General features: G+C 64.8%; 48 protein-coding genes (2 of these 48 only partly in view). 32 read left to right on the forward strand and 16 right to left on the reverse strand.

Features of this window, described 5'->3' with window-relative positions; genetic code table 11:
* Window positions 1-1,809 carry the 5' portion of a biosynthetic-type acetolactate synthase large subunit gene (ilvB, locus tag K2O51_RS11345; protein WP_220630244.1) on the reverse strand. It extends 57 nt beyond the left edge of the window, so 1,809 of the gene's 1,866 nt are visible here — the first part of the coding sequence; the start codon lies at window positions 1,807-1,809; its stop codon lies off the left edge, out of view.
* Between the two features lie 605 nt (window positions 1,810-2,414).
* On the opposite strand from ilvB, the gene K2O51_RS11350 reads away from it, so the two are divergent.
* From K2O51_RS11350 to K2O51_RS11370, 5 genes are all read left to right on the forward strand, one after another.
* Entirely contained in the window at window positions 2,415-3,089 is a 675-nt protein-coding gene (locus K2O51_RS11350; protein ID WP_220630693.1) for an antibiotic biosynthesis monooxygenase family protein, read from the forward strand.
* A 96-nt stretch (window positions 3,090-3,185) separates the two neighbouring features.
* Complete coding sequence (locus K2O51_RS11355) at window positions 3,186-4,811, forward strand: MFS transporter (RefSeq protein WP_220630245.1); 1,626 nt, start codon at window positions 3,186-3,188, stop codon at window positions 4,809-4,811.
* Window positions 4,812-4,823: 12 nt separating this feature from the next.
* Window positions 4,824-5,900 (forward strand): HlyD family secretion protein, encoded by a 1,077-nt coding sequence (locus K2O51_RS11360; protein WP_011300603.1) that lies wholly within the window; start codon window positions 4,824-4,826, stop codon window positions 5,898-5,900.
* Entirely contained in the window at window positions 5,897-7,435 is a 1,539-nt protein-coding gene (locus tag K2O51_RS11365) for an efflux transporter outer membrane subunit (protein ID WP_140950623.1), read from the forward strand. The genes K2O51_RS11360 and K2O51_RS11365 overlap by 4 nt, the downstream gene beginning before the upstream one ends.
* Before the next feature lie 142 nt (window positions 7,436-7,577).
* Window positions 7,578-8,573: an SLAC1 anion channel family protein gene (locus tag K2O51_RS11370; RefSeq protein ID WP_140950622.1), complete on the forward strand. Its 996-nt coding sequence runs from the start codon at window positions 7,578-7,580 to the stop codon at window positions 8,571-8,573.
* Window positions 8,574-8,650: 77 nt separating this feature from the next.
* On the opposite strand, the gene K2O51_RS11375 is transcribed toward K2O51_RS11370, so the two are convergent.
* From K2O51_RS11375 to mug, 3 genes are all read right to left on the reverse strand, one after another.
* Entirely contained in the window at window positions 8,651-9,730 is a 1,080-nt protein-coding gene (locus K2O51_RS11375) for a GlxA family transcriptional regulator (protein ID WP_245001858.1), read from the reverse strand.
* Window positions 9,731-10,137: 407 nt separating this feature from the next.
* Window positions 10,138-10,716, reverse strand: coding sequence for a 3-oxoacid CoA-transferase subunit B (locus K2O51_RS11380; protein WP_011300599.1), 579 nt, complete (start codon window positions 10,714-10,716; stop codon window positions 10,138-10,140).
* Between the two features lie 16 nt (window positions 10,717-10,732).
* The gene (mug, locus tag K2O51_RS11385; protein ID WP_308813416.1) at window positions 10,733-11,404 is read right to left on the reverse strand and encodes a G/U mismatch-specific DNA glycosylase; all 672 of its coding nucleotides are present in this window, start codon (window positions 11,402-11,404) and stop codon (window positions 10,733-10,735) included.
* A 359-nt stretch (window positions 11,405-11,763) separates the two neighbouring features.
* On the opposite strand from mug, the gene K2O51_RS11390 reads away from it, so the two are divergent.
* Window positions 11,764-14,598, forward strand: a complete 2,835-nt coding sequence (locus tag K2O51_RS11390; RefSeq protein WP_140950620.1) for a 2-oxoglutarate dehydrogenase E1 component — start codon at window positions 11,764-11,766, stop codon at window positions 14,596-14,598.
* 58 nt (window positions 14,599-14,656) lie between these two features.
* Here the strand turns inward: K2O51_RS11390 and K2O51_RS11395 are convergent, their stop codons facing one another.
* The gene (locus K2O51_RS11395; RefSeq protein ID WP_011300596.1) at window positions 14,657-15,718 is read right to left on the reverse strand and encodes a VWA domain-containing protein; all 1,062 of its coding nucleotides are present in this window, start codon (window positions 15,716-15,718) and stop codon (window positions 14,657-14,659) included.
* 75 nt (window positions 15,719-15,793) lie between these two features.
* On the opposite strand from K2O51_RS11395, the gene K2O51_RS11400 reads away from it, so the two are divergent.
* The 4 genes from K2O51_RS11400 to K2O51_RS11415 are packed head-to-tail and all read left to right on the forward strand — an operon-like array spanning window position 15,794 to window position 19,855.
* The gene (locus tag K2O51_RS11400; RefSeq protein ID WP_140950618.1) at window positions 15,794-16,717 is read left to right on the forward strand and encodes a S1C family serine protease; all 924 of its coding nucleotides are present in this window, start codon (window positions 15,794-15,796) and stop codon (window positions 16,715-16,717) included.
* 12 nt (window positions 16,718-16,729) lie between these two features.
* A complete protein-coding gene (locus K2O51_RS11405; protein ID WP_011300594.1) occupies window positions 16,730-17,743 on the forward strand; it encodes an AAA family ATPase in 1,014 nt (337 codons plus the stop codon).
* Window positions 17,721-18,782: a DUF58 domain-containing protein gene (locus tag K2O51_RS11410; protein ID WP_220630246.1), complete on the forward strand. Its 1,062-nt coding sequence runs from the start codon at window positions 17,721-17,723 to the stop codon at window positions 18,780-18,782. The genes K2O51_RS11405 and K2O51_RS11410 overlap by 23 nt, the downstream gene beginning before the upstream one ends.
* The gene (locus K2O51_RS11415) at window positions 18,779-19,855 is read left to right on the forward strand and encodes a VWA domain-containing protein (RefSeq protein WP_011300592.1); all 1,077 of its coding nucleotides are present in this window, start codon (window positions 18,779-18,781) and stop codon (window positions 19,853-19,855) included. Before K2O51_RS11410 ends, K2O51_RS11415 begins: the two co-directional genes overlap by 4 nt.
* A 53-nt stretch (window positions 19,856-19,908) precedes the next feature.
* Here the strand turns inward: K2O51_RS11415 and K2O51_RS11420 are convergent, their stop codons facing one another.
* Entirely contained in the window at window positions 19,909-20,391 is a 483-nt protein-coding gene (locus K2O51_RS11420) for a BON domain-containing protein (protein WP_011300591.1), read from the reverse strand.
* A gap of 241 nt (window positions 20,392-20,632) precedes the next feature.
* Complete coding sequence (locus K2O51_RS11425) at window positions 20,633-21,517, reverse strand: isocitrate lyase/PEP mutase family protein (RefSeq protein WP_220630247.1); 885 nt, start codon at window positions 21,515-21,517, stop codon at window positions 20,633-20,635.
* Window positions 21,518-21,727: 210 nt separating this feature from the next.
* Between K2O51_RS11425 and K2O51_RS11430 the strand changes: the two genes are divergently transcribed.
* Window positions 21,728-21,949 carry a DUF3820 family protein gene (locus K2O51_RS11430; protein ID WP_041680510.1) on the forward strand — a complete coding sequence of 74 codons (222 nt, stop codon included), beginning with the start codon at window positions 21,728-21,730 and terminating at the stop codon, window positions 21,947-21,949.
* A 142-nt stretch (window positions 21,950-22,091) separates the two neighbouring features.
* Here the strand turns inward: K2O51_RS11430 and K2O51_RS11435 are convergent, their stop codons facing one another.
* Complete coding sequence (locus K2O51_RS11435; protein WP_245001807.1) at window positions 22,092-23,933, reverse strand: ATP-binding protein; 1,842 nt, start codon at window positions 23,931-23,933, stop codon at window positions 22,092-22,094.
* A 260-nt stretch (window positions 23,934-24,193) separates the two neighbouring features.
* On the opposite strand from K2O51_RS11435, the gene K2O51_RS11440 reads away from it, so the two are divergent.
* The 5 genes from K2O51_RS11440 (at window position 24,194) to K2O51_RS11460 (ending at window position 29,445) form a co-directional block, all read left to right on the forward strand.
* Complete coding sequence (locus K2O51_RS11440) at window positions 24,194-26,230, forward strand: hybrid sensor histidine kinase/response regulator (protein WP_220630249.1); 2,037 nt, start codon at window positions 24,194-24,196, stop codon at window positions 26,228-26,230.
* A gap of 226 nt (window positions 26,231-26,456) precedes the next feature.
* A complete protein-coding gene (locus tag K2O51_RS11445; RefSeq protein ID WP_140950616.1) occupies window positions 26,457-27,080 on the forward strand; it encodes a response regulator transcription factor in 624 nt (207 codons plus the stop codon).
* Between the two features lie 11 nt (window positions 27,081-27,091).
* Window positions 27,092-27,763 carry a hypothetical protein gene (locus K2O51_RS11450; RefSeq protein WP_011300585.1) on the forward strand — a complete coding sequence of 224 codons (672 nt, stop codon included), beginning with the start codon at window positions 27,092-27,094 and terminating at the stop codon, window positions 27,761-27,763.
* A 197-nt stretch (window positions 27,764-27,960) separates the two neighbouring features.
* On the forward strand, window positions 27,961-28,467 hold the full coding sequence (locus K2O51_RS11455) for a hypothetical protein (protein ID WP_220630250.1): 507 nt from the start codon (window positions 27,961-27,963) through the stop codon (window positions 28,465-28,467).
* A gap of 111 nt (window positions 28,468-28,578) precedes the next feature.
* Window positions 28,579-29,445, forward strand: coding sequence for a helix-turn-helix domain-containing protein (locus K2O51_RS11460; protein ID WP_220630251.1), 867 nt, complete (start codon window positions 28,579-28,581; stop codon window positions 29,443-29,445).
* Here the strand turns inward: K2O51_RS11460 and K2O51_RS11465 are convergent.
* The 3 genes from K2O51_RS11465 to K2O51_RS11475 all read right to left on the reverse strand — a co-directional run bounded on the left by K2O51_RS11465 (window position 29,442) and on the right by K2O51_RS11475 (window position 32,009).
* Window positions 29,442-30,725 (reverse strand): cytochrome-c peroxidase, encoded by a 1,284-nt coding sequence (locus tag K2O51_RS11465; protein ID WP_220630252.1) that lies wholly within the window; start codon window positions 30,723-30,725, stop codon window positions 29,442-29,444. The two genes, K2O51_RS11460 and K2O51_RS11465, sit on opposite strands and share 4 nt — an antisense overlap.
* Window positions 30,725-31,135 carry a FixH family protein gene (locus K2O51_RS11470; RefSeq protein WP_235679739.1) on the reverse strand — a complete coding sequence of 137 codons (411 nt, stop codon included), beginning with the start codon at window positions 31,133-31,135 and terminating at the stop codon, window positions 30,725-30,727. Before K2O51_RS11470 ends, K2O51_RS11465 begins: the two co-directional genes overlap by 1 nt.
* A gap of 130 nt (window positions 31,136-31,265) precedes the next feature.
* Window positions 31,266-32,009 carry an IclR family transcriptional regulator gene (locus K2O51_RS11475; protein WP_011300580.1) on the reverse strand — a complete coding sequence of 248 codons (744 nt, stop codon included), beginning with the start codon at window positions 32,007-32,009 and terminating at the stop codon, window positions 31,266-31,268.
* Between the two features lie 128 nt (window positions 32,010-32,137).
* Here K2O51_RS11475 and K2O51_RS11480 point away from each other — a divergent pair, with 128 nt between their 5' ends.
* Genes K2O51_RS11480 through K2O51_RS11505 form a run of 6 tightly spaced genes read left to right on the forward strand, consistent with a single transcriptional unit; the run spans window position 32,138 to window position 40,740 of the window.
* On the forward strand, window positions 32,138-33,757 hold the full coding sequence (locus tag K2O51_RS11480; protein WP_041680224.1) for an acyl-CoA carboxylase subunit beta: 1,620 nt from the start codon (window positions 32,138-32,140) through the stop codon (window positions 33,755-33,757).
* Between the two features lie 52 nt (window positions 33,758-33,809).
* Entirely contained in the window at window positions 33,810-34,970 is a 1,161-nt protein-coding gene (locus tag K2O51_RS11485; RefSeq protein WP_011300578.1) for an acyl-CoA dehydrogenase family protein, read from the forward strand.
* A gap of 36 nt (window positions 34,971-35,006) precedes the next feature.
* On the forward strand, window positions 35,007-35,852 hold the full coding sequence (locus K2O51_RS11490) for an enoyl-CoA hydratase/isomerase family protein (RefSeq protein ID WP_011300577.1): 846 nt from the start codon (window positions 35,007-35,009) through the stop codon (window positions 35,850-35,852).
* A 37-nt stretch (window positions 35,853-35,889) separates the two neighbouring features.
* A complete protein-coding gene (locus tag K2O51_RS11495; protein WP_220630253.1) occupies window positions 35,890-37,893 on the forward strand; it encodes an acetyl/propionyl/methylcrotonyl-CoA carboxylase subunit alpha in 2,004 nt (667 codons plus the stop codon).
* Window positions 37,890-39,689 carry an acyclic terpene utilization AtuA family protein gene (locus tag K2O51_RS11500; protein ID WP_140950610.1) on the forward strand — a complete coding sequence of 600 codons (1,800 nt, stop codon included), beginning with the start codon at window positions 37,890-37,892 and terminating at the stop codon, window positions 39,687-39,689. Before K2O51_RS11495 ends, K2O51_RS11500 begins: the two co-directional genes overlap by 4 nt.
* A gap of 52 nt (window positions 39,690-39,741) precedes the next feature.
* Window positions 39,742-40,740 carry a tripartite tricarboxylate transporter substrate binding protein gene (locus K2O51_RS11505; RefSeq protein ID WP_220630254.1) on the forward strand — a complete coding sequence of 333 codons (999 nt, stop codon included), beginning with the start codon at window positions 39,742-39,744 and terminating at the stop codon, window positions 40,738-40,740.
* A 39-nt stretch (window positions 40,741-40,779) separates the two neighbouring features.
* Here K2O51_RS11505 and K2O51_RS11510 read toward each other — a convergent pair whose 3' ends face one another.
* Window positions 40,780-41,718: a patatin-like phospholipase family protein gene (locus K2O51_RS11510; protein ID WP_011300573.1), complete on the reverse strand. Its 939-nt coding sequence runs from the start codon at window positions 41,716-41,718 to the stop codon at window positions 40,780-40,782.
* A 488-nt stretch (window positions 41,719-42,206) separates the two neighbouring features.
* Between K2O51_RS11510 and fliD the strand changes: the two genes are divergently transcribed.
* The gene (gene fliD, locus K2O51_RS11515) at window positions 42,207-43,673 is read left to right on the forward strand and encodes a flagellar filament capping protein FliD (protein WP_011300572.1); all 1,467 of its coding nucleotides are present in this window, start codon (window positions 42,207-42,209) and stop codon (window positions 43,671-43,673) included.
* Window positions 43,674-43,740: 67 nt separating this feature from the next.
* Here the strand turns inward: fliD and K2O51_RS11520 are convergent, their stop codons facing one another.
* Window positions 43,741-44,445: a YceH family protein gene (locus K2O51_RS11520; protein ID WP_011300571.1), complete on the reverse strand. Its 705-nt coding sequence runs from the start codon at window positions 44,443-44,445 to the stop codon at window positions 43,741-43,743.
* A 216-nt stretch (window positions 44,446-44,661) separates the two neighbouring features.
* On the opposite strand from K2O51_RS11520, the gene K2O51_RS11525 reads away from it, so the two are divergent.
* Window positions 44,662-46,395, forward strand: a complete 1,734-nt coding sequence (locus tag K2O51_RS11525) for an FAD-dependent oxidoreductase (protein ID WP_220630255.1) — start codon at window positions 44,662-44,664, stop codon at window positions 46,393-46,395.
* A 46-nt stretch (window positions 46,396-46,441) separates the two neighbouring features.
* On the opposite strand, the gene K2O51_RS11530 is transcribed toward K2O51_RS11525, so the two are convergent.
* Entirely contained in the window at window positions 46,442-48,178 is a 1,737-nt protein-coding gene (locus tag K2O51_RS11530) for a dipeptidase (RefSeq protein ID WP_220630256.1), read from the reverse strand.
* A 253-nt stretch (window positions 48,179-48,431) separates the two neighbouring features.
* Here K2O51_RS11530 and K2O51_RS11535 point away from each other — a divergent pair, with 253 nt between their 5' ends.
* From K2O51_RS11535 to K2O51_RS11555, 5 genes are all read left to right on the forward strand, one after another.
* Complete coding sequence (locus K2O51_RS11535; protein WP_220630257.1) at window positions 48,432-49,163, forward strand: glutathione peroxidase; 732 nt, start codon at window positions 48,432-48,434, stop codon at window positions 49,161-49,163.
* 138 nt (window positions 49,164-49,301) lie between these two features.
* A complete protein-coding gene (locus K2O51_RS11540; RefSeq protein WP_220630258.1) occupies window positions 49,302-50,702 on the forward strand; it encodes a dihydrolipoyl dehydrogenase in 1,401 nt (466 codons plus the stop codon).
* Window positions 50,703-50,976: 274 nt separating this feature from the next.
* Complete coding sequence (locus tag K2O51_RS11545; protein WP_220630259.1) at window positions 50,977-51,330, forward strand: hypothetical protein; 354 nt, start codon at window positions 50,977-50,979, stop codon at window positions 51,328-51,330.
* A 23-nt stretch (window positions 51,331-51,353) separates the two neighbouring features.
* Window positions 51,354-52,292: a hypothetical protein gene (locus K2O51_RS11550; RefSeq protein ID WP_220630260.1), complete on the forward strand. Its 939-nt coding sequence runs from the start codon at window positions 51,354-51,356 to the stop codon at window positions 52,290-52,292.
* 186 nt (window positions 52,293-52,478) lie between these two features.
* Window positions 52,479-53,753, forward strand: coding sequence for a multidrug effflux MFS transporter (locus K2O51_RS11555; protein ID WP_140950241.1), 1,275 nt, complete (start codon window positions 52,479-52,481; stop codon window positions 53,751-53,753).
* Between the two features lie 9 nt (window positions 53,754-53,762).
* On the opposite strand, the gene K2O51_RS11560 is transcribed toward K2O51_RS11555, so the two are convergent.
* Window positions 53,763-54,284: a DsbA family protein gene (locus tag K2O51_RS11560; protein WP_011300563.1), complete on the reverse strand. Its 522-nt coding sequence runs from the start codon at window positions 54,282-54,284 to the stop codon at window positions 53,763-53,765.
* Between the two features lie 142 nt (window positions 54,285-54,426).
* Window positions 54,427-55,059: a TetR/AcrR family transcriptional regulator gene (locus K2O51_RS11565; RefSeq protein ID WP_011300562.1), complete on the reverse strand. Its 633-nt coding sequence runs from the start codon at window positions 55,057-55,059 to the stop codon at window positions 54,427-54,429.
* A gap of 286 nt (window positions 55,060-55,345) precedes the next feature.
* On the opposite strand from K2O51_RS11565, the gene K2O51_RS11570 reads away from it, so the two are divergent.
* The 3 genes from K2O51_RS11570 to K2O51_RS11580 all read left to right on the forward strand — a co-directional run.
* Window positions 55,346-56,239 carry an NAD(P)/FAD-dependent oxidoreductase gene (locus K2O51_RS11570; protein ID WP_041680222.1) on the forward strand — a complete coding sequence of 298 codons (894 nt, stop codon included), beginning with the start codon at window positions 55,346-55,348 and terminating at the stop codon, window positions 56,237-56,239.
* Between the two features lie 148 nt (window positions 56,240-56,387).
* The gene (locus K2O51_RS11575; RefSeq protein WP_041680221.1) at window positions 56,388-56,849 is read left to right on the forward strand and encodes a type 2 periplasmic-binding domain-containing protein; all 462 of its coding nucleotides are present in this window, start codon (window positions 56,388-56,390) and stop codon (window positions 56,847-56,849) included.
* A gap of 49 nt (window positions 56,850-56,898) precedes the next feature.
* Window positions 56,899-56,950, forward strand: partial view of a hypothetical protein gene (locus tag K2O51_RS11580; protein ID WP_140950245.1) — the 5' end (the start) only. The gene runs 167 nt beyond the window's last position; the window shows 52 of its 219 coding nt (coding positions 1-52); its start codon is at window positions 56,899-56,901; its stop codon lies beyond the right edge, outside the window.

The following is a 56,950-nucleotide window of genomic DNA, read 5'->3' on the forward strand; positions in this document are numbered from 1 at the left end:
GGATCGTGAAGGGATGAATGGTCCGGTGATCATGCTTGCGTAACTCTGGCCGGGTCCCACCATCGGGAATACGTCAGCGTTCTCGTCAACCATCACCTCCAGCAGGGCAGGGCCATCGAACTCGACGAAGGCCCTGAGCGCCGCCTCGACCTTGTCGGCGTCTTCCACGCGGCACGCAAACTCGAAGCCATCCGCCTGCGCCGCGAGGACAAAATCCTTGCGGTGGAGTGCCTTGTCGCTAACACAAAAGCGCCCCTCGAAGTACAGTCGCTGCCACTGCCGGATCATCCCGTCACCGCGATTGTTGAGCAGAAGAACCTTGACGGGTACCCCGTACGTCGTCGCGGTCTCCAGTTCCCCGAGGTTCATGCGGATGCTGCCGTCGCCGTCGATATCGATGACCAGCGCGTCGGGCCGCGCCAGTTGCGCGCCGATTGCCGCGGGCAGTCCGAAGCCCATGGTCCCCATGCTGCCAGATGTCAGGAAGCTTCTGGGTTCGCTGAACCGGAAGTACTGTGCCGCCCACATCTGGTGCTGGCCAACCCCAGTGCTGACAATCGCGCGCCCTCCGGTGATCCGGCCGAGCACCTCCACGACAGACTGTGGCTGGATCGCGGGACTGGTCCGGTCGTAATTCATGCGGTAAATCCGTTTCAGTTCGGCGACGTGATCGAGCCAGTCCGAATGCGACCACTCGATCGGGCCATGTTCCGCCAGCGACGCCAGCGCGCGCCTGGCATCGCCGACATGGCTCCAGTGCGCCCGCTTGATCTTGTTGATCTCCGCTTCATCGATGTCGATATGCGCAACGTATCGCGCACCGGGAGCAAACGCGTCAGGTCGCCCACCGGCAACCCGATCATCAAATCGGGCACCGACAGCAATCAGGAAGTCGCAATCCTCAACGGCATAGTTCGCACACGCGGCACCGTGCATGCCAAGCATGCCAAGATACAGTTCGTGATCCGCGGGCATTGCACCGAGTCCCATGAGCGTCGTCACGATGGGGATGCCATAGCGCTCGCTGAACTGACGCAATTCGGCCGTGGCACCGGCCGCTATGACGCCACCACCGACATACAGCAGTGGCCGCCTGCTTTGTCCGAGAAGATCGAAGAAGCGGGCGCGCTTCTTTTCGTCCAGGCGAGCGCCGTGCGCCACCTTGCGAAGACGTTCAGAGTAGCCGCGGAACTGCAAGGTGCCGGAACCGTGAAAGGTACCGGTCCAGTTCTGGACATCCTTCGGCACATCGACGACCACGGGACCGGGGCGTCCCGTGCGGGCAATCTCGAATGCCGTCCGCAGGGTGTGCTCGAGCTTTTCAGGATCCGTCACGAGGAAGACCTGCTTGGCGCAGGCGGACATGATGTTGAAGACGGGGGCTTCCTGAAAGGCATCACTACCGATGGCTGCGCGCGGCACCTGGCCACATATCAGCACCACCGGGACGGAATCGCCATTGCAGTCGGCAATTGGCGTGACCGCATTCGTCGCGCCGGGCCCGGATGTCACCATGAACACGCCGACTTTCCCGCTGGCACGCGCATAACCGGCGGCCATGAAGCCGGCAGCCTGCTCGTTGGCGGGAACAACGAGCCTGATCTGGCGCGCGGGATCTTCCGCGTGCATGGCATTGAAGCGGAAAACGGCGTCATACGTCGGCAGGATGGCGCCTCCGCTATAGCCAAATACGGTATCGACGCCCTGTTCGCTAAGGACGCGCAGGATGATATCGGCGCCCGACAAGCGCTCGCTCGATGGCGCAGGCGTCAGGGGAAGTGAGGGGGCAAGTTCTGGATTTCGGGTCACGGCCGGATCGCATGGAAATTGGTGCTGGCAACATCAGCAGCCAGGATTAAACGGACAATTTCCCTTCCAACTCGAGAACAGCTTATGTTCGGCACCAGCTCGTGGACCATGGCTTCGACGGGTTCTCCGTACCTGCGCCTGCCCACCTGGCACGTTCCTGGTGTGCGCCTGGAAGAATTGTGAGGGTGACGTGCGTCATTGTGGCAACGACGGCGGCGCCGCGCTGGCCGAAGAAGTTCAGTTACTGGCCAAAAGTGACCGGATCCAGGCCATATGGGGATACGCCGGTCCCCGCCTCTTGCCAGCGAGTACGCCACTCGCGCACCACCACTCCGGGTCTGAATATCCAGCTATTCATGTCTTTTAACCCGGCGGAAAAAGACTATTGCATGCAGAGGTGGTTAAGAAGGATTTCAAACATCTGCTGGCAAGATTATCGAATAAGTTGGCCAGATACGGACTCGCTTCCTCCGCAAGAAAATCATTCCATCTCGTACATTGAATGCACCAACACCAGCGCGCTGCAATGCGCCGGAGAGGCGCAACGGAATGCAGGCGCACCCGCTGCGTCGTATCGTCCAGCCAACGAATTGAAGGAGTCGGCCGTGTTCTCTGCAATGCTTGAAGTCAATCCCATCCCCGAGCAATTCGATGCCTATCTTGGCATGGCGAAAATGCTCAGGCCCGAACTTGAGAAGATCGAAGGGTTTATCGACAACGAGCGCTATGAAAGCCTGACGCGTCCAGGATGGCTGCTCTCGCTGTCGATTTGGCGTGACGAAAAGTCGTTGATCCGCTGGCGTACCACAACCAAGCACCACAAGGTCCAGCAGGCGGCCCGTGACCGGATCTTTGCCGACTACCGCCTGCGCATCGGAGAGGTCGACACCGACACTCATCTGCCCATCGGCGAGGCCTTGCATCAGCAGCGTCTGGACGTGACCGAGGCAGGCGAAGGCAAGGCTGTGACACTGCTCGATGCCGATCGGTCGCGCTACTGGCTCAACGGGGCGAGCGCGGAGGCCGTTGCAAAATCGCTTGGGCTGGATGCGCAAGCGCGCGGGCTGCTTGCCTGGGATGTGTTCAAGGCACTGTTGTCACCCGAGGAAGTGATTGTCGTGCTGACGTGGCGCGACGAGGCCGCGGCCCTGGCGTTCGGGAAGAACGCCAGGCTGCCAGGCGACGTGCGTCTGAGGAGCATCCGCATCGTGCGGGAGTACGGCATGTTCGACCGACGCGAAGCGCCCCAATACTTCGAAGAGGTGCCACGTAAAGCTTGAAGTCGCCCACCGCTTCTTCCAGAGATTGCCGGCGTGACCCGCCGCAGAAAGTGGAATCTCCGGAGCCAAGACCCATCAAGTCGTCAGGGGACATTTATGACCACAGCGAATCCTTCAACCACTGCAACGGATGTGCCGCCCGTCGAGCAACAGACGCGCCCGGTCTCCGTGCAGGAGGAGGGGATCCCTTCGCATCCAAAGCCCGCGGGTGCCGCACTGTCGCTGCGCCTGGCGACCGGCCTGATCGGCGTCTTGCTCGCATCGTTGCTGGCCATCCTCAATGAACAGGTGACCGCGCTGGCTTTGGCCGATGTACAGGGCGTGTTCTCGATCGGCCGTGACGACGGGACGTGGCTCACGACGCTGTTCGAAGCGGCCAATGTCGCAACGATGGTATTTGCACCCTGGTTCGGCATTACCTTTACGCTGAAGCGATTCACGATCGGCGCCGTGCTGGCCACGATGCTGCTTGGCGTTCTTTGCCCGTTTGCGCCGAGCCTCCAGGCGCTCTACCTGCTTCGCGTCCTGCAGGGTGTCGCGGGCGGCTGCCTGCCACCGATGCTGATCATCGTGGCATTGCGCTATCTTCCCCCGAAGATCAAGCTGTATGGACTCGCCGGCTACGCGTTGACTGCGACCTTCGGCCCCGCAGTCGGTACGCCACTTGCCGCGTTGTGGACGGAGTACGTCAGCTGGCAGATGGTCTTCTGGCAGATCGTGCCACTCGGTATTGCGAGCTGTGCGGCCGTCCGGTGGGGCCTGCCGGATGATCCGTACAACCTTGAGCGGCTCAGTGCATTCAACTGGACCGGGTTGCTGACCGGATTCCCCGCAGTCGCCATGCTCGTAACCGGCCTCCTGCAAGGGGACCGTCTCGACTGGCTGAGCTCCGAGTTCATCCGCGTGATGTTCGGCGGCGGCGTAGTCCTTCTCATTGTGTTTCTCTTCAACGAGTGGTTTCACCCGCTTCCCTTCTTCAAGCTTCAGTTGCTCGCCCGCAGGAACTTCGCGCATGGGCTCATGACGCTGGCGGGTGCCGTGATTCTGCTGGTCGGCGTGGCAGCCATTCCCGGCCAATACCTCGCCAGGGTTCACGCATACAGGCCGCTGCAAACGGCACCGCTGTCGTTACTGCTTGCGCTTCCGCTGTTGATCACACTGCCGCTGACGGCGGCCGTGCTGAACCTTCGGCGCGTGGATTCCCGGTGGGTGATGACGGCTGGGCTGCTGCTCATGATTGCCACGTGCGCGCTGGGAAGTCTTATGACTTCCGAATGGATACGCGTCAATTTCTACTGGCTTCAGGCGCTGCAGATCATGGCCCAGCCAATGGTGATCCTGTCGATCCTGATGGGCGTCACCACGGGATTGCCTCCCACGGAGGGCCCGTTCGCCTCGGCCATGTTCAACTCGCTCAAGACGTTTTCTGCTGCCGTGGCAACGGCCCTGATCGAGGGGCTGGGTACCGGTCGCGAACGCTTTCATTCGAACATGCTGGTGGACCAGCTTGGCAACAATGCCGTCGTGGCAGGCCGGGGCGTCGATTCGGTGCACACCCTGGCTCAGCTCGCCCATCGTGTCCACGAGCAAGCGCTCGTACTGACCTCGGCCGATCTGTACCGCGTGATGGCCTGCGTTGCCATTGCCTTGCTGTTTCTCGTTCCGATATTGCCCGTGCGCATCTATCCGCCCTGGAGCACTACGCCACCCTCTTCACACTAAGGGAAGATCATCATGTCATCCGCTACCCGCCCGCCAATCAGGAATATCCGCCTTGCAGCGATCTTCATCGCGGTCGGCATCGTTGCGTGGGCCTGCGCAACCCTCGTTCCAGGCTCAAGTGCGCAGTCCACCAATGATGCCTATGTAACGGCAGACTTCACGCTCGTAGCCCCACGTATCGCTGGCCAGATTTCCGAGGTGCTTGTGGATGACAACCAATGGGTCAAGGCCGGGCAGGTCCTGGTCCGTATCGATGACCGCGACTTCAGGGCGGCGCTGCAAAGTGCGCAGGCAGACGTTCTGGCGGCCAAAGCCATGGTGGCGAACTATGACGCGGAGATCGCCCGGCATCCGTCCCTGGTCGAGCAGGCACGGGCGAAGCTCCGGTCCGACGAAGCATCGGTCGAGTTTGCCCGCGCCAACGCGTCGCGCTACCGGAATCTTTCGGAAGCCGGAGCCGGCACCGAGCAGGAGCAGCAACGTGCGTCCAGTACGCTTGCCGAGCAGGTAGCGCAGCAGTCCCGCGACCGCGCCGCGCTGAGCACCACCGAACAGAACCTCATGGTCCTGAACACGCAGCGCGACAAGGCCGCGGGAGCCCTGGCGCGTGCCGAAGCCGCACTGGAACAGGCAAGGCTCAATCTGTCGTATGCGGAAATCCACGCGCCGGTGGATGGCAAGATCGGCAGGCGTTCGGCGCGTGTCGGTGCATACGTGACGGCAGGCGCTTCGGTCCTTGCCATCGTGCCGGTGTCGGACGCGTACGTGGTGGCCAATTTCCAGGAGAACCAGATTGCCGGCATGCGGCCGGGACAGAGCGCGCGCATCAAGGTTGACAGCCTGCCTGGCGTCGAGATCCAGGGCCATATCCACAGCCTGGCGCCCGCTACGGGAGTGAGCTTCGCGCCCATTGCCCCGGATAACGCCACGGGCAACTTCACCAAGATCGTCCAACGCGTGCCGGTCAAGATCACCATCGATCGCGGGCAGAAGGCCGCATCCGGATTGAGCGTGGGTCTTTCGGTAGAGGTGGACGTCGCCATTGCCCGTCGTGAAGATGTGCTGCCCCAGGGAGGTAACAGAGGATGAACGCCGCCGATTTCTCCATGCGGGCCTCGATCCTGGCGATACTGGCCTGTCTTGCACTGGCGGGGTGTGCCGTGGGGCCCGATTTCGAGCGCCCGACGCCTTCTGCGCCAGATGTCTTCCATCGCATCCAGTCCGCCCAGGCAAGCAGCAAGGCTGTTGACGCGGAGTTCAACGTGGAGTGGTGGACGCTGCTGAACGATCCCCTGCTGAACAATCTCGAGAGCCGGCTGGTCGACGCGAATCTCGACGTGGCCGCGGCATCGGCGCGTTTGCGGCAAAGCCGCTCGACCCAACAGGTTGTCGGCGCGGCCCAGCTTCCGCGGCTTGACGGCGCCGCATCCTATTATCGCGAGCGCGGGAGTCCGAACGGCATTGTCTCGCTGTTGGGGGTCAGCCCAACGGGGAGCCCGCCGCAACCGGCGTCGGGTTCGTCGCCGCTCGGGGTTGCGCCGGTGCCAGGATCGAGCGGTTCCCCGCCCTTTGACCTGTACCAGTTTGGCTTCGATGCGTCCTGGGAAATCGACATATGGGGCCGGGTGCGGCGCAGTGTCGAAGCTGCCGGCGCATTGACGGAAGCTTCGTTCGAGGACAGGAACGCCATCCTCTTGTCTGCCCGCGCCGAACTTGCACGGGACTATGTGGAACTTCGCGACCTCCAGTCGCTGCTGGAAATCACGAAGCAGAACCTCGAGATTGCTCGTGACACCGCCAGGCTGACGCAGGTCCGTGCACGCGAGGGCGTGACAACGGATCTCGATGTAGCCAATGCCGCAGCCCAGGTGGCGTCGATCGAAAGCCTGATGCCGACGCTGGAAGCGCGGCTCGAAGCTGCCATCAACGCCATCGGCTTGCTGCTGGCCGAGGAGCCTGGCGCGTTGCGGCAGGAACTTGCGGAACGGCGTGAAGTGCCAGAGCTGCCGGAGCGCGTGCCGGTCGGCTTCCCGTCGGAGATCGTGCAGCGCAGGCCTGACATCAGGCGAGCCGAGGCGCAGTTGCACGCGGCCACGGCATCGATCGGGATGGCCAAGGCCGACTTCTATCCGCGGATTTCGCTGAACGGAAGCGCCGGATTCCAGAGTCTGCAGCTTTCCAGCCTTGCCGACTGGGCCTCGCGCCAGTTTGTGGTCGGGCCGTCGATCACGTTTCCGATCTTCGAGGGCGGTCGACTCAAGGGAACGCTGCATCTGCGCGAGGCCCAGCAACAGGAGGCCGCTATCGCGTACAAGCGCACCGTGCTCGACGCATGGCGCGAGGTTGACGACGCGCTGGTCGCCTACGATGCCGAGCAGCGGCGGCGCGACCGGCTCCTGACGGTCGTGAGCGAGAACCAGCGTGCTCTCGCGATTGCGCAGCGGCGGTACAAGGCCGGAGCAGTCGATTATCTCGACGTGCTGAACGTGCAGAGACAGCTCCTGCGGTCGCAAAGCAATCTCGAGCAAAGCCGCGCAACGGCGGCCACGAACCTCATAACCCTGTGCAAGGTCCTCGGCGGAGGCTGGGAATCTGCGTACGCCAGGACCCCGACTGCGAACTGAGCGCGCGAGTGGCCAGAAACACGCAGAATCTGGCCACAATCCTGATCAAGTCGTTGGATCGGCACGCGATGTCCAAACCTATACTTGCCCGGGCAGTGCATGGCAACAGGTCCATGGCATGGACATTCGCTGAGGAAAATCGATGCATACCTTCCCATCACCCTCTGAACAGACGATTGAGAAAAACGAAATATCGGTGAAGAACCTTCCTGTGAACCTGTTTGCTTCGGTCATGGGAATTTCCGGGCTTGCCCTTGCATGGAGACAGACGGCAAGCCAGTTTGGCGTGAGTCCGATCATTTCCGATGTGATCAGCGTGGTGGCGGTGATCGCATTCCTGGTATTGACAGTCTCGTACGCTGCAAAGATCGCAAAACATCCCGATGCGGTAGTGAAGGAATTTTGCCACCCGATCGCTGGCAATTTCTTCGGGACGGTGCCGATCGCAATCCTTCTGATTTCTTCTCTTATCGGTCCATCGAATGAAGCCATCGCGGAAGTCGTCTGGACGGTGGGAGCGGTTGCGACGATTGCCCTCGCTTTCACAATCTTCAGTCGGCTTGTTCGTGGAAAGATCGATTCGGGACACGCCTTGCCTGCGTGGTTGATTCCGGGGGTGGCGACACTTGACATCGCCGTGGCGGGTGGAAGTATGCGCATGCCGTGGGCCCGGGAACTGAACATCGTTTCCCTTGGCATCGGATCCGTTCTTGCGCTGGTGCTGTTCACCATGATCATCTCGCGGCTGATTCATCATGAAAAGCTCGCGAGTCACATGATTCCGTCGCTGATGATTCTCATCGCGCCGTTCGAAGTGGGGTTCCTGGCCTATACGAACTTCACGCAAAGCATCGATGTGTTTGCGGCGATCCTGTTCTATTTCGGGCTGTTTCTGTTCTTTACCCTGTTTCTCAAGGTATTCCGTCGGAGCATTCCGTTTTCCGCTGGCTGGTGGGGGGTGAGTTTTCCGATCGCTGCACTGACCAATGCGACGTTGAGGTATGCGGATACGGTGCGCCTGTGGCCGATTACGGTGTTGTCCGTCGTTCTGCTTGCCTTTGTGTCCGGGGTGATCGTGATGCTTTCTGTCCGGACGTTGCGTGTCGTCTTCAACGGCGAGCTGCTGTCCGGGCGGTGACTGGCATCCGTGGCGTTATTGGTGCGAGCTGGTCTGACGCATCCCGTCAGCACCAGCCCGCGACGGTCGACGCAGGCTCAATGTGCCGCAGCGGCAAGCGCATGCGACGCCGGGCGTCGGTGATCCTCGCGTCGTGGCTGGTGTGGCAGCGAAGCAGGCTGGCCGTGGCCGTGGTAGTGCGCCATATTCTCGGACTGGCCCTCGGTTTCCTGAAGGCGCTGCCGATATTCCTTCGGTGTGATATCAAGGCGCCGCGAGAAGATCATCCGCATATGTGTCGAGCTATGGAATCCACTCCTGAACGCGATGGTCTTGAGCGGCACATCGGTCTGCTCGAGCAGCTTCTTTGCAAAATCCACGCGCACCTGCTCCACGAAGACGGAAGGCGAGACCTTGGCGTGTTTGGCGAAGACGCGGCTGAATGTCCGGCGGCTCACGCCAACGGCATCGGCCAGTTCCTCGATGGAGAAGGCGTCCGCAATGTGATCGTCCACGTACCGCCGGGCCTTGCTGACGATGGAGTCCTCTTCGGGTCCCACGGCAAGGTACGGGCTGTACTGGGACTGCCCTCCGTCGCGGCGAATATAGACGATCAGCCGCTTCGCGACTTTTACCGCCAGGGCGTGACCAAAGTCTTCAGCAAGCAACGCGAGGCAGAGGTCGATGCCGGCGGTGACGCCGCCGCACGTGAACAGGCTGCCGTCGCGGACAAAGATCTTGTCCGGCCGCACGAACGCACGAGGGAAATGGTCCTGGAGCCGCTTGGTCTCGGACCAGTGCGTCGTGACTTCCCGCCCATCGAGGAGCCCGGCATGAGCAAGCAGGAATACCCCGTTGCACACGGCACCGAATCTTTGCGCTTTCAGCGACTTGTCATGAAGCCAGGTCAAGAACTCCGGGTCCGGCTCCATCCCGGGAGCGCGCGGCCCGCCCGCAACCAGCAGAAGATCGCAATCGTCGTGGTAGTTGCGATAGTCAACAGGCACGCTGATCTGCATACCGTTTGAACACATCACGCTGGTGGGGCGAACACCGACCAGTGTGACTTCGTAGCGCTTATGGGCAGGCAGCAGGTGGTTGGCTTCCGCAAATACGTCCATCGGGCCGGCCACGTCCAGCGCCTGAACCCCATCAAACACGACAAGAGCAATTTTCATCTTCATTTACGTCACATTGGCAGCAGCCACTTGTGTTGCGTAGTGGTACGGGCAATCGAATCCCCATCGTGCAGCCCGGCGAAAAGATGCCGAACTGCGGTCGATGCATGCGGTAAAGTCTATGCGAAGGAAAGCAGGGAAGAAGCCGCCTCGCCCGAACGATGGTACTTGTTTCCGCTCTGGAAGATTACCGGGCGATATTGCAAGTCATTCTTCCGGAAAACGAGAGTATGGAGAGAGAACTCTCTCTCCGATTCTATTTTTGGCTTTCGGGGGATCGGGGTGCAGCAGGCGTGATTGTTGCGGCGCGTCAGGGACGGCTGGTGATGAGCGGCGGAATGACCATCAGATCCATCCGTTGACTGGCGCGGATATCCGCGCCATCCGTGATACGCCGGGTGGCGGCGTCAAGCGAACTGAAGCGATTTCGGCTTCTCAGTTTCGGCCGGCGCTACGCCAACCGCTCCTTCGACAAAGGCCATGCCTTGATCGGTGACATCGATGACAGCCTGGTCCGAGATGACCCTGTAGGAGACGCCGTCGCCCCGGCTGCTCGTCAGGAGATCGGTGATGTCCTTGATGCTGCGAACGCCTCCAAGCAGCAGTACGACGTGCTTTGCGCCGCATCCGATTGCCCACCTGGCAATGTCGATACCGTTTCCATGTGCGCCGCTTGCGTCGAGGATCGCCAGATCCATGGACAGGCTGGTCATTTCCGCGAAGGAGTCCGTGGAATGGTAGATCTCCCTGGGTCTGGCTTCGGTGCATTGTCCCTGGCTGCCGGCAATGAATCCTGCATCCATGAAATCGTCAGTTGGATAGTGCATGAATCCAGGAATGCCGTCGTGGACATGCAGCCAGACTTCAGTTTCGGCCGGAATCCGACTGGCCACCGCCGCGGGCAGGCCCGGGCCCAGATAGACAAAATCCCCATCGTTGATCTGCGTCGTCGCGCGCTCAACCATCTCGTTGGTGGTCCATACCATCCCGCTTACCTCCTGTTCATTTCAGGCTATCGACTTCCGCACACTGTGGGGACTCCCCGTAGCGGATCTGACTTTCCACGGACGCACGGAACTCGCCATACGCGTCGACAAGACCGGCGAGACTGAACGCCCGATTTCGCCCGCTCGGGTTGGGCAACACCCAGACCCTTGCGCCGCCCATGCGCCGCCGCTGCGGGCCCCACGGGACAACACGCTGGCTCGTCATGGCCGCATAGGCAGCCTTGCCGAGGAACGCAACGCAGGCAGGATGGAAGCGCTCCAGCTTGATGATCAGGCGCACCGATGCATCGACATATTCGTTGTGGGAGAGTGCGGCCGCGCTGGCAGTTGGCCGGCTTACCGCAGTTGTCAGACCGTATCCGTATGACAGCAATTGCCGGTCGTCCACGGGTTCGAGCTCCCGGTCGGTGATGCCTGCGAGATGAATCACGCGCCAGAACCGGTTGCCGTGTCCTGCGAAGTGATGGCCGCTCGCCGCAGCCCGCAGCCCGGGATTGAGTCCGCAGAACACTGCCGAGAGCCCCGGCTTCATGATGTCCGGCAACGGGCCGGACGGTCCATGCGTTGGCGCTAGCTGTGGATGCTTCATTCCTGTTGTCCTTGGCGCTCGCCCGGCACAACCAGTAACCGGACAGGTCTTGCTGCCTGCGGCATCGACCAGATGCATGCAGCGGTGTTCCGACTATAGGGAAGATGCGCGATCCGGTGCGTCGCAGATGGGTCGGAAACTGGCCATAGTTTGTCGATTGCGGGCCAACGGCGCTTTCTGCCGCGTCCGCACAAGCGTATGTGCTGCCGAACGGAACCTGGCCGTTATGCGGAAAGGGCCGGGGCTCCGGGCACGATGGCCCAAAACAGACAGGACTTGTCCTCAGACAGGAACAGGCCGGCCGCCGGTGAAAGTCCGCTGTACATAGACTGAATCTACGAGCGAAGGACAGGCATGTACGCGGTGGATGGGCCGGGGACGTGGTTGCCGTCTCACGCGATCTTCTGGCAAATGCGGGCAGGCGCCCGGTTGAGGACATGGCTACCCTTATGATTCGAGATCGAAATACCTCCTTCCTGTTTGGAGGCAATGCCCCGTATGTGGAAGAACAATACGAGGCGTACCTGAAGGATCGGGCATCGGTGTCCGACGAGTGGCGCGGCTACTTCGATGCCCTGCAACAGATGCCTGCGGTCGATGGATCGAATGCCGGCGATGTTGCGCATGGTCCCATCGTGTCCCGCTTTGCCGAGCTGGCAAAAAGTCCACCGGCGGTCGGGCATCCTGCGGGCGCTGGCCATGCCTCCGTACGCAAACATCTCGCCGTGCAGGCCTTGATCGCGGCTTACCGCATGGCCGGTTCGCGCAATGCGCATCTTGACCCGCTGCGCTGGACGGTGCGGGTGCCATTGCCGGAGCTGAGCCCTGGCTACTATGGTCTGTTCCGGTCGGACCTGGATGCCAGGTTCTTGCTGTCCGACGCGAATTTCGCCGACGAAGACATGACGCTTCGTCATCTGATGCAGGCGCTGGAGGAAACGTATAGCGGCACGCTCGGCGCCGAGTTCATGCACCTTGCCGATCCGAAGCAGCGCAGCTGGTGGCAGATGCGTCTGGAATCCACGCGTGCCAGGACCCACCTGGACGACGGTAACAAGCGGCACATCCTTGAACGCCTGACGGCAGCGGAGGGACTCGAAAGGTATCTCCACGCGCGCTACGTCGGGCAGAAGCGCTTTTCGCTCGAGGGCGGCGAATCCCTGATCGTATTGCTGGATGAACTGGTTGCCTATGGGGCCACGCAGGGCATCCGCAGTGCGATCCTCGGCATGGCGCATCGTGGGCGGATCAATGTGCTGGTGAATGTTGTCGGCAAGCCTCCGGCCGCGCTGTTCGACGAGTTTGAGGGAAAGACCGCTGACCGGCTGCCGGCCGGCGACGTCAAGTATCACAAGGGCTTCACCGGCACACTGCGGACGGCATCGGGACCCGCCGAAGTGACGCTGGCCTTCAATCCGTCGCATCTGGAGATCGTGAACCCGGTGGTCCAGGGCATGGCGAGGGCGCGTGCGGAAGTGCTGGGCCTTGGCATGGGCGCGGTGTTGCCAGTGGAGATCCATGGCGACGCATCGATCTCGGGGCAGGGTATCGTCATGGAGACGATGAACCTCTCCGGTACGCGCGGCCATGGCACCGGAGGCACGGTGCATGTGGTGGTGAACAATCAGGTCGGCTTTACCACCTCCGACCCGCGCGATGCCCGCTCTACGTTCTATTGCACCGACATTGCCAAGATGATCGAAGCACCGGTGCTGCACGTGAATGGTGATGATCCCGAGGCCGTGGTCGCCGCCACGCGGCTCGCGGTGGACTATCGCATGACGTTCGGCAAGAGCGTGGTCATCGAACTGATGTGCTTCCGGCGGCACGGTCATCAGGAGCAGGATACTCCGGCCATCACGCAGCCACTCATGTACCGCTCGATCGCGGAGCATCCGGGCGTGCGCGCCATCTATGCGGAAAAGCTCGTCGACGAGGGCGTTGTAACCGCGGCGGATGTGGAACGGTACGCGCGGGAATATCGTGCGCGCCTGGATGCCGCGCAGGGCGGCAAAGACGACAAGCCGTCCGCTGATATGCGGCTTGAAGCCTCGTCGCCGCAGGATTCTGGCAACAGCAAGACACAGCCCGGATACGCTACGCCTGGGCGCGAAATGCTAAAAGGCCTTGCCCTGAAGATCACCGATATACCGGCCGGGCATACGCTGCATCCGCTGGTTGCCCGCGTGATCAGCGCGCGCCGGGAAATGGCAGAGGGCGCGCGTCCCCTGGACTGGGGCATGGCCGAGCACCTGGCCTTTGCGTCGCTGCTTTCCGCCGGGGTAGGCGTGCGGTTGAGCGGGCAGGACAGCGAACGCGGTACCTTCGGTCATCGCCATGCCGTGCTCCACGATCAGAAGCGCGAGATGCGGGGTCAAGGCACCTATATTCCGCTGGACCATGTATCCGACGACCAGGCGAGGTTCTCGGTCACCAATTCCATTCTTTCCGAAGCTGCGGTACTGGCGTTCGAATACGGCTATTCGCTGTTCCGGAAGGACTCGCTGGTGCTGTGGGAAGCCCAGTTTGGCGACTTTGCAAACGGCGCGCAGGTCGTCATCGATAACTTCCTTTCCGCCGGAGCCGCCAAGTGGGGCCAGCATAGCGGCGTGACGCTGCTGTTGCCGCATGGCCAGGAAGGGCAGGGTCCGGAACATGCTTCGGCACGGCTTGAACGCTACCTGCAACTCTGCGCGCAGGAGAATATGCGCGTGTGCCAGCCGACGACGCCGGCGCAGATGTTCCACCTGCTGCGTTTGCAGGCCACGCGGAATGACCGTATCCCGCTTGTCGTGATGACGCCGAAGTCGCTGCTGCGGCACCAGGAGGCCGTCAGCACCCTGGACGAACTCGCCACTGGCGAATTCAGGGAGGTTCTGGCTGAGGGCCGCTCCGAGCAAGAAGAGGACAGGATCACCCGCCTCATCCTGTGCTCGGGAAAGGTCTATTTCGACTTGCTGGCTCGTCGGCGGAAATCCGGGAAAGACAACATCGCGCTGCTTCGCGTGGAGCAACTGTATCCGTTCCCCGAGCAGCAGATTGCCCGGGAGCTTGATCGGTATCCGTATCTGAAAGAGGTGATCTGGTGCCAGGAAGAAGCCAGAAACCAGGGCGCCTGGAGCTTTGTGGTGGAGCGGCTGCAAGGCATCGTTGAAGATCCGCTGGTGCTTCGCTATGTCGGGCCCGAGGCGGCAGCGTCGACGGCGCCGGGTTATGCGTCGATGCACGCGGCTCGCCAGGAAAGCACTCTGCACGAAGCCATCGATGCGTAGCAGGGCCACGGACCAGTCCGGTGACGAGGCCGCGCCACCGGATGATGCAATGCATCAATCACCGCCGGAACCACAGCATCGACAGCGCGCAAGCCGACACCAGCAGCAGCACTGATGCCGCCGCGAGCAGGGCACTGATCTCGGTCTCCCGGCGCTCTAGCGCAAAGCGGGCGCTGAGCTGGCGATATACCTGGCTCAGATCCGCTGCCGATCCTGCCTGGAAGTACTCCGCGCCAGTGATCGTCGCCACGGCGCGCAACGCGGGTTCATCGAGCTGCATGTAGTAGGACAGGCTCGTTTCCGGTGCATTGCCCCCTAGCGTCCCGAAGCCCACGGTATAGACACGCACGCCGCGCTGGGCTGCCATGCGGGCGGCGTCGACGGGGTCGGGGCCGACCGTGCGGCGGCCGTCGCTGAGCAGGATGACCGCGCCATGCCGGTAGGAGCCCGGTTGTGCGCTCTGCGTCGCCTGCTCGCGCTTGCGCACGGCGTCGGCCGCCGCGGCTTCGTCCAGCGGTACGGCCCGGCGCGTGGAGAAAACCGGTTCGTCGGCGAACAGTATCGCTTCAAGGTCTATGCCATCGTCCGGGAACAGGACCGCTAGCGCCTGGATCAGCCCGCTGCCTGTCGCCGTGCCGCGCTGGAGCTGGAACCGGTCGATCGCGTCCAGCATGTCCTGCCGGTTGCTGGTGGGCCGCAGCACCACGGTCGCAGTGCCAGCGAACGAGACGATGCCAAGGCGCACGCTGGCCGGCAGTCCGACGATGAGGTCGCGCGCGGCCTGCTGCGCGGCGCTGATCCGCGTGGGCGCGACGTCGGTGGCCTCCATGCTGCGTGAGACGTCCATCGCCAGTACCAGCGTGATGGTGTCGGACGGCAGCGTGACGGTGGCCGTCGGGCGTGCGCAAGCCAGCAGCGCTGCGCCGAGTGCGACCAGGAACAATGCCGGGGGGATGTGACGCCGCAACCGTTGGCGGCGGCCGATGGCCGCGCGCGGCAGGGCCAGGCTGGCGTAGAGGAGGGCAGTCTTCTTGCGCCGTGCTAGCAGGTACAGGTAAGCGGCTGCCAGCAATGGGAGCGCGAGCAGCAACCAGAGCATTTGCGGCCAGAGAAACTGCATGCTCTGCTCCTTGGCGCGTGGTTAAGAGGATGGTACTGTATTTTCAAGGGCGGCACGGGACCTCGGGAGTTGGCGATGAAGCGTGTGGCGATCTACAGATGGATCTCGGCCGGGCTGGCGCTTGCCGCCGTGGCAGTGCTGGCCTTTGCCTGGCATTTGCGACCGTCGCAGCGCGTGATTACGCAGGCCGATATCGACGCGGCGGTGCTGCACACGTTGCAGACCAAGAGCCTGCCGTCACGCACGGCCCGCGCGGCCGAGGCGATTCGCGAGTCGGTGGTGGAGATCCGCAGCTTTTCGCCTGCAGACCCCAGTGAGGAAGCGGCGTCCGCGCCGCGTGCGCGGCGTGATGCGCCGGCCACACGTCCGAAATCCTCCCAGCCATCTCGACGCAAGCCGCACGACGAACTCGCCAAGGCCGCTCCGCCCGCAGGCACGGACGTACCGAAAGAGAAGCGTGAAGCGAGTCACATCGGTTCGGGCGTGGTCATCACCGAAAGCGGGCTCGTTCTGACCAGCTATCACGTCGTTGCCGATGCCAAGCGTGTGGAGGTCATGTTCCACGACGGCCAGACTTCCGAGGCTTCAGTGCTTCAGGCCATCCCCGAAAAAGACCTTGCCGTGGTCAAGCCGAAGTCCATCCCCGACGACCTGCCGGCCGCGACGCTGGGCTCCAGCCGCAATCTCGCGCCGGGTGCGGAGGTCGTCGCGGTCGGCTTCCCGTTCGGCATCGGGCCGTCGGTGTCGGCGGGCGTCGTATCGGGCCTTGATCGCCAGTTCATTTCGCCGGACGCCAGGCAGAGCCTGGACAACCTCATCCAGTTCGACGCCGCGGCCAACCCCGGCAATTCCGGCGGGCCGCTGATCAATATGGATGGCGAAGTGGTGGGAATCGTCACGGCCATCCTCAATCCCAACAAGAGCGGTACATTCCTTGGCATCGGTTTTGCGGTGACGATCGAAAGTGCCGGCGTTTCCATCGGATCTTCTCCTTTCTGAAAGCGGAGGCCTATGAACGAGCAAGCCCGTGGCGCCATCGACAGCGCCGATCTGATGGAGCGCCTGCTGTACGAGGTGAAACGTGTGGTCGTCGGTCAGGACCACTTTCTCGAACGCGTGCTGGTCGCGATACTGGCCGGCGGCCACCTGCTCGTGGAAGGCGTGCCCGGCCTGGCGAAGACGCTGACCGTCAACACGCTGGCCAGGACGATGAGCGGATCTTTCAAGCGCATCCAGTTCACGCCGGATCTGCTGCCGGCCGACCTGGTCGGCACGCGCATGTACAACCAGGGAACCGGCGAGTTCTCGACGGTGCGTGGCCCGGTCTTCGCCAACCTGCTGCTCGCGGATGAAATCAACCGCGCGCCGGCCAAGGTACAAAGCGCGCTGCTGGAAGTGATGCAGGAAAAGCAGGTGACCATCGCCGGCGAGACCCATCGCGTCCCGGCCCCGTTCCTTGTCATGGCCACGCAGAATCCGATCGAAACCGAGGGTACCTACCCGCTGCCCGAGGCACAGGTCGATCGCTTCATGATGAAGGTGCTGGTCGGCTATCCGAGCGAGGAGGAAGAAGTCGTCATCGTCAATCGCGTGACAGGCCCCCGGATCAGCGTGAGCCCGATCGCGACGCCGGAGCACCTGACCGGCCTGCAGGACGAGTGCCGCAAGGTGTACGTCGATCCGTCGCTGGTGCAGTATGCGGTGCGCGTGGTGGCGGCGACGCGCAAGCCGTCTGGCTACGGTCTGGAAGAGATCGAGCGCTACATCACCTTCGGGGCCAGCCCTCGTGCCACGATCGGCCTGATCGAAGGCGCCCGCGCGCTCGCGTTCCTGCGCGGGCGCAACTATGCGGTGCCCGAAGACGTGATCGACCTCGTGCCCGACGTGTTGCGCCACCGGCTGTCGTTGTCGTACGAGGCGATGTCGGACGGCGCGACCGCCGACCAGCTCATCAGCCGCATCCTGCAGGCGCTGCCGGTTCCGGAGCGCCCGCTCGAAGCCCATGTTCGAGCGACTGCGCGCTAGGCGCCGGCGCGGCGCGGAGACGGCTGCATCTGTCGCATCTGCCGCCACGCCTGCCGGTCCGGCCCTTGTCAGTGTGGGCACAAAGCGGACAGAGAGCCTGCTACGCCGCCTCGAATGGACCGTAGTGCGGCGCCTCGACGGGCTGCTGCAGGGGGATTACCGCACGCTGTTCCGGGGCTTCGGCCTCGACCTTGCCGACTTGCGCGAGTACCGGCCGGGCGACGATGTGCGGCATATTGACTGGAACGTGACGGCGCGGCTACAGACACCGCACGTGCGCGAGTTCCAGGAAGACCGTGATCTCTCCGCGTGGTTCGTGCTCGATCTGAGCGGGTCGATCGAATTCGGTTCGGGCGAGGTGCGCAAGCGCGACCTGCTGAATGACTTCACGACCGTGATGGCGATGCTGCTGACACGCTACGGCAACCGGATCGGCGCCGTGCTGTACGGTGGGTCAGCGGACACGGATGCGTCCATGATTCCGCCGCGCTCGGGGCGGCGCCAGTTGCTGCACCTGCTTGACCGCATGCACGCCACGCCGGCCGCGTGCCCCGGCGAGACACGGCTGCGCGACCTGCTGGAGCGCGCGCGCGCTGTCGCAAAGCGGCGTTCGGTCATGTTCGTCGTGTCCGACTTCATCAGTACGCCAGGCTGGCAGACCTCGCTCGGCATGCTGGCGCGGCGTCATGAAGTCGTGGCCGTGCGGCTGGTCGATCCGCTCGAAATGGCGTTGCCCGACCTCGGACTCGTCGTGCTGCAGGATGCCGAAACCGCGGAGCAGATGTTTATCGACACGCATGATCCCGCGTTCCGCAAGCGCTTTGCGGCAGCCGCCGAGGCGCGCGAGGCCGAGTTGCGCCTGGCGTTCGCGCGCGCTGGCGTGGAATGCCTGACGCTGTCGACGTACGCGCCGATGGACCTCGCACTGTTGCAGTTCACGCGTGAGCGCCGCTTCCGGCAAGGGGCCGCGAAAGCGGCGCCGGCGACGAAACCGGCGACGAAACCGTCGACGACAGCGCCACCGAGGAACGCGGCATGACAGACGCCATCGACCGGCTGCCTCTGTTCAGCTTCCTGTGGCCCGACATGCTGTGGCTGCTCGGCCTTTTGTTCGTGCTGACTGCAGGCTATGTCTGGTTCGACGCGCGGCGGCGTCGGACAACAGTCAGCCATCCGGCTCTCAAATCGATCGGTTTTGCCATGACAGGCGGGACTGGCTGGCGCCGCCATGTGCCCGCGGTGCTGGCATTGCTGGCGTTGGTCGCGCTGATCTTTGCCATTGCCCGTCCGCAGGCCGTGATGACGCTGCCGTCGCGCATCAAGACCGTGATCCTCGTGATCGACCTGTCGGGCAGTATGCGCGCGCAGGATGTCCGGCCGAGCCGTATCCGCGCGGCGCAGCAGGCGGCCAGGGTGCTGCTTGATGCCCAGCCGGCGGGCGTCAGCGTCGGTGTGGTGGCCATGGCGGGTACGGCAGCGCTGGCGCAGGCGCCCAGCCACAGCAAGGACGATGTGGCGACTGCGATCGAAGGCCTGAAGCCGCAAGGAGGCACCGCGCTGGGCAACGGCCTGCTGATCGCGCTGACCACGCTGCTGCCACAAACGACCAACGATGCAGAACGTCTCATGAACGGCGGTGACGTCGCCCAGCCCGGCAAGCCAGGCAAGGCGGCTCCGGGCGAGTTAGACAACGGCGAGCCGGTCAGGCCCGGATCGTACGCGTCCGGTGCGATCGTGCTGTTCTCCGACGGTGAAAGCAATTCGGGTCCGGGCGCGGTACAAGCCGCGCAGCTCGCAGCCACGTACGGCGTGCGCGTCTATACGGTTGGCGTGGGCACGACGGAAGGCGTCGTGCTGTCGGCCGATGGCTGGTCGGCGCGCGTGAGGCTGGACGAAAAGGTGTTGAAGCAGGTCGCCGACACCACCGGCGCCGAGTACTTCCGGCTTGAGGACACCGCTGCGCTGAAGAAGGTGTATCGCGCGCTCAATACCAGGCTCGCGTTCGACAAGCGCGATCAGGTCGAGGTCACGGCTTTCTTTGCCGCGATCGGCGCGTTGCTGGCGGCGTGCGCGGGACTGCTGTCCCTGTGGTGGTTCGGACGGGTGATGTAGGGCTGGCCGGGGTCGGAAAAACCCCGGGACAGTCTTAGATCGCGTATCAGGTATCAGCCCTGCAAGGCAGGAATATTGCCGGCTTCTTCATGGATGGTCAGCTCGTCCGCGAGATCCGTGACGCCGGGCACGGCCCACACCGTCGACAGCACGGCGTCATGCTCGCCGGCCAGGATGTGGCCGCTGAGGCAAGCGCACCCGCCGCTCACATCGACCTCCACCGCGCCCGGGTGGCTGAGCACATGGCCCAGTTGCGCACGGATCCGTTCGCCGATCTGGTAGTCGCTCGTGTCGACGTCACGAAGGCTCACGGTCACATGTGGCCGCACCCTGGCGGCAAGGCCCCGCGCATGATCGAGCACGCGCTTGGCCTGTGTCTGCGCGTAATCGGTCAGGTCATGCTTCCCGGCTGCTGCCTTGTCCCGCAATTGTGCGCGTCGCCGGGCGCCCTGGTGCGGATCGAACAGGTACATCAGTGCGGCCCCGGCCACGGCGGCGAGGGCGAGGTTGGTCAGGTTGCGGTTTTCATTGGGCATGTTGGGGCTCCTTCGATTTCGGCGGGGATGCGGCAGCCTTGCGACTACTGCGTCCTCGCCCTGTTGCAGGGTGCGTGCCCGGATGCCAGGTGGCTGGCAGGCCACGGGAAGACGGGGCAGGGCAGCAGTGTCGCCACCATGGCCGCACATTCTTACCGGGCCATGTAAATGATCGCCTCTGCACCGGCTGTCAGGCGGAGGCGCACATTCGGGCGCTTCGCAGGCGGATGATGTCCCCTACTCACTCATCCGTCTTGTAGCGAGCATCGAGTTCGTCGTACATCGGCTTCCTGACGAGCCGCTGGCGCTCGCTGAATGGCACGACGATGGCGGGATCCTCGTCCATCTGGCCGTTTGCCTGCAGGTTGCCGAGTGCCTGCTGCATGCCGCGCACGGCGCCTTGCAATGCGGCGTTCGCGTAGAGCACCAGGCCGTAGCCGAGCCGCTCCAGCGCGGCGAGCCCTTGCACCGGCGTCTTTCCGCCAATCACGATATTGATCAGCAGCGGCACATCGAACAGCCCCGGCAGGCGCGCGATATCGCTTTGACCCTCGATCGCCTCGAAGAACAGGATATCGGCGCCGGCTTCGGCAAAGCGGTGTCCGCGATCGATCGCATCCTCGATGCCGTGCACGGCCGCGGCATCCGTGCGCGCGACGATCTGGAAGTCGGGGTCGTCGCGCGCGTCAGTCGCGGCCCGGATCTTGGCCACCATCTCGTCCGTGCTCACGACATCCTTGCCGGCAAAGTGCCCGCATTTCTTCGGCATGACCTGGTCCTCGAGCTGGATCGCATCGGCGCCCGCGCGCTCCAGGGTGCGTACGGCCTGGCGCACGTTCAGCGCGTTGCCGAAACCGGTATCCGCATCGACGAGCAACGGCAGTTCCACCGCATCGCGGACCCGCGCCGTGTGCTCGGCGATATCGCTGAGCCCGATGAAACCGAGGTCAGGCAGGCCGAATGACATATTGGTGACACCGGCGCCGGTGAGGTACACGGCCTTGAAGCCGAGGTCTTCGATGACCCGCGCACTCATGGCGTTGAAGGCGCCGGGGATGAGCAGGGCATTCTTTGACGCGGCCTGCTGCCGGAATGCCTGTCTGCGGGAGGAAGCGGATGAAGTCATGTGGGGTTCTCCGGTGAGGCGGCGTGTCGTCGGCAGCCTGACAGCCGCGCAATCAGGACAGGTCGAATCGGTGAGGCGCGATCATGCGGATGTGCCCGACGCGAGTCCGGATAACGGCGGGCATCTGGTAGCGTACACCGCAGTGCGACCCGCGGTGGTGTATACCTTGCCGATATAATGCCCGCCGCTAACTTCCATTCGCTACCGATCATGCTGCCCGACGGAGAACTCCTGCTACTGCTCGTCACGCGCGAGATGCCTTTCGGCAAGCACAAGGGAACGCTGATCGCCGACTTGCCTGGCAACTACCTGAACTGGTTTGCAAGGGAAGGATTTCCGCCTGGCCAATTGGGCCGCCTGCTGGCGCTGATGCAAGAGCTGGATCACAACGGGCTGCGGCACCTGGTGGATCCTTTGCGCGGGGCGCGTTGAAGCGTCCGGGCCTGCGATGCCTGGCAAGCGTCAAGGCGACGTAGTCATCAATCAAGGCTTGTCTCGCTGCACCCCGCAGGCAAGTTTGTGTAGGTGGCGAATGCCAGTTCCGCCAATGTCTTGGCCGCAATTCAGGCCAGTATCAGGGGCCGTCCCCGGCCCGCTCGCATTGGACATTCATGGCACGACAGACCTCGCACCATCGATCCGCCGCAGGCGACGCGCGCACCGGCTCTGCGCCGGCCGTGGGCCATGGCAACGGCATCTGTGCCGTCGCCGGCAGCCTGCGACCCGCACAGGCATACGCGCGCACGGCTTCGCCGAGTGCGGCCAGGCCGACCGGCTTGACCAGCACGCCATCCATGCCAGCCGCCAGCGCGGCTTGATGGTCCTCGGGCACCGCGCTGGCCGTGCAGCCGATCACCGGAATTCGGGCGGGCGCGTCGCGGCGCGCGCGCAGTGCGCGGGCAAAGGTCTGGCCATCCATGACTGGCATCGCACAGTCGCAGATCACGAGGTCGAATGGCCCCTGGGAGGCCGTCGGAGACTCGGCCAGCCGCTCCAGCGCCTCGCTGCCATCCGCGGCCGTGTCCACGCGATGGCCCAGATGTTCGAGCTGCCACTTCAGTAGCAGGCGGTTCGGCACATGGTCGTCCACGACCAGCACGTGCAGCGAATCAGTGGCAGCGGCACATGCGGAAAGGGCCGCCGGCTCGGGCATGACCGGCAAGCAGGCTGTGCGCAGCCGCAGGGTAACCCGCACACTTGTGCCAGCCCCCGCGCGGCTTTCGAGACGGATCTGGCCGCCCATGGCCGCGACCAGCCGGCGGCAGATGGCCAGGCCCAGCCCGGTGCCGCCGGATTGTGGCCGCGATCGGTCGTGTGCCTGCTCGAACGGCTGGAACAGGCGCGCCTGGTCGGCGTGCGCGATGCCAATGCCGGTATCGGCGACCGTCAACACGATCTCCTGCTTTCCCGCATGCACGGGGCCGCCGTGCAGATGCACGCGTACCTCGCCCTTGTCGGTGAAGCGGATGGCGTTGGAGACCAGATTGCCAAGTACCTGCTTCACACGGAGCGGGTCGACCATATGCGCCGCCGCGATGCCCGGGTCGATGACCCGCACCAGCGGCAATGGCTTCTGCGCGGCTACCGGGCCGAGCATCTGCAGGACTTCCTCCACCAGCGCCGGCAAGCTGGCGGGAACGGGATGGACGCGCAGCTTGCCCGCTTCCATCTTCGACAAGTCGAGAATGTCATCGATCAATGCGAGCAGTGCCAGCGCGGAATCGTGCGCGGTGGACAGCATGCGGCGCTCGTCGGACGGCATCTCGGGCCGTTTCAGGGCGAGCTCGATCATGCCGGCCACAGCGTTCATCGGTGTCCGGATCTCATGGCTGACCGAGGCGAGGAAGGTGGACTTGGCCCGATTTGCCGCCTCGGCACGCGCCTTGGCTTCGGCCAGCTGGGCGAGCATGTCGTGGCGCTCGGTCAGGTCCACCCAGCCGCCGGCCAGTGCCGTCACGGTCTTGCCGGGGCCTTGCAACGGTGCAACCCAGTTCAGCACATGCCGCTTTTCGCCCTGGATGTGCAGGCAGCGGTCCTTGCTGAGCGCGCGGCCGGAGGCAATGACGTCGCGGTAGTCCTCGGAGAGTTCAGCGGCGTCTGTGATCACGCCGGCGAGCTGTTCCGGCATGTCCGGCGGCAGGCCTCGCAACGATGCGCGTGACGCGCCGACCAGTTCCTCATAACGCCGGTTGCAGGTGATGAGCCGCTGCTGGGCGTCGCGCACATAGACGGGCAGGGGAATGCTGTCCAGCACCGCCGTGTGCAACGTCAGGCGCTGGCGCAGCCGTGCCGTGCAGGCCTGGCTGCGGGCGAGCTGGCGCCGCAACACGCGTACGCGCGCTGCGAATAGCGCAGAAGCGAGCAGCAGCGTCAGGCTCAAAGCCAGCCAGACGATTGGCGGGGGCAGGGCGGACAAATTCAATGCAGGCGACGGGCATGGAGGACAGCCCTGCACGGCATTGCGATTGCGGGGCGCGATCCATGACTCTATGGATGCGCGTATCGCCGTAGTTTCAGACGCGTCGGAGTCTGGCTGGAGAAATTTCCTATTCAGTCGGCAGCCACGCTGGCCGAATGTCGTCGCGGCCACCGGGCCGAGCGGCTGGCAAGCCACCGGGCAACGCTATCATTGTCTTGCCCTGCTCGTCTGTTACCTGTCCGCGATGGAGTTTTCCGATGCTGACCGCGCCAACCCCGATCACTGGCCTGCTGGCCGCCTGCGTGGTGCTCATGGCCGCCTGCCTGCTGCACTGGCACCGGCGTCTGCGAACGATGGGCAGCCAACGCGATGTGCTGGCCGCCATCATTGACGCTGCGCCATATCCGATGGTGGCGCGCGACGCACGCGGGCGCTTCGTCGCAGTCAATGTGGCGCTTGAGGATTTTCTCGACATCCGCCGCCAGACAATGCTGGGGAAGACCATGGAAGACGCTGGCGTGCCGCCCAACATCGTGGCTGCCGTGGCATCGCCGATCGCGCGCGTGCGGGCGTCCGGCCAGCGGGTCGACGAGACGCTACGCGTGCGTGATGCCGCGGGCGACTGGCATGACCTGCTGTTCGCCACGCAGCCGCTGCGCCTGCCGGACGGCACCGAGGCAGGCACCGTTTCCGCGACCATCGACATCACCGCCCAGCTCGCAGCCGAACAGGCCGCCCTCGAGGCCAAGCGCGTGCTCGATGAGATTGCCGACGCCTTGCCCGTGGCGTCGTTCCAGCTCTGCGCGGAGCCGGGTGGCCGGTACTGGTTTTCGTATTTTTCCGCGAAGGCGGAACGGTATCGCGGCTGGTCCGCCGAACGGCTGCTCGCCGTGGTCGATGGCGAATACCCGTCGATCCATCCGGAGGACCGCTTGAAAATGGCCGACGCGTTGCATCAGTCCGCTGCCGCGCAATCGGCCGCGCAGTTTGAACTCCGGATTCTTGTCGACGGCGAAACGCGGTGGCTGCGCTTGTTCGTGGGCGCACCGGCGCGTGATCCATCCGGCCAGTTGCGCTGGAGCGGTTATGCCGGCGACGCGACCGACGAACATCGCCAGCTCGAAGCGCTGGCGGCGGCCCGCGCGGCCGCGGAAGGCGCCGCACAGGCGAAGGCGCGCTTCCTGGCCACGATGACGCACGAGATCCGCACGCCGCTGGCAGCGGTCATCGGTGCGCTGGAACTGTTGCGCGGCAGCCCGATGAGCGCGCAGCAGGCCAGCGAGGTCGCGCTGGCCGACAATGCGGCGCGCCTGCTCATGGAAATCCTCGACGGCATCCTCGACTACAGTCGCCTGGAGGCCGGGCAACTCACGCTGGAGTCGCTGCCGCTGGATCTGCGCGCCCTCGTCGAGTCGGTGATGCAGGTGCACAGGCCCGCGGTCGCGGCAAAGCAGCTCGCGTTTGCGTTCGAAGCCGATGCGCGCGTTGCCGTGGCCTTGCTAGGCGATCCCACGCGGCTCAAGGAGATCCTGCTCAACCTGATCGGCAATGCTGTGAAGTTTACGGCGCAGGGCGGCATTACGGTGCGATTGGACTTGCTCGAAGACATGGAGGAGCACCAGCGTGTGTCGCTCAGCGTCGCCGATACCGGCGTGGGTATCGACGCCAGACAGCAAGAGCAGCTGTTCGCGCCATTTTCGCAGGCAGATAGCTCCATTTCGCGCCGTTTTGGCGGCAGCGGGCTGGGCCTGGCGATCTGCCGGCGCCTGGCGGAACGGATGGGCGGCACGCTGACGCTGCAAAGCCAGCCTGGGGCCGGCACTACGATTGTGCTGTGTGTGACGTTGCCAGTGGCCATGAGCCCAGTGCCCCAAGGGGTCGCCGGCCGCGCTGGGCCGCCGCCCCCCTTGGAACCGCTGGACGTGCGCAAGGCCATCCTGGTAGTGGAAGACCACCTGCCGTTCCAGGTCATCATGCGCCGGCAACTGGAGATGCTGGGGCAGGATTGCACGGTGGCATCCGGGGGCGAAGCGGCGCTGGAGCAGCTCCGGCAGCAGCGTTTCGCGCTGGTACTGACCGATTGCCAGATGCCCGGCATGAACGGTTTCGAACTGGCCAGCCGGATCCGGGCATCCGGGCCGGGCGCCAATGCCGACGTGCCGATCGTCGCGCTGACGGCGTCTGCCGGTGCGGAAGTGGCCCGGCAATGCCACGACGCGGGCATGGACGCCTGTCTCGCCAAGCCCGTTCGCATGGACGACCTGCGCGCATGCATTGCCCGATGGGCGCGGTAAGGCGCATCATGAGGTGGCTGTCCGGCGCCGTTGCAGTGCGCAGGCGATGCCGGTGGGTGCAGGATCCTGCTCGTGAAGGTCAATCGGGAAAAGTCGTACCAGCGCTCGGAAATTTCCTGCGCCGGCGCGGAAAAATGCTGAGCACAATGATGTGCCAGACCATAAATGCCTGCCGGATCATTCCTCAGGCAATGTGCCCAATGCCATTAGCGATGGAGTGTTTGCCGTGGCCACAATCCTGATCGTCGACGACCATCCCGCTGTACGCGTGGTGCTGAAAACGCACCTGTCGCAGGTCCTCGGCGTGACGCATGTGCTGGAAGCGGACAATGGCCAGGCTGCCGTCGAGATCGTGCGCCAGTATGCGCCGGACGTCGTCATCCTTGACCTCGACATTCCTCGCATCAACGGCCTGGACGTCATTCCGCGCCTCAAGGCCATCCAGCCCAGCGTGCGCATCCTGGTGATCTCCGGCCAGGACCAGAACACCTTTGCGCCGCGTGCGCGGCAGGCCGGCGCCAACGGCTATGTCAGCAAGACCCAGGAATTGCCCGAGATCGTGCGGTGCGTCGAATCCGTCCTGGCCGGGTATTCGGTCATGCCGGACGTCGATGGCGGACGCGCCGATGGCGTGGACGAAACCCGCCGGCTGGGAAGCCTGTCTGACAAGGAACTCGTGATCATGCAGATGCTGGCCAAGGGCATGTCCAACAAGCAGATCGGAGAGGTGCTGTTCATCTCCAACAAGACGGTCAGCACGCACAAGACCCGCATCATGGAAAAGCTGGGCGCGCGGTCCCTCGTCGACGTGATCGATTTCGCGCGGCGCCACCACATTGCCATCGGCTGATGGAGATTCCCATGCACAGCGCATTCATCCTCGCCACGTCTGGCAGCGCCTGGATCGAACCGGCCACGCAGTATCTCAGCGATGCGGGTTTGCCGGCGCAATGCGTGACGGCCACGGAAGCCGAGGCGGTGCTGGCAGCTGCCGTGCCGCGCGTCATGCTCGCCCCGCCCGAGATTGTCGCCACGCCGTTGCTGCAGCGCGCGCGCCGGCAGGGCGCGCTGCTGGTATGCGTCGGCCGCGCGCAGGAGGACGTATCGTCACTGTGCGACGACGTGCTGACTGACCCCGTGACCGAAGAGGCTCTGTTCAGGTTGCTGGCGCGGCATCAGTACGTGGCGATTTCAGTCAGCGACCGTGCCGGTCTGGCCAATGCCATCGCAAGCCAGACCTTCGGCGATGCAGCGCTTGCCGCTGAACTGGTGGAAGCGCTTGCCACATCAACGGAATCGGACCTTGATCGCCTGCAAGAGGAAGACGACAGCCTGGAAACGTGGCGCAGCGTGGCGCACCGCGTGAAGGCGTCGGCGCATCTGGCCCGCTGCGAAGGCTTCCAGCGGCTCGCGCAACGACTGGAAACCGTGGCGCGCGGCGGAGACGTCAGGCTGACGGGCGCGCTTGCCGAAGTGTTCGTGCCGACCGCGCACGAATTCCGCGCCATGCTGCTTGCAAGCGCCTGCAAATAGCAGAGAAGCTATTGATTGCCGGAATGCCCGGTAATGCACCGTAATTCCCCCGATTTAAATATCCGCGGCGGGAATTATTATTGTTTGAATTCCGTGCGGCAATAAAGAAGTCATCAGAATTAAAACGCGAATATCATGTGCGCGCGGAATGAATGACGGAGTCTGGGTTTCCATCCACGCTTGTCTGGGGACGGGTCATGAGCCATGCCTTGGCGACCATGCCGGAATCATCGTTCTATTTCCACCTGGCCGGAGTGGCGGTGCTGGTGCTGGTGGTCGGCATGGCGCGCGCGGTGTGGTTTGTGTATTCGCGGCACGAAGGGCGGCGCCAGCGCGCCATGTGGCTCGCTGCCGCTGTCACGCGCTGCGGGCTGGCGCTTGGCGTAATGTGGACGGCCATCGTCTATGGCAGCGGGGCCTGGGAGCGCGCCGGTGCCCACAACTGCCGGCGCCTGCCCATGCCGGATGCTTCCGCCCGGTATGAAGCGGAGTACTGCTACCTTTCGCAGCACAAGGTGCTGGTGCGTGTGTACAGCGCGCGCCGCAACGTCGTGCTGGCCCAGCGTACCTTCCCGAGTTCGGGGCCAGTCCGCCTGCACTGGGATCGCAGCGTGCTGGTGTTCGACGCAGCGGCCACCGAAGGCAAAGGCCGGCTCGTGCTGCCGCCTTCGCTGCGCGACCGGCTGATGGCCCGGTTGCCCTGAATGCCGCCGTGCGCTCCGGGGCGCGTGCCATGCGACACTTGCGCCGGCGCGGGAAGCTTCCACGAGGAGGCAAATCCGCTGGACCATCGGAACCCGACAGCATAACCAGGCATGACGCGACGCGATTCCCCACCGAGCCCGACCGCCCCGGTGAACACAGAGAACAGTGTGCCGCGCCCGGGGATAATCCCAGCGCGATACCAGGGCGATTACGTTGCCTGGAGTGGAGGCTGCCTGTTCATCGGTTCCGGAGGCGGTCCGGTCGCGCCGCACTCGCACTACGCGATCCAGCTGGTGATTGGCGCGCCTTCGGGTCTTCAGGTCCAGTCGGGCCATCGCGGATCACTTGTCGATTGCCATGGCGCACTGGTGCCGTCCCGCGCGGTGCACAGCATCGATGTCTCGTCTTGCGACTGGAGCGCGGTGCTGTTCATCGAGCCCGAGACACAGGAGGGCCGCGCGTTGTCTGCGCGGATGGGTGGGCAAATCGAGTTCCTGGAGAAGGAGGCGCTCGCCGGCATGGATTCGGCGCTGGAGCAGGCGTGGCGCCGGACCCGGACTGCCGACGCCGTGCAGTATGCCGCGCAGGCCCTGGTGAGTTCGCTCTCGCGGACGATTCCGCACGTGCCGTCCGATCCGCGGGTACTGGCGGCGATCGAGCATCTCCGTGCTCAGGATGGCAATACGCTGGCGCTCGAAGACGTGGCGGCGGTGGTGCACCTGTCCCCGAGCCGGTTCCGCCATGTCTTTGTCGAAGAGACCGGCATGCCGCTACGGACCTACCAGCTCTGGCGCCGGCTGCTGAAGGCTTGGGAAATCCTTATGCGCGGCGACAACCTCGCCAATGCCGCGCACGCCGCGGGTTTTGCCGATTCTGCCCATCTGTCGCGCACGTGCCGGACCATGTTCGGCCTGGCACCGTCCGCGATGCAGATGAAAGGGCCGCTGAGCGAGCGGCTTCGCGCGCCGTCTTCCTAAGTGGGCTGATCAATGGTGCCGGTCAGGGTGCCAAGAAATGCAGCCAGGTCTTCGACGTCCTGCGGCGACAGCCGGATCGCCTGCCGAGATCCCGGTGCCTCGCCAGCGGGTGCCAGTTCGCTTCTTCCGATCGCCGCAGCCGGGGCTTTCACGTAATGCCGCAGCACGTCGGGCAGCGTCTTGATTTGCCCGGCATGCATATAGGGCGCCCGATCCGCGACGTTGCGCAGGCTCGGCGTGCGGAACGCGCCAACGTGGGCAGGATCGTCTTTCGCCAGGAAGTTCAGCTCCGCGCACTGTTCGGGGCTGGCATCGCTGAATGGGCCAAGGCAATTGAATTCATCACGGAGCAGCTTCGGGATGGCATCGGCACGCCCGCGCTCAGGATGTTCGGGACTCAGCGGTGGTATGCCCGTGTTGTGGAACGCGTGGTCGCTCAGCGTCAGTCCGTTATGGCAGGTAATGCACTGGCCCTTGCCCAGGAACAGCCTGAGTCCGCGCACCTCCTGCGCAGTGAGCACGTCCTGCCCGCCACGATCTGCCGCGAGGGTGGCTACAACATAGCGGTCGAACCGCGAAGGACCATATCGCACGCGGCTTTCATACGCGGCAATGGCCTTGCCCATGTTGGCGAACACGCGATTCACCTGTTCCCGCGTGGCGGGCGGCAGGGCAGCCCAGGCCGACCGCTCTTCCTGCGAGCCCAGTGGCGAGGCATCGGCCGGAAGTACTGGCATGGCCGGCAGCGGCCCGAAGACCTGTGCGTACTGCGTCGCATACTTTGCCTGCAGGATCCGGACAAAGCGCACACGATTACCGCCATGCTCGGCGGCATCTTCCATGGGACCCAGTGCCTGCGACCACAGGCTGTCCTTGCGGCCGTCCCAGAACAGGAATGGCGCACCGGACGCGCCCATCACCGGCATGGTCCGGCGCGTGCCTGTGGCAATGCCAAGCCCCACGGGCCGTCCATCCTCGAACTGGCCGTTCGGCTGATGGCAGCTTGCGCACGAGACACGGCCATTGCGGCTCAGGCGAGCGTCGTTGAACAACGCGTGGCCAAGGCTGGCCGCGTTGCTGCTCCCTTCGTAGGCATTGGAAGGGTCGGCGGCGCGCGGCGTGGATGGGTCCAGTTGCAGGCTCGCCAATGTCCGCAGGTCTTCTGGCAGCCAGGTATCGCGCAGCGCGGCTTGCGGCGCGGATGCCGACACGCGCAAGGCGAGGGCGATTGCCATCAGTGCGCCGGCAATCGCCATGCCGGTCTTGAGGCGGGACTTCATCAGCGGCGCTCCGAACCCGGATCGACGACGATGTTGAACGCCACCGTGTCGGGGCCTGGCGCCGCGCGAATGCCGAGCTTGAGGTCCCACCATCCGCTCATGCTGAACTTCATGCCCTGCAGCAGGTAGGTGCCTGCCTCGGCCCCGCGCGTGACGCGCGGCTGTGTGGGGTAGCCGTGGCCGTGCTGCGGCATGCCGCCGGCAACAGAGAACTGGGCGTCGTTGACCGGCTGGCCATCCGGCATGGTCAGCCTGACCGTCCAGGCATGCATCTGGTTGATGGCGGGTGCAGGCGTCGGCGCGATGATCGCGACCCGGTAGCGGCCCTCGTCAGTCGACTTGTCGCGGGACAGGTCCAGGTCCTGCGGCGGCGTACTGCAGCCGTAGCCGGCAAAAAGCATCGAGAACATTGCAAGTGCGGAGAGGGAGCGAGACATGATGGGACGATGGAAGCTGTTTCGGTCCGCTGATTGTCCGGACCGGTGCTCGCCCGCGCTTGAACGAAGAGGCTGTTCCCGCAGCCTTTTCATTCAAGCCGCCTCACTCCCCCACAAACATCCCGCCGATGATCCGCCCCATCTCATGCCGGCGCGCCACCGGCATGCGTGATGCCGCCGACACAATGCTGATGGCCGCGTCGGCGTGCATGGCCATCGGCAGCGCATAGCCGACACCGGCCACGCCATCGGCGCCGGCCAGCGCGTAGCCGCACGCGCGGCTGCGTTCTACGCCGCGCATCAGCTTCATCAGGCTGCGGCCGCTGGCTTCGTACTCGGCCCGGTGGCGCTCGTAGTGCGCGCGCACGGCGTCGTTGTCCAGGCGCGCCAGCAAGGCCATGCTGCCGGTGCCCTGGCCCAGCAGGCGCGAGCTGCCCGTCAGCATGTGGAAGGACTTGATGCGGTGGCTGCCTTCCTCGGTATGCAGGCAATGGCCGTGATCGCCGATGCGCACGATCAGGAATACCGCGTCGCCGGTCAGCCGCGCGAGCGCCTTCATCTTGGTCACGAGCACACTGCCGGGCGGCGGGCGGTTCATCGCGCGCAGGCCGAGCGACATGGCCGTGGTGCCCAGGTACAGGCGCTTGCTGGCCGACTCGCGCTCGATATAGCCGGCCGCCTCCAGGAAGCGGGCCATGCGGTGCGCCGTGGTGCGGTCGATGTCGGCCTTGATGGCCAGCTCCGGCAGGGTTAACCCGGTTTCATGGTGCTCGGCGAGCAGCTCAAGCAGGGCGAAGGCGCGGGTGAGGCTCTGGACCCCACTGGGCGTAGATGGCTTGGCAGGCATGCGCGGGCGGCGTCCGGTCGGGGAGCATTGGGTTTGGCGTGCACATTATGCACAATCTGAGCGATTAATGTTGTCCCGCGGGGCGCGGTGGTTTGCAATCCTCCCATCACGCCAACCAAGCCAGCGCCATGATTCCCATCGAGACACGCATCGACCCGTCCTCCGACTCGTTTGCCAGCCAGCGCGCCGGCATGCAGGCCCTGATCGACCGCCTGCACAGCCTGGAGCAGCGTGCCGTGGCCGCCTCCGAGCGCGCGCGCCCGGCCTTCGCCAAGCGCGGCGCGCTGCTGCCGCGCGAGCGCATCGGCCGCCTGCTCGACGCCGGCGCGCCGTTCCTGCCCATTGCCACGCTGGCCGGCTTCGGCATGGACGACCCGAACCATGAGACGTCGATTCCCGGCGGCTCGCTCGTGGCCGGCATCGGCATCGTCTGCGGCGTGCGCTGCATGGTGCTGGCGACGGATTCGGGCATCGATGCCGGCGCCATGACCGAGGCCGGCAATATGAAGCTCATGCGCTGCCAGGAGATCGCGCTGGAAAACCGGCTGCCGTTCATCCACCTGGTCGAATCGGCCGGCGCCAACCTGCGCAAGTACCGCGTCGACAAGTTCATCCGCGGCGGCAGCATCTTCTACAACCTGGCACGGCTGTCGGCGGCCGGCCTGCCGGTGATCACCGTCGTGCACGGTTCGTCCACCGCCGGCGGCGCCTACATGCCGGGCCTGTCGGACTACGTGGTCATGGTGCGCAATCGCGCGCGTGCGTTCCTGGCCGGCCCGCCGCTGCTCAAGGCTGCTACCGGCGAGATTGCGACCGACGAAGAACTCGGCGGCGCCGACCTGCACGCCACCGTCAGCGGCCTGGCCGAATACCTGGCCGAAGACGACGAGCATGCGATTGCCACCGCGCGCGACATCGTGGCGAGCCTCGACTGGCCTGACGTGGCACCCGCTCCGGGACAGCCGGCCCGTGCGCCACGCCTGGACCCGGCCGAACTCGACGGCGTAATGACGCTCGACATGAAGCGCCCCGTGGACATGCGCGAAGTCATCGCGCGCATCGTCGACGATTCCGCATGGCTGCCGTTCAAGCCCGACTACGGTCCCGGCACCGTCTGCGGCCATGCGCGCATCGAAGGCCACGCGGTCGGCTTCATTACCAACAACGGCCCGATCGATCCGGCCGGCGCGACCAAGGCCGCGCAGTTCATCCAGCTCTGCAACCAGTCGGGCACGCCCATCGTGTTCCTGCAGAACACCACGGGCTTTATCGTGGGCCGCGCGTCGGAAGAGGCGGGCATGATCAAGCACGGCTCGAAGATGATCCAGGCGCTGTCCAACTCGACCGTTCCGCAGATCACGATCTACTGCGGATCGTCCTTCGGCGCCGGCAATTTTGGCATGTGCGGCCGGGGCTTCCATCCGCGCTTCTGCTTTTCGTGGCCCAATGCGCGCACCGCGGTAATGGGCGGCGAGCAGGCCGCCATGACGCTGGAGATCGTGGCGCGCCAGCAGGCCGAGCGCAAAGGCAAGGCCGTGGACGAAGCGCAGCTCGCGGCGCAGACCGCCGAGATCGTCGCCAACTTCGAACGACAGGCCAGCGCTTTCGTGACCAGCGGCCTGCTGCTGGACGATGGCGTGATCGATCCGCGCGACACGCGTGCCGTGCTGGCCTTCGTGCTGGCGACCGCCCGCGAAGCAAACCGGCGCGAACCGCGTGCCGTGCAGTTTGGCGTGGCGCGCCTCTGAGCCATCAACGAACATCCTAGCCTGTAGCTAACAAGAATTCCTGGAGACCAGCATGCTGTACACCGAAGACCACCGCAATATCATGGGCAGCATCCGCCGCTTCGTGTCGGCGGAGATCGATCCGCACGTCGATGAGTGGGAAGCCGCCGAAATTTTCCCGGCGCACGAACTGTTCAAGAAGATGGGCGACCTCGGCTTCCTGGGCATCACCAAGCCGGTCGAATACGGCGGCCTTGGCCTTGATTTCTCGTACGCCATCGCTGCGGCGGAAGCACTGGGCTATGCACGTGCACAAGGCATCGGCATGGGCGTTGGCGTGCAGTGCGACATGGCTACGCCGGCGCTGACCGCATTCGGTTCCGACGCGCTCAAGCGAGAGTTTCTTGCGCCCGCCATTGCCGGCGACATGGTGTGCTCGATCGGCGTCTCGGAAGCGGGGGCGGGCTCCGACGTGGCATCGCTCAAGACGCGCGCACGCCGTGACGGCGACGACTACGTCATCACCGGTTCCAAGATGTGGATCACCAACGGCACGCAGGCCGACTGGATCTGCCTGCTGTGCAACACGTCCGACGGCCCCGTGCACAAGAACAAGTCGCTGATCGTGGTGCCGCTCAAGGAGAACGGCAAGCGCGTGAAAGGCGTGGAAATCCAGAAGATCAAGAAATTCGGCATGTGGTGCTCCGACACCGCGCAGATCTTCTTCGACGAAGTGCGCGTGCCGGTGCGCAACCGCATCGGCGAAGAAGGCATGGGCTTTATCTACCAGATGAAGCAGTTCCAGGAAGAGCGCCTGAACGGTGCCGCGCGCCGCCTGGCCTGTACGGCGCTGATCGAAGAAACCGCCGAGTACCTGCGCCAGCGCATCGCGTTCGGCAAGCCGCTGCTCGACAACCAGTTCATCCAGTTCAAGCTGGCCGAACTGAAGACCGAAATGGAAGCGCTGCGCGCGCTGGTGTATGTGGCCACGCAGACCTACATCAACGGCGGCGAAGTGACCGAGCTCGCTTCCATGGCCAAGCTCAAGGCCGGTCGGCTGTCGCGCGACGTAGCCGACTGGTGCATGCAGTTCCAGGGCGGCATGGGCTACACGTGGGACAACCATGCATCGCGCGCGTATCGCGATTTCCGCCTCGGTTCGATCGGCGGCGGCGCGGACGAGGTGATGCTGCAGGTCATCGCCAAGCAGATGGGCCTGATGTCGCGCGGCTGAGCGCGTGTCCTTCCACATTTGACGAGACACACTGCCATGCCCGACACCTCGCAGAACGACGGCGTAATCGTTCGCCGCTCCGGCGGCGTGCTGTTCGCCACGCTGAATATTCCCGCCACGCGCAATGCGCTGGCACCTGAAGTCGTGGCGGCGCTGGCCGCGGCGGTGGAACAGGCGGAGACCGATCCCGAAGTCCGCGCGCTGGTGTTGCGCGGCGCGGGCGGCATCTTCAGCGCCGGCGGCAACGTCGGTAATTTCCAGGCGCGCCTGCAGGCCGACGCTAGCCAGGAAGACCCGGTCGCCACGCGCAACCGCCAGTTCGGCTATTTCATGGAGCGCCTGTCGGTGCTGCCGGTGCCGGTGATTGCTGCCGTGGATGGTGCTGCGATGGGCGGAGGCATGGGCCTGGCGTGCGCGGCGGACATTGTGCTGGCCACGCGCGATGCGCGCTTTGCGCTGTCGGAAACCACGCTGGGCATCATTGCCGCGCAGATCGCGCCGTTCGTTGTGCAGCGCCTTGGTGCGGTGGCGACGCGCCGTCTCGGGCTGACCGGTGAGCGCGTCAGCGGCCAGTCGACGGTGGCCATCGGGCTCGTCGATCAGCTTGCCGAAGACAGCGCCGAGCTTGACGCGCTGATCGCCGAATGGCTGACGCGCGTCGGCCGCTGCGGGCCGAACGCGAACCGCGTGTTCAAGACGCTGGTGGGCCGCTGCGGTCGCGAGCCTGTATCGCCGCTGCTCGACGAGGCCTCGCACCTGTTTGCTCAATGCATGCGGCAAGAAGGCGCCGAGGGCGTTGCTGCCTTCCGCGAGAAGCGCGACGCCAGCTGGGTCGCGCGCTTCGATGCCGACACCGTCCGCGCGGCGCAGGCCGTCGCCTGAGATTTCAAAGACTCAAAGAGATTCACGGGATTCCCTCATGTCCGCTACCCGCCGACCCTTCCATACGCTGCTCGTCGCCAACCGCGGCGAGATTGCGGTGCGCATCATGCGCACCGCGCGCCGCCTCGGCCTGGCCACGGTGGCTGTCTATTCCGAGGCCGACCGCCACAGCCCGCACGTGGCCGCAGCCGACCGGGCCGTCTGCATCGGCGCCGCTGCGCCGCGCGAGTCGTACCTGAACATTGCCGCCATCATCGATGCTGCGCGCCGCAGCGGCGCCGATGCCGTGCACCCCGGCTATGGCTTCCTGGCCGAGAATGCCGAATTCGCTGAAGCGATTGCGGCCGCCGGACTCGTCTTTGTCGGCCCGCCGGCGAAGGCCATCCGCGCCATGGGCAACAAGGCCGAGGCCAAGCGCCTGATGCTGGATGCCGACATGCCATGCGTGCCCGGCTATCAGGGCACAGCGCAGGACGACGCCACGCTGCTCGCGCAGGCCGGCCAGATCGGTTTTCCGCTGATGGTCAAGGCGGCAGCCGGTGGGGGCGGGCGCGGTATGCGTCTGGTGCGCGATGCCGCAGGTTTGCCCGGTGCGCTGACGAGTGCGCGTTCGGAAGCCGAGACCGCATTCGGTTCCGGCGAACTGATCCTCGAACGTGCCGTGATCGCCCCGCGCCATGTGGAAATCCAGGTGTTCGCCGACACCCACGGCAACGTGATCCACCTCGGCGAGCGTGACTGCTCGGTGCAGCGCCGCCACCAGAAGGTCATCGAAGAAGCGCCGTCGCCGGCCGTCGGCCCCGCGCTGCGCGCGCGCATGGGTGAGGCTGCCGTGCGTGCCGCGCGTTCGATCGGCTACGTCGGCGCCGGCACGATGGAATTCCTGCTCGATAGCGAAGGCAACTTCTACTTCATGGAGATGAACACGCGCCTGCAGGTCGAGCACGCGCTGACGGAGGCCATCACCGGTTTCGACCTCGTCGAGTGGCAACTGCGCGTGGCAGCCGGCGAGCCATTGCCGGTCACGCAGAACGAAGTGCAGTTGAACGGCCACGCGATCGAAGTCCGCCTTACCGCCGAGGACGTTGCCGCAGGCTTCCTGCCGCAAGGCGGTCCGCTGATGCGCTGGCGACCGCCTGCCACGGGCCGCGACGTGCGTGTGGACCATGCGCTCGAAGAGGGCGGCGCGATTCCGACGCACTATGACTCGATGGTGGCCAAGCTCGTGGCGCACGGTGCCGACCGCGAAGAAGCGCGGCGCAAGCTGCTGCGCGCGGTGGAGGATTGCGTGCTGCTCGGCGTGCCGTCCAACCAAGCGTTCCTGGCGGACTGCCTGGCTAGCGAGGCCTTTGCCGGCAACGACGTCCACACCGGTTTCGTCGAGACCCATATGCAAACCGCGCTGCAAGCCACGGTGCCGCCGCAGCATGTGGCAGCAAGCGCTGCGCTGGTGGCCGCTGGCGTGCTGGAAGGCGGCAGCCGGCCGGCGGCGCTGGCACGCGCGGCGGCCAGCGTAGCGCTGGATGCTGCGGGACAGTCGTGGCAGGCCATGCTGCGGGCCGGGCGCGATGGCTGGCATGTCAGCCTGCGCGAGCGCGACAGCGAAGCGCCGGGTCGGGAATGTGTGCTGCGCATACTGCGGGCCGATGCCGAGGCGGGCACCGCGCTGGTGGAGTGCGACGGCGTCGCCTATCCGCTGGTGTTTGCCACGGACAAGCATGCGCTGCACCTGTTCCAGGCCGGCCGTGCGTGGAAGTTCCAGCGCCACGATCCGCGTCGCCGCCGCGACGCAGGCGATGCCGACGGCATGCTGCAGGCGCCGCTGACCGCGCGCATCGTGGCCGTGCATGTGGCAGAGGGCGATCGCGTGCAGGCTGGCCAGCCGCTGGTGGTGCTCGAGGCCATGAAGATGGAACACATCGTTGCCGCGCCGTTTGCCGGCGTGGTCGCGGAACTGTCGGCTCGCGCAGGTGGACAGGCCAGTGCCGGCGCGCTGCTGGCGCGCGTGGAAGCTGACGACGCTGAACAGGAGAAGGCATGAGCGATACCGCCAAGACCGTACGCATCGGTGGCGCCTCGGGCTTCTGGGGCGACTCCGCGATCGCCACGCCGCAGTTGCTGGCCGTGCCCGGCATGCAATACCTGGTCTACGACTACCTGGCCGAGACCACGATGTCGATCCTGGCGCGTGCGCGTGCAAAAGACCCGGCATTGGGCTACGCCACCGACTTCGTGAATGCGGCGATGGCGCCGAACCTTGGCGAGATTCTGCGCCGCGGCATCCGCGTCGTCGCCAATGCCGGTGGCCTCAATCCGGAAGCCTGCCGTGACGCGCTGCTCAAGGTCGCCGCGCAGCAGGGCTTGTCGCCACGCATCGCCGTGGTGACCGGCGACGACGTGCAGCCGCACTTCGCGCAATGGTGCGCGGACGGCCTGACCGACCTGGCAGGCCAGCCGGTGCCCACGACCGAGCCATGGTCGGCCAATGTCTACACCGGTGCGCAGGGCATTACGCGAGCGCTGGCGCTGGGCGCGGACATCGTCATTGCCGGACGCTGCGTGGACAGCGCCGTGGTGGTCGGCGTGCTCGCGCACGAGTTCGACTGGGACTGGACCGACTGGGACCGCCTGGCTGCCGGCACGCTCGCCGGCCATGTGATCGAGTGCGGCGCGCAGGCTACTGGCGGCCTGTTCACGGACTGGCAGCGCGTGCCGGGCTGGGATCGCATGGGCTATCCCGTCATCGACTGCGCGCATGACGGTAGCTTCGTGCTGAGCAAGCCCCAAGGCACGGGCGGACTGATCGATCCCGCCGCAGTGGCGGAGCAGGTGCTGTACGAGGTCGGCGATCCGGCCAACTACCTGATGCCCGACGTGACCTGTGACTTCCGCACGGTGCGCACCGAACTGGCCGCGCCGGGACAGGTGCGCGTGTCCGGCGCACGCGGCCGGGCACCGGGTGGCCACTACAAGGGCAATGCGACGTGGCAGGACGGCTACCAGATCAGCCTGATGATGGCGATCCGCGGCATCGACGCACCCGCCAAGGCACGCCGCACGGCCGATGCGCTGCTCACGCGCACGCGCGCCATGCTGGCCGAGCGCGGCCTGCCTGACTACAGCGAGACAATCGTCGAGCTGCTCGGCTGTGAATCGCAATACGGCCCGCATGCGCGCGAGCTGCCGACGCGCGAGGTCGTGCTGCGCATCGGCGCACGGCACGCGCAAGCCAAGGCGCTGAGTTTCCTGCAGCGCGAATGCTCGTCGGCCGGCACGTCGATGGCGGCGGGCACGCGTTCGTCGTTCTCGGGCCGCGTCGACATCCAGCCCGTGGTCAAGGTGTTTTCCTTCCTGGTGCCGAAGGGCGACGTGCCAATGCGCGTGGCGTTCGAGGACGGCGAGATCGTGCTGTCCAAGGCCGCGCAGTGTGGTGACGCTGCCGCCCCGGCGGCTGTCGACATGCCGGCACTGCCGCCGGTGCCCGACCAGCCCCGCGTGCAGCGCCCGCTGGTGGCATTGGCCTATGCCCGCAGCGGCGACAAGGGCGACGACGAGAACATCGGCGTGATCGCGCGGCGGCCCGAGTACCTGACGCTGCTGCGCGAGCAACTGACGCCGCAGGCTGTACGCGCGTACTTTGCCCATCTCGTTCACGGCGACGTCGAGCGCTTCGACGTGCCGGGCCTGCATGCGCTGAATTTCCTGATGCATGGCGCGCTGGGCGGCGGCGGTGTTGCAAGCCTGCGCTCCGATCCGCTCGGCAAGAGCTACGCACAGATGCTGCTGGACTTCCCGCTGTCGGTCCCGCAGAGCTGGGCGCAAGACACCGCTAACTGAATCGCAGAACCGATTGCGCCGGCCACAGGCGCACATCCGACAAGGAGGAGACATGACACAACGCAAGCCCAACGGGCGCATCCGCAGGCTGCTGGGACTGGGTCTGTTCGCAGGACTGATTGCGGGCACGGCGCCGGCGGTCGCCCAGGGCGACAACTGGCCCAGCCGCCCCGTACGGGTAGTGGTGCCATACACGCCCGGCGGCGTGTCCGACGCTGTCTCGCGGCTGGTCATGCAGAAGCTGGCCGAGCGCATCGGCCAGCCCGTGGTGGTGGAAAACCGTCCGGGTGCGAATGGCATGATCGGCTCGGACAACGTCGCCAAGTCCGCGCCGGACGGCTATTCGCTGCTGGTTGTGGTGGCCGCGCATGCGATCAACCCGAGCCTCTATCCGAAGATGAGCTACGACCCGATCAAGGACCTGACCGGTGTCAGCCTGATCGGCCGGATTCCGCTGCTGCTGGTGTCGAGCGCCCAGCTGCCCCCGACCAACGTCAAGGAACTGGTGAGCTGGGGCAAGGCCCATCCGGACAAGATGACTTTTGCGTCCAGCGGCAACGGTTCGGGCGCGCATCTGGCCGGCGAACTGTTCGCGCAGACCACCGGCGTGAAGATGGTCCACGTTCCGTACAAGGGCATTTCGCCGGCGTTGCCTGACCTGTTCTCGGGGCAGGTCGCCATCATCTTCGATTCGGTCCAGACCATGATGCCGCAGGTAAAGGCCGGCAAGGTCCGCGCGCTGGCGATTTCGAGCCCGACGCGCTGGCCGGCGGCACCGGACGTGCCGACGATGGCCGAGGCCGGCTATCCGAGCGTGACGGCCAGCAGCTGGATCGGCCTGATCGCGCCGGCGAAGACGCCGCCAGCGGTGCTCGCAAAGATCTCCGCCGAGATGGACGCCGTGTTGCGCCAGCCCGATGTCCGCGCGCGGCTGATCGACTACGGCATCGACCCCGTGGGCGGCAAGGCCGACCAGTTCCAGGCCTTCATCAAGGATGAATCCGTGCGCTGGGGCGAGGTGGTGAGGAAGGGCGGCGTGAAGGTGGAGTAAGCTGGTGGGGCCGGTCCGATGCCCGTGCCGGCCCGTTTGCTACAGATGCCGCTCGGCAGGCGGAGAATGATCGTGATGCTGGTGCGACGCTGGGTGCAGGTCCGCGCTGCAACTCGGCGATTCCGCATCATGCGTGTGCGGGTGCAGGGCGCCCGGCACATTCTGGCTGTCCAGGCCATTGCGAGACAGCCACAGCGCCGTCGTGCCGGCCGCCCGGTCGATCAGCTCGCCGCAGCGCGAGTAGTCATAGGGTGAGATATCGAGCGGGCACAGCGGTGGCACCACGGAAATATGTGCGTGGTTGCTCCAGTGCTGCAGGTCGTGGACAAGCTGGCGCGCCACCAGCAGCGAAAGCGCATTGAACGCGTGTTCGAGCGCCCCGCGCGGCGGACGCCGCTCTGAGCACGTGAAGCCTGCCGGCAGCACGATCACGCGCGTGGCGCCGAGCCGGATCGCGGTGGAAACCGGGGTGTTGTTCGCGACGCCTCCGTCGATCAGCGTGCGTCCTTCGAACTGCACCGGCGGGAACACGCCGGGAATCGCCGCGCTGGCGAGCACGGCCTCGACGATGCCGCCGCTGGAAAGCAGGACTTCCGCGCCGCTCTGCATATCGGTTGCCACCACATGCAGCGGCAGCGCGGCACTTTCAAGGCGCGCGTCGCCAAAGTTGCGGTTCAGCAAGGTGCGCAGGCCAAACGCATCCACGAGGTAGCCGCGGCTGCCGCCCAGCATGCCCAGCACGCTGCGCCACGACCACGGCATGATCTCCGCGCGCCGGATCGCGCGCCACAGTTGCTCCAGTTGCGCGGCCCCTTCGCGCCCCGGGTGGCACGCGAAGTAGGCTCCATTGATGGCCCCGGCCGAGGCCCCGATTACGAGGTCGGGCGTCAGGCCCCACGCCACCAGTTCGCGCAGCATGCCTACCTGGATCGCGCCCAGGCTGCCGCCGCCGGCAAAGACAAAAGCGGTTTTTTCCATGGTATGAGTGCGGCGCAATCCACGCCGCGCTTGTGCTCGGGCTGAAATCGTCCTGAGCAAAGCATAGGCGACACTGGCGCCGGTTGGCAGGGCGGGCTTCGCGAAACCGGCATGCAGGCAACGCCGGCGGTGTCATGTGCCGGAGGCGGTTGTATCTCGATTGCGCAATTAACCGACATGAGTTTTGATCCCGACTTCGGGGCGACCTGTGGTCGCACAAACTCTTGCGTCAGATCGGTGGTGAGTCGGGTATTGCGCACACCATTTGTACCATAGAGCTTACAAAGCCATGGTTTGTGTAACGAAGTAAACAAGCCAGCAGGATTCAGGGTACGGGGCAGTATCAGAAAGATTACGGTTTATTAAATAGGGCAGAAATTGCCGCCAGTTGAAGAGAGTTGGTCGAAATGCCCACTGCTATGGTGGCTCGCGGCCAATGTCTGGACATTGCAGCCGCACCTATCCAAGCAACCGTTGCAGGAATACGCATGACAACCATATCGAATCTGGGCGTCGGCTCAGGTCTCGACCTGAGTTCCCTGCTGGATCAGCTAACGCAGTCTGAACAGGCGCCGCTGCAAGCGATCCAGGACCAGGAAACCAGCTACCAGACCAAGCTGTCGGCCTACGGACAGCTCAAGAACGCGCTGACCGCCTTCCAGTCGGCCGCAGGCAAGCTCGGCCAGCCTGACTTCTTCAACGCGACCAAGATCTCCTCGAGCAGTACCGACGTGCTCAGCGCCACCAGTACCACCGGCGCCGCGCAGGGCACGTACTCGGTCAACGTCACCGCGCTGGCGCAGGCCCAGTCGCTCGTCGGTGCCGGGCAGGCCAAGGAGGACGCGACGATCGGCACAGGCACGATCCATATCGACTTCGGCACCATCAGCGGTGGCACGCTGGATACCGACAGCACCAGCGCCACATACGGCAAGTACACGGGCGCCACGTTTGCGGCCAAGGACGGCAGCACGGGTGTCGATATCAATATCGACAGCACCCATGGCACGCTCGAAGGCGTGCGCGATGCGATCAATGCGGCCAATGCCGGTGTGACCGCGACCATCCTGAACGACGGATCGGGGTCGCCGTACCGCCTGGTGCTGACGTCCAACGACACGGGCGAGGCTAACAGCATGCGCATTTCCGTGACCGGCGACAGCACGGGCGCGCTCACCGGCCTGGTGGCCAATGATCCGGCGGGCACCCAGAACATGGAGCAGACCGTCGCTGCGCGCGATGCCCGGCTCTCTGTCAACAACATCGACATCCAGAGCGCCAGCAACGACGTCTCGGCCATTCAGGGCCTGAGCCTGTCGCTGTCGCAGACCGGCACGTCGGTCGTCAGCGTGCAGCGCGACAACACGGCCATCCAGAACGGCATCCAGGCCTTCGTCACGGCCTACAACAGCCTGCAAAGCACGGCCACGAGCCTGTCGGCCTTCAACCCGACCGCGGCGCAGGGCCAGCAGGCCGCCCCGCTGACAGGTGACGGTGTGCTGCGCAACATCCAGACGCAACTCCGCTCAGCGCTCAATATGCCGGAGGCCGGCGGCCAGGACGCGTTCACGATGCTGTCCCAGGTCGGTGTCAGCTTCCAGAACGACGGCACGCTGACTTTGGACGCCAACAAGCTGTCCAAGGCCATGAACAGCAATATGGCCGGGGTGGAGACACTGTTCAGCAACAGCGACGGCAAGACCGGCTACGGCAACCAGATCAGCAGCCTGGTCGGTGAAATGACCGGAACCGACGGCGAGCTGACTTCCGCGACCGATGGCATCAACAGCACGCTGAAGGACCTGAGCTCGCAGTACGACTCGACGCAGAACATGGTCAACGACACGATCGCAAACTATCGCCAGCAGTTCACCCAGCTGGACACGATCATGGCGCAGATGAAGAACACCAGCACTTACCTGACGCAGCAGTTCAGTGCGTCGAGCAAGAGCTGACAGGAAGACTACGAAGAGGATCTTCGGGGTCTTCGCGGGCCGGGGTTTGACTCGGCCCGCGCCTCGGTCAGGCGCCCAGCGCGTCCGGGTCGATGCCGAGCTGGCTGGCCATATGTTCGACCAGCGCTTCCAGGCGCTGTACCCGGTTCGAAAGGTCGCGTTGTTCGGCACGCAAGCGCTCGAGTTCAGAGGGCGCGACAGATTCGTCAGCCAGGGCCGCTCCGGCGGCGGCAAAGCTGTCTACATTGATTTCCCCGCCGAGCAGGTGCATCCACCGATGCTCGCGCTCGCCCGCCGCACGGGGGAGCTTCACCACATAGGGCGGCTCATGTTCGGCCAGTTCGTCCAGGAACCCCTCAACGGACGAGATGTCCGCGAACGCGTGCAGGCGCACCGTGTTCAGGCGTAGTTCGGCCGCGGTCTGCGGCCCGCGCAGCAGCAGCATGGCCAGCAGCGCGGCCGACTGCGAGGGCACGCCCAGCACGCGGTTCATATTGTGTTCGAAGCGCGGCACGCGGCTGCTGCTGCCTTCGAACACCAGGCTCAGGCCTTTCAGGCCATCGATCGCCACGACTACCTCCGCTTCCGTGACATTCATGACCGGCGCACGCGCGGTCTTCTGGTTGCAGCCCGCGGTGAGCGCATTGAGCGACAGCGGGTAGGTATCGGGCACGGTGTGCTGCTTCTCCTTCAGCACGCCGAGTACGCGTCCTTCGATCGGGGTCAGCGCGCGGATCGGCTGGCGGGAGGGGGTGTCAGGCGTGGAGCTCATGGAGAATGTGTCGTGGTGCCGCGGCGGAGTGCCGGCAAGGCGGACATTCAAACGCAAGCCGGCGCAATGTGCAACTGCCCGTCCCCAAACCTGCCGCGGCGCCCTCGCTTTCGCGCGGGCGCCGACTACTATCGATGAGGTGCAACGACCGGTTGGGCGTTGATGCGCCGGAGTGCGCGAAAGCCGACAAATTCTTTTTGCTACGGGGAGGCCAGTATGGCGCAGGCGGACCGGACGGAGAGCGTTGAGGGGCAGGGCACCGAGGCCACGGCAAGCCTCGATGCACCGTATTCGACGCTGGAAAGCCGATGGCACCAGATGTTTCCGACGCTCACTGGCGACGAAGTCGAACGGATGCGGCACTTTGGCACGCCGCAGCGCTGGCAAGCCGGCGAACAACTGTTTTCGGTCGGGCAGGTGGGCCGCGGCATGTGCGTGGTGGTCAGCGGCTGTATCCAGATCATCCGCCGCGACGGGCTCGGGCATGAGCACCGCATTACCGACCTCGGGCCGGGCATGTTTTCGGCGGAAGTGGGCACGCTGACCGGGCGCCCGTCGCTCGTGGACGGCCGCGCGGTGACCGATTCCGAAGGCTTCGCCATCCCGCCCGACAGGCTTCGCGCCTTGCTGGTGGCGGAGGCTGACCTTGGCGAGCGCATCATGCGCGCGCTGATCCTGCGCCGCGTCGGGCTGATCGAGTCCGGCAGCGGCCCCGTGCTGGTCGGCCATGGCGCCGAACCGCTGCTGCTGGCGCTGCAGGCCTTCCTGCGCCGCAACGGCCACCCGTACACGGTGATCGACATGGACGTCGAGCGCGACTGTTCCTGCCTGAGCGAGTTCGCCAACGCGCCGGCTTCGGACTTTCCGCTCGTGATCTGCCCGGACGGCCGCGTGCTGCGCGCGCCCGATGAAGGGCAACTCGCCTCCTGCCTTGGCCTGCTGCCCGAATTCGATCCGGCCCACGTCTACGACGTGGTCGTGGTGGGCGCGGGCCCTGCCGGCCTGGCCACGGCCGTGTACGCCGCGTCGGAAGGGTTGTCGGTGGCGGTGATCGACTGCCGCTCGCCGGGCGGGCAGGCCGGAGCCAGCGCGCGCATCGAGAACTACCTCGGGTTTCCCACCGGTATCTCGGGCCAGGCGCTGGCCGGGCGCGCGTTTGTGCAGGCCCTCAAATTCGGCGCCCACATTGCGATCCCGCTGGAAGTGAAGGCCCTGCATTGCGGTTCGGATCCGATCCGGCTCGAACTGGCCGATGGCCGCATGATTTCGACGCATACGGTGGTGATCGCCACAGGCGCCCAGTACCGCCGGCCGGCCATCGATGCGCTCGAACGTTTCGAGGGGCGGGGCGTGTACTACTGGGCCTCGCCGGTGGAAGCCAAGCTGTGCAAGAACGAGCCGGTGATGCTGGTCGGCGGTGGCAACTCGGCCGGACAGGCGGCGGTATTCCTGGCCACGCATGCGGCGCATGTCCACATGCTGGTGCGCGGGCAGGGGCTGGCGGCCACCATGTCGCGCTATCTGGTCGACCGTATCGGCGGGCTGCCCAACGTGCAACTTCACACCCGTGCCGAAATCCATGCGCTCGAAGGGGACGGGTGGCTGTCCGATGTCCGCTACCAGGCGCCCACCGAGAGCGACGGGCTGGTATCGCTGCCGGTGCGCCACCTGTTCCTGTTCATCGGCGCCGATCCCAATGCCTCGTGGCTGCGCACGTGCAACGTGGAGACCGACGACAAGGGCTTCGTGCGCACGGGCGGTGGGACGCTGGGCTGCGCGTCGGCCGTGCCGTATCCGCTGCAGACCAGCGTGCCGGGCGTGTTCGCGATTGGCGACGTGCGCTCGGGCTCGACCAAGCGCGTGGCCGCTGCAGTGGGGGAAGGGGCCTCGGTCGTCGCGCAGATCCACAACTACCTCGCCGGCCTGACGACGGCGGCACAGGCCGCCTGAGCCGCTGCCGCGCGCGGTGTGGCACGGCTTGCCGGCATGCCTTGCTTTACTGCATCTTCCCGAGGTTCCCGATCCTCACCATCATCTCGGTGAACATCTGCAGGTCCAGGTCCAGATCGGGCACTTCCTTGTACTCCTTCGCATTGTGCGCGGTGTACTTCTTGCCGGGCATGGCCGGCCCGAAATTGATCGCATTCGGCAGCAGCTTGGCCGTGGTGCTGCCCGCCGTAGCCACGGGTTTGGCTTCGAGTCCGGTGGTGTCACCGAAGATGTTGAGCAGCGTGGAGAGCCACGCGCCCTTGGGGTCGCGCGCCATCCAGTTGCCCTGCTCATGCTTGACCTCCACGGTCGAGCCAGTGGAGGCCGCCCACTTGTAGATGCGCTGCAGCACCTTGCCGCTGAGCGCCTCGGGCGTGCTGCCGCGCGGCATGCGCACATTGGTGGTGACTTCGATGAATTCGCCTTGCTCGCGGATCTGGTTCGGCGACATGGTCAGCGGGCCCATGAACGGGTCGCGATAGGCCAGTCCCATCTTCTCGCCCAGGTAGCCCAGGCCATACAGGTCGACGATATAGTGCGCCGCGCGCAGGTAATGGTTGTCGGTGAGCGGCACGCCCGATGATTGCAGGAACAGCGCCAGCCGCGGCAGCGGGTTGACGCCTTCCTCGGGCCTTGAACCGTGTGCCGACACACCGGTCACCTTGACCACCACTTCATCGCCGTCCCGCTTGACGTCGATGGCGAACTTCCCGCCCTGCGGCGCGTACTTGCGGATGAAGGCCGCACGTGCGTTATCGAACGCGGACAGGACCGCTGCAGGATTGCCGCCCGCGATGCGCGCGGTAGCACTCTCCGGCACGGTATTGGCCGACGCCGCGCCACGCATGGCAACGATGGTCGCGCGCTTGCTATCGGTGGCCTGCACGGGAAACAGGACGCGAAGTGCGCCGGAACCCTTCTCCGCCACGACAGCCGGATACTTGCTGTCGAGCACGATGTTGTAGTCGGGCAGCGCGTTGTGTTCGCGGTAGTACTTGATGCCGTCGCCACCGGTTTCTTCGGTAGTCTCGATCATCAGGCGTACGCTGCGCTCGAGCGGCACGCCGCTTTCCTTGACCGTCTTCATGGCGTAGAGCGCGGCGGCAATCGAACCCTTGTCGTCGATGGTCCCCCGGCCATACAGGCGGTCCCCGATGCGCGTGACGGAGAACGGATCGAGCTTCGTGCCATTGTCGAGCAGCCAGTCTTCGGCGGCGGCTGGCACCACGTCGGCATGGGTCAGGATGCCGAAGATGTCGGTGCCGGTGCCGGGCAGCGTGATCTCGAAGACGCGGTTATCCACGTTGCGGTAGACCAGCCCGAAAGACTTCGCCATACCCTCGACGAGCTTGCCGAACTCGATGATCGCGGGGTTTTCGTGCTGCGGCATCTTGTCATCGCGAACGGTGCGCAGCGCGACCATCTTGCCCAGCGTGTCGATGACCGCTGCCTCGTTGTGTACCCGGTTGTAGACCCCGAGCAAACGGCCGATGTTGACGAGGTTGTCGCCGCTGAGCGGCAGCCCGCCCTGCCACGCCGCTACGGCAGGCGCCACGGCAGGGGCGGCCTTGGCCGCGTTGGCCAGGAAGGTTTCCAGACTTTCCTGCGCGCCGGACTTCTGCGAGGCGATCAGCGCGTCCAGGGCGGGCTTGCGTAGCGTTTCGGCGCCTGCCGGACAGGCGAGCGAAAGCGAAAGCGAAAGCACAAGCGCGGAGAGGGCGGATCGGGTGGTAGGGCGGCTCATCGGCGCTGGGGGATGCGAAAGGAGGTCGACAGATGGCCGCATGATAGGGCACTTGTCTATCCCATTGTAAAAAATAGGGGTGCCTTATGTGGCACCTATAACTGTCCATAAGGGAAGTCTATCTGTCCTTGATAGTAATTGTTAATGGCGTCGGTTTAAACGATGAATTGTACAAATCACATTGGGATCGCCAGAATCGGGTCCATCGCTGCAACACGCAGCAGACCACTGAAACCACCAAGGAGTGACCCCGATGCTGCAATCCCGTGAAGGCCAACGCGTTCCCAATGTCGCTTTCCGCATCCGCCAGGACAACGAGTGGAAGACTGTCACCTCCGGCGATCTGTTCAACGGCAAGACCGTCGTCGTGTTCTCGCTGCCCGGCGCCTTCACGCCGACCTGCTCGTCGACCCACCTGCCGCGCTACAACGAATTGGCGCCGGCATTTGCCAAGCATGGCGTGGACGAGATCCTGTGCGTGTCGGTCAATGACACCTTCGTGATGAACGAATGGGCCAAGGACCAGGAGTCGCAGAACATCACCATGATTCCCGATGGCAACGGCGAATTCACCGAAGGCATGGGCATGCTGGTGGACAAGGCCGACCTGGGCTTCGGCAAGCGCAGCTGGCGCTATTCGATGCTCGTCCGTGACGGCGTGGTCGAGAAAATGTTCATCGAGCCGAACGAGCCGGGCGACCCGTTCAAGGTCTCCGATGCCGACACCATGCTGAACCACATCGCCCCCGACGCCAAGCGTCCGGACCAGGTGGTGGTGTTCTCGAAGGCAGGCTGCTCGTTCTGCGCCAAGGCCAAGCAGCAACTGTCCGACGCCGGCTACGAGTACATCGAGGTGCCGCTCGACAACAAGGTGCGCGGCAAGGTGCTGGGCGCCGTGTCCGGCGAGATGACCGCGCCGCAGGTCTTCATCAACGGCAAGCTGATTGGCGGCGCCGCCGCGCTCGAGCAGTACCTGGGCCAGTAATCCCCGTATCACGACCGCCCGCGCGGTCCGGCAGTCGCCGGACCCGATGGCGCCGCGCTGCCCGCGCGGTGCCATCCAGCCCGCCGATTGATGTCCGATCGATTTCAAGAAATCTCAAAAGGAAAGGAACCGTTCACCATGAAGACCATCCAGACCGACGTCGCTGTCATCGGAGCAGGTACCGCCGGCCTCGCCGCCTACCGCGCCGCCATCGCGGCCGGCAAGCGCGCCGTGATCATCGAAGGTGGCCCGTACGGCACCACCTGTGCCCGCGTGGGCTGCATGCCGTCCAAGCTCCTGATTGCCGCCGCCGAAGCCGCGCATGAGTTGCGCCACACGGCCCCGTTCGGCGTACACGTGGATGGCCAGATCCGTATCGATGGCCGCGAGGTCATGGCCCGCGTACGCAGCGAGCGCGACCGCTTCGTCGGCTTCGTGGTACGCGGCGTGGACGGCATTCCCGAGGCAGACCGCATTCGTGGCTACGCCTCGTTCATCGACAACACCACGCTCGAAGTAGCGGCCGACGACGGCAACATCACCGTGCGTGCCAGCCGCGTGGTCATCGCCACGGGGTCGCGGCCGATGCTGCCGGCACCGTTCAAGGTGTTCGGCGACCGCCTGATCGTCAACGACGATGTGTTCGCATGGGAAGACCTGCCGCGCAGCGTGGCCGTGTTCGGGCCCGGCGTGATCGGGCTGGAGCTTGGACAGGCGCTGTCGCGCCTTGGCGTGCGCGTGCGTGTGTTCGGTGTGCGCGGCTCGCTCGGTCCGCTGACCGACCCCGTCATACGCCGCTATGCGGACGAGACCTTCCGCAAGGCGTTCTATCTTGATACCGAGGCCAGCGTCACGGAGATGGCGCGCGAAGGCGATCTGGCCCGCATTACCTATATCGACCGCGAAGGCAAGTCCGTCGCGGAGACCTTCGACTACGTGCTCGCCGCGACGGGTCGCGAGCCTAATGTGCGCGGCCTGGGCCTGGAGAACACCGGCCTGGAACTGGATGCGCGCGGCGTGCCGGTGTTCGATTCCGTGACGCTGCAGTGCGGCGTATCGCCGGTGTTCATCGCCGGCGATGCCAACAACATCCTGCCGCTGCTGCATGAAGCCGCCGACGAGGGCAAGGCCGCCGGCGAGAATGCCGCGACGTACCCGCGGGTGTTGCCGCTGGCCCGCCGCGCGCCGCTCGCCGTGGTGTTCTCTGACCCGCAGATCGCTATGGTGGGCAAGCGCTTTGCCGACCTGGCCGAGGGCAGCTTCGTCACCGGCGAAGTCAGCTTTGAAGACCAGGGCCGCAGTCGCGTCATGCTCAGGAACCGTGGGCTGATGCACGTGTATGCCGACAAGGCGACTGGCCAGTTCCTGGGTGCCGAATGGACGGGCCCGCGCGCCGAGAACATTGCGCACCTGCTGGCGTGGTCGTATCAGCAGGGGCTGACCATCGCGCAGATGCTGGCAATGCCGTTTTACCACCCGGTGGTGGAAGAGGGGCTGCGCACGGCGCTGCGCGATGCAGCGGCGAAGCTGGAGGGCTGAGGCGATCGGCGGCCGCCGGCCGGCAGCCGGCCTACGGCCTCCGGCCAGCCGCGCCAGCGCCGTGCACTCAAACGTACTCAGGCGGGTTACCATCAATGCGGCCGGGGGCCAAGGGTGAGGCTCTCCGGCTCAGTCGATGGTCTCCGGCAGACACGTGCCGGGCGCTTGCCAACGATCGCGCATCCACGCGCGGCGAGATACCACGGTATATTGACTGCGACTGAGTCTGTGCCTGCCGCACGTTGCGGTGTACCCGTACATCGAGGAGACTTCCATGTCGCTGCGCCGCCGTCTGTGCCAACTCGCCTTGCTCGCCGGTCTGGCGCCGCTGTCTGGCGGCCATGCCCAGACACAGCGGCCGTCTGCGCCGGACCCCGCAATCAATGACGCCATCTCCGATGCCGTACGTGAAGGGTCGCATCGGTTCCAGCCTACCCCCAGCCAACCGCTTTCGCGCGACGAGCAGTGCGACCGGCTTGCCGAACAGATCGGCCAGACCCCGCGCCGCAGTTACCGCCCTTCGAACGCGCCGGTCGAGAACAGCCAGGGCAACGATGTGGCCACGGTCGAGCGCGACCGGACCCGCAGGCAGTTGCAGAAGGTGTATCAGGAGAAATGTACGCGGTAGTGCTTGCGTTCGGATGAAAGCCCATGACTGGTCTTGTGATGACGCCAGCGAACGGCAGACGGTACGCGGCAACACAGATCCTCGCGATCTTTGCCATCCTCGCATTCTTCGGCGCTAGCCCCTGCGTGTTCGCGCAGGAAACCGGCAATGCAGCGCGCCTGCGCGACAAGTACGCGAGCCTGACCGAACAGTTGAGCCGCAACCCGTTTCAGCGCCAGCTATACCTGGCGTCAACGGAAACCGACTCCACGCTGACCGGAGATATCTATGCGGTGGTCGACTATCCCTTCGCCACCGTCAACGGCTCGCTCAATGATCCGGCGCAGGGCCCTGCCAACTGGTGCGACGCGCTGATCCTGCACCTGAACGTGAAATATTGCCGGGCATCGACGAGCGGAAATGGCCCCATCCTTACCGTCAACCTGGGCAGAAAGGTCGAGGAAAAACTTTCCTCCACGTACCGCGTGCAATTCACCTACCGCGTGGCGGCGACGGGGCCCGACTACTTCCAGGTGAGGCTCGACGCGGACAGCGGCCCGATGAGCACGCGCGATTACCGCATCGTGCTGGAGGCCACTTCGATTTCCGCCAGCCGTACCTTCGTGCATCTGACGTATGCATACAGCTATGGCATGGCCGGGCGCATGGCGATGAAAACCTATCTGGCGACGCTGGGCAGTGGCAAAGTGGGCTTCACCACCACGCGTGATCCATCGACCGGGAGGACCGAATATATCGGCGGTGTACGAGGGCTTCTGGAGCGCAACACGATGCGTTACTACCTGGCCATCGACGCGTATCTGGCAACGCTGTCCGTGCCACCCGCCAAACGCCTTGGCCAGCGCCTGGCCAGCTGGTTCGATGCCACCGAGAAATATTCGCGCCAACTGCACGAGGTGGATCGGGATGCGTACATGACGATGAAGCTAAACGAGTATCAGAGGCAGCAGACCGCGCAATGACAGAGGAACCAGCGAACAGGCCATCGAGTGCTGGCTTGCAGCGGATCAAACTAGACTAAATTGATTGGCGTTAACCCTTGTGTGGCATGAATTGCCATTCTTTTGGCGCGATTTGTGGCTTTTGAAATGCTTCGCGCCAATACCATCGGGTCCATACATTGCGCTGCCTGGCAAAGGGAGACCCGAATGGAAATGAAGGGCAGCAGAGCTGATGAACGGGCAGCACCCGGTGTGCTGACCGCGCAGAGCGATCCACAGCCGAAGGCCCTTCCTGGCATTGCCGCCATGGCGGCCATTGCAGCGGGATTGTCGATGCTCGGGCAGTTTGCCATCGCGACCTATCTGCCCGCCTTCGCGATCATGAGCGATGCGCTGCACGCGACGAACGCGCAGGTCCAGCAGTCGCTCACTGCTTATCTGCTGCCCTTCGCGCTGATGCTGCCGTGGCACGGCGCCATCTCCGATGCCGTGGGCCGCCGGCGGATGGTTTTGCTCGGTTGTGCGTTGTTCACCATCGGCTCACTGGTCTGTGCCGGGGCCACTGGCATCGATATGCTTCACGCCGGGCGGGTACTGCAGGGCATCAGTGCCGGCATTGGCGTGATCGTCGGCCGGGCCATGGTGCGCGATGTCTTCGACGGCATGCAGGCCCAGCAGGTCATGGCGCTGGTCGCGATGATCTTTGCGCTGGCTCCGGCGATCGCGCCGGTCTGCGGCGGCTGGCTCTTGCTGTGGACAGGCTGGCGCAGCATCTTTGTCTTCCTGGCGCTCGTGTCGGCGTCGCTGCTCGTCGCCTGCTGGCGATGGGTGCCCGAAACCTTGCCGCCCGCGCGCCGCCATCCGCTTCATCCCGCTTTGCTGGCGCGCGGCTATGGGTCCATGTTGACCCATTGGCGCTTTGTCGCGCTGACGCTCGCGAACGCCGGGGTCAACGTTGGCATCTATGTCTATATCTTTGCCGCGCCCACGTTCGTGACCCGGCATCTCGGGCTTGGTGCGCAGTCGTTCGGCTGGCTATTCATCCCGATCGTAGCGGGGATCATGCTGGGCTCGCTCGTGTCGCATCGCATGGCCGGCAGGATCAGCCCGGTGCGCAGCGTGCTGCTCGGGCACGCTGTCATGCTGTTCGCCGGCATATTGAACATTGTGCTCACGGCGCTGCACGCCCCGGCCATGCCGTGGGCGCTGATCGCACTGCCCGTCTACGGCGCCGGCATGACCATCACGCAACCGAGCCTGCAATTGCTGGCGCTCGATTGTTTCCCGGAACGGCGCGGGCTCGCATCGAGTGGCTATGTCACGGTGCAGCAGTTCGGCAATTTCCTGATGTCAGCGCTGCTGGTCCCGCTGCTGCTGGATTCGACAGTCAAGCTGGCGGTTTGTATGGCAGCGCTGCAGTTATTCGGCCTCGCCATGTTCATGGGCGGGCAACGCGACAGGGCAGTCGTGGTTTCTTCGTGAAACCAACGTTCAACCCGCCAACGCCACATCAATGGCGCGCTGCAGCCGTTCCATACCGAAGGTCACGTCCTGCACCACGCCATTGACGAAGAACGATGGCGTGCCCCGTACCTGCCATTGCGTGGCGCCGCGCATGTCATCGCGGATATGCGGCAGGTGCGAGTGAGCCGCCATGTCGCTGTCGAAGCGGTTCAGGTCCATGCCGAGCATGCCGGCATAGTGGCGTAGCGCTTCCGATTTCAGGCCGTTCGGCTTTTCGTGCAGCAGGCGGTACATCTGCCAGAACTTCTGCTGCGCGCCGGCCGCTTCCGCGCATTCGGCCGCGGCTTCGGCGGATGGATGCCAGTGAGACATCGGATAGTGCCGATAGACGAAGCGGACCTGCGGGCCATAGTGCTCCATCAGGATCTTCATGGCGCCGTAGGCCATGCGGCAGTATTCGCATTCGAAGTCGCCATATTCGACGACGGTGACCCTGGCGGTGTCAGGGCCGATGGCATGGTCGGCAGCGGTAACGGCGACGTCTGGCATGGAGCGCTCCGGTTCATGGGCGGGCGGCCCGGGGACTTTCCAGTTTAGGCGCAGACCGGCCTCACCGCGCCGCCAGCTGATCGGCTACAGCTTCGCGCCCGAACGCAACCGCTGCGTGTTCTTCATCGGCCGCGATGGATCTTTAGATGCCACCGTGCGCGGCGATGAACATGGTGACGGCCGACCGGCAATAGGATTCGATTTCGTTGTCATCCTTTGCTTTCGCCTCGTCGAAGCGGGCGATAAGCAGGAGATCGGATCCTTTGAAAAGCGCGGCAAACAAGCGGGCGGACTGGAGAGCATCGGGTACGTTCAGAATCGCTTTCGCGTGCAACTGACGCAACACGGCCTCGATTTGGGCGATGACATGGGCGGGCCCGGCTTCGTAATGGAGCTTGCTTAACGACTTTTGATTCGTCTTGTCGGCCAAAACCATGGCTTCGACACTACGGACGTCCGGGCTCAACAGCGTGCGAAGCAGGGATGACCCCAACGCCATGAGCTGATCTTCGGCCGAGCCGTCGACGCCTTCGAAAAGGGCCTGCGGTGCAAACTGCTCGCAGCGGGCCACCATGGCCGCGCTGAACAGCGCCTCCTTGTTCTCGAAGTGCCGATAGATGCTTAGCTTGGATATCTTCGCCCGCTGGGCGACCTTGTCCATGGTCGTCGCTTGAAAACCCAGTTCCACGAAGAGTTCGCAGGCGGTGTCGACTATCGTTTGGCGAAGCGCCTCGTTGGCGGGCCGGCCGCGCCGGCTCTGGCTGTTTTCGGTCACGACAATTCCGATACTTGACAGTATTTAAATTCTTGCGCTACGATACCATTAAGTATCGTAAATGAGCAAGCCAAGGGTATGTTTTAACCGGTTGTCCAAATCAGCTTTCCACTGGCCGCCCGGCGATAACGAATGCGGCATTGTCCGGCCGGTCAATACAGTCATGGGCAACTTTCTCGCCAGTGCCGAAGCCCTCTGGCCGCGGATCGTCTCAAGCGCTTATCTCCGGACGTTATTGCGCACCGGGCCCAGCCACCCCTCTATCCACAACACGGAGCCCATCACCATGAATGACGTCATCATCATCGGCGGCAGCTTTGCCGGGCTCGCCGCCGCCCTGCAGCTCGGCCGTGCGCGCCGCAAGGTCACCGTGCTCGATACCGGCCGACCGCGCAACCGCTTTGCCGGCCACTCGCATGGCCTGCTCGGCCACGATCACAAGCCGCCGCTGGACATCCTAGTCGAGGCGCGGCAGCAGCTTGCGCGCTATCCAACGATCAGGCTGGTCATAGCTCGGGCCGAGAGCGTGTCTGGCGCCATCGACGATTTCTGCGTCGTCACTGACGATCAGGAAAGCCTAAGGGCGCGCCGCCTCATCCTGAGCTATGGCGTCGCCGACCAGATGCCTGATGTTCCGGGCTTTGCCGAAAGCTGGGGCACGTCCATCGTGCCCTGCCCCTATTGCGACGGCTTTGAAGTCGCCGGCCAGCATTGGGGCCTTCTCTGGTCCGGCCCACAGTCGCACCAGTCTGCCAGGCTGTTCCGCGATTGGACTGACAAGTTGACTGTCTTCGCCGATGGTCATGACATTGCGGCCGATATCCAGGCCGATCTGGCGCGCCGCAACATGCCTGTCGTCGATGGCCGGATCGTCGAGATCGCCCATCACACGGGCCATATCACCACCGTCAATCTCGATACCGGCCGCAATGTCGCGGTCGACGTCCTGTTCGCCCATCCGCGCAACAAGCCGTCCGCAAGCCTGCATGAATCACTGGGCCTCGCCACGGTCGATACGCCCACTGGCATCGTCCTCAAAGTCGACGAGCGCCGCCAAACCAGCATCCCCGGCATCTACGCCGCTGGCGACCTCGCCACGCCCTTCTTGCCCTCGGTCACCCAGGCATCATCGCAGGGCGCGATGGCGGGTATCTTCGCCCAGCAGTCGATGGTTGTTTGAGAGTACAGATTCCTTTCTCCCGTTGCGTCGTCGCCTTCGAAAAGGTCGGCGTAGGAGCAACCTATGGATGATGCGTGGACGGCTGATGGGCGAGGCCGTTGCATGACGCAAAAGCCGCCCGGGCGGGCAGGCAATCGGCGCCTTCTTTATGCCGGACCTGAAGCTGATCCTCAAGAACCATGTGCCGGATTTTCCTGGCAAGAAGGTCGACATCAGCCTCCAGATCACCGATTCGCCGGCCCCGTCCGTCGTCGCCAGAAAGCTGGCCTCGGTGCATTGGCTGATATGCGGCAGTCCTGCCTATTTGTACGACAAGGCTGAGCCGTCGAGCCCTTCGGACCTGGCCAGGCTGGACTGGGTCGACCAGTACATCCGCGACTTCCTGGAACTGGATGGCGACGCTGGGGTGGAGCGCGTGAAGATCCGTACGCGGCTCCGGCGAAAGTCAAGGTGCTGCTGGATTTCATCGTGCGCGCGTTCGACGGCAGCGGCGGAAGCCTGGCGGCCGTGGCGGAGCGTTATGCCGAGCGTGAAACGGCGATCTGATCACCCGCGACGGTTCCATGTTGTCAGCGCCAGACCGACATCGACCTTTGCAGGCTTGGTATAGAACGAAGTCATACCTTCCCTCAATCTTTCACCGGTTTGGGAGCATTGCGATGACTGAACTGAACGCGTTACCCGAGACAGACCCACGCCACCACACCCTCA

It is taken from the genome of Cupriavidus pinatubonensis, assembly GCF_019602855.1.
GTDB lineage: Bacteria > Pseudomonadota > Gammaproteobacteria > Burkholderiales > Burkholderiaceae > Cupriavidus > Cupriavidus pinatubonensis.

What these genes read in the sequence shown, in the direction of transcription:
- K2O51_RS11355 (WP_220630245.1), top strand. Translation starts at nt 3,186, where the DNA reads ATGACCACAGCGAATCCTTCAACCACTGCAACGGATGTGCCGCCCGTC.
- K2O51_RS11360 (WP_011300603.1), top strand. Translation starts at nt 4,824, where the DNA reads ATGTCATCCGCTACCCGCCCGCCAATCAGGAATATCCGCCTTGCAGCG.
- K2O51_RS11365 (WP_140950623.1), top strand. Translation starts at nt 5,897, where the DNA reads ATGAACGCCGCCGATTTCTCCATGCGGGCCTCGATCCTGGCGATACTG.
- K2O51_RS11370 (WP_140950622.1), top strand. Translation starts at nt 7,578, where the DNA reads ATGCATACCTTCCCATCACCCTCTGAACAGACGATTGAGAAAAACGAA.
- K2O51_RS11375 (WP_245001858.1), bottom strand. Translation starts at nt 9,730, where the DNA reads ATGAAAATTGCTCTTGTCGTGTTTGATGGGGTTCAGGCGCTGGACGTG.
- K2O51_RS11380 (WP_011300599.1), bottom strand. Translation starts at nt 10,716, where the DNA reads ATGGTATGGACCACCAACGAGATGGTTGAGCGCGCGACGACGCAGATC.
- mug (WP_308813416.1), bottom strand. Translation starts at nt 11,404, where the DNA reads ATGCATCTGGTCGATGCCGCAGGCAGCAAGACCTGTCCGGTTACTGGT.
- K2O51_RS11390 (WP_140950620.1), top strand. Translation starts at nt 11,764, where the DNA reads ATGGCTACCCTTATGATTCGAGATCGAAATACCTCCTTCCTGTTTGGA.
- K2O51_RS11395 (WP_011300596.1), bottom strand. Translation starts at nt 15,718, where the DNA reads ATGCAGTTTCTCTGGCCGCAAATGCTCTGGTTGCTGCTCGCGCTCCCA.
- K2O51_RS11400 (WP_140950618.1), top strand. Translation starts at nt 15,794, where the DNA reads ATGAAGCGTGTGGCGATCTACAGATGGATCTCGGCCGGGCTGGCGCTT.
- K2O51_RS11405 (WP_011300594.1), top strand. Translation starts at nt 16,730, where the DNA reads ATGAACGAGCAAGCCCGTGGCGCCATCGACAGCGCCGATCTGATGGAG.
- K2O51_RS11410 (WP_220630246.1), top strand. Translation starts at nt 17,721, where the DNA reads ATGTTCGAGCGACTGCGCGCTAGGCGCCGGCGCGGCGCGGAGACGGCT.
- K2O51_RS11415 (WP_011300592.1), top strand. Translation starts at nt 18,779, where the DNA reads ATGACAGACGCCATCGACCGGCTGCCTCTGTTCAGCTTCCTGTGGCCC.
- K2O51_RS11420 (WP_011300591.1), bottom strand. Translation starts at nt 20,391, where the DNA reads ATGCCCAATGAAAACCGCAACCTGACCAACCTCGCCCTCGCCGCCGTG.
- K2O51_RS11425 (WP_220630247.1), bottom strand. Translation starts at nt 21,517, where the DNA reads ATGACTTCATCCGCTTCCTCCCGCAGACAGGCATTCCGGCAGCAGGCC.
- K2O51_RS11430 (WP_041680510.1), top strand. Translation starts at nt 21,728, where the DNA reads ATGCTGCCCGACGGAGAACTCCTGCTACTGCTCGTCACGCGCGAGATG.
- K2O51_RS11440 (WP_220630249.1), top strand. Translation starts at nt 24,194, where the DNA reads ATGCTGACCGCGCCAACCCCGATCACTGGCCTGCTGGCCGCCTGCGTG.
- K2O51_RS11450 (WP_011300585.1), top strand. Translation starts at nt 27,092, where the DNA reads ATGCACAGCGCATTCATCCTCGCCACGTCTGGCAGCGCCTGGATCGAA.
- K2O51_RS11455 (WP_220630250.1), top strand. Translation starts at nt 27,961, where the DNA reads ATGAGCCATGCCTTGGCGACCATGCCGGAATCATCGTTCTATTTCCAC.
- K2O51_RS11460 (WP_220630251.1), top strand. Translation starts at nt 28,579, where the DNA reads ATGACGCGACGCGATTCCCCACCGAGCCCGACCGCCCCGGTGAACACA.
- K2O51_RS11465 (WP_220630252.1), bottom strand. Translation starts at nt 30,725, where the DNA reads ATGAAGTCCCGCCTCAAGACCGGCATGGCGATTGCCGGCGCACTGATG.
- K2O51_RS11470 (WP_235679739.1), bottom strand. Translation starts at nt 31,135, where the DNA reads ATGTTCTCGATGCTTTTTGCCGGCTACGGCTGCAGTACGCCGCCGCAG.
- K2O51_RS11475 (WP_011300580.1), bottom strand. Translation starts at nt 32,009, where the DNA reads ATGCCTGCCAAGCCATCTACGCCCAGTGGGGTCCAGAGCCTCACCCGC.
- K2O51_RS11480 (WP_041680224.1), top strand. Translation starts at nt 32,138, where the DNA reads ATGATTCCCATCGAGACACGCATCGACCCGTCCTCCGACTCGTTTGCC.
- K2O51_RS11485 (WP_011300578.1), top strand. Translation starts at nt 33,810, where the DNA reads ATGCTGTACACCGAAGACCACCGCAATATCATGGGCAGCATCCGCCGC.
- K2O51_RS11490 (WP_011300577.1), top strand. Translation starts at nt 35,007, where the DNA reads ATGCCCGACACCTCGCAGAACGACGGCGTAATCGTTCGCCGCTCCGGC.
- K2O51_RS11495 (WP_220630253.1), top strand. Translation starts at nt 35,890, where the DNA reads ATGTCCGCTACCCGCCGACCCTTCCATACGCTGCTCGTCGCCAACCGC.
- K2O51_RS11500 (WP_140950610.1), top strand. Translation starts at nt 37,890, where the DNA reads ATGAGCGATACCGCCAAGACCGTACGCATCGGTGGCGCCTCGGGCTTC.
- K2O51_RS11505 (WP_220630254.1), top strand. Translation starts at nt 39,742, where the DNA reads ATGACACAACGCAAGCCCAACGGGCGCATCCGCAGGCTGCTGGGACTG.
- K2O51_RS11510 (WP_011300573.1), bottom strand. Translation starts at nt 41,718, where the DNA reads ATGGAAAAAACCGCTTTTGTCTTTGCCGGCGGCGGCAGCCTGGGCGCG.
- fliD (WP_011300572.1), top strand. Translation starts at nt 42,207, where the DNA reads ATGACAACCATATCGAATCTGGGCGTCGGCTCAGGTCTCGACCTGAGT.
- K2O51_RS11520 (WP_011300571.1), bottom strand. Translation starts at nt 44,445, where the DNA reads ATGAGCTCCACGCCTGACACCCCCTCCCGCCAGCCGATCCGCGCGCTG.
- K2O51_RS11525 (WP_220630255.1), top strand. Translation starts at nt 44,662, where the DNA reads ATGGCGCAGGCGGACCGGACGGAGAGCGTTGAGGGGCAGGGCACCGAG.
- K2O51_RS11530 (WP_220630256.1), bottom strand. Translation starts at nt 48,178, where the DNA reads ATGAGCCGCCCTACCACCCGATCCGCCCTCTCCGCGCTTGTGCTTTCG.
- K2O51_RS11535 (WP_220630257.1), top strand. Translation starts at nt 48,432, where the DNA reads ATGCTGCAATCCCGTGAAGGCCAACGCGTTCCCAATGTCGCTTTCCGC.
- K2O51_RS11540 (WP_220630258.1), top strand. Translation starts at nt 49,302, where the DNA reads ATGAAGACCATCCAGACCGACGTCGCTGTCATCGGAGCAGGTACCGCC.
- K2O51_RS11545 (WP_220630259.1), top strand. Translation starts at nt 50,977, where the DNA reads ATGTCGCTGCGCCGCCGTCTGTGCCAACTCGCCTTGCTCGCCGGTCTG.
- K2O51_RS11550 (WP_220630260.1), top strand. Translation starts at nt 51,354, where the DNA reads ATGACTGGTCTTGTGATGACGCCAGCGAACGGCAGACGGTACGCGGCA.
- K2O51_RS11555 (WP_140950241.1), top strand. Translation starts at nt 52,479, where the DNA reads ATGGAAATGAAGGGCAGCAGAGCTGATGAACGGGCAGCACCCGGTGTG.
- K2O51_RS11560 (WP_011300563.1), bottom strand. Translation starts at nt 54,284, where the DNA reads ATGCCAGACGTCGCCGTTACCGCTGCCGACCATGCCATCGGCCCTGAC.
- K2O51_RS11570 (WP_041680222.1), top strand. Translation starts at nt 55,346, where the DNA reads ATGAATGACGTCATCATCATCGGCGGCAGCTTTGCCGGGCTCGCCGCC.
- K2O51_RS11575 (WP_041680221.1), top strand. Translation starts at nt 56,388, where the DNA reads ATGCCGGACCTGAAGCTGATCCTCAAGAACCATGTGCCGGATTTTCCT.